Annotated in this window: 50 protein-coding genes; 30 read left to right on the top strand and 20 right to left on the bottom strand. The window is 70.4% G+C overall.

Features of this window, described 5'->3' with window-relative positions; translation table 11 throughout:
* The first annotated feature begins 770 nt into the window (after window positions 1–770).
* The 6 genes from H489_RS29370 to pdxT all read left to right on the top strand — a co-directional run bounded on the left by H489_RS29370 (window position 771) and on the right by pdxT (window position 6,149).
* Window positions 771–1,004 carry a hypothetical protein gene (locus H489_RS29370; RefSeq protein WP_140448051.1) on the top strand — a complete coding sequence of 78 codons (234 nt, stop codon included), beginning with the start codon at window positions 771–773 and terminating at the stop codon, window positions 1,002–1,004.
* Window positions 1,005–1,254: 250 nt separating this feature from the next.
* On the top strand, window positions 1,255–1,797 hold the full coding sequence (locus tag H489_RS29365) for an adenine phosphoribosyltransferase (protein WP_017887364.1): 543 nt from the start codon (window positions 1,255–1,257) through the stop codon (window positions 1,795–1,797).
* A gap of 94 nt (window positions 1,798–1,891) precedes the next feature.
* On the top strand, window positions 1,892–3,913 hold the full coding sequence (gene thrS / locus H489_RS29360; protein WP_017887363.1) for a threonine--tRNA ligase: 2,022 nt from the start codon (window positions 1,892–1,894) through the stop codon (window positions 3,911–3,913).
* Window positions 3,913–4,614, top strand: a complete 702-nt coding sequence (locus H489_RS0119140; protein WP_017887362.1) for an HIT family protein — start codon at window positions 3,913–3,915, stop codon at window positions 4,612–4,614. The genes thrS and H489_RS0119140 overlap by 1 nt, the downstream gene beginning before the upstream one ends.
* A gap of 13 nt (window positions 4,615–4,627) precedes the next feature.
* Window positions 4,628–5,548 carry a pyridoxal 5'-phosphate synthase lyase subunit PdxS gene (gene pdxS / locus H489_RS29355; protein WP_017887361.1) on the top strand — a complete coding sequence of 307 codons (921 nt, stop codon included), beginning with the start codon at window positions 4,628–4,630 and terminating at the stop codon, window positions 5,546–5,548.
* Window positions 5,538–6,149 (top strand): pyridoxal 5'-phosphate synthase glutaminase subunit PdxT, encoded by a 612-nt coding sequence (gene pdxT, locus H489_RS29350; RefSeq protein WP_017887360.1) that lies wholly within the window; start codon window positions 5,538–5,540, stop codon window positions 6,147–6,149. The genes pdxS and pdxT overlap by 11 nt, the downstream gene beginning before the upstream one ends.
* Before the next feature lie 80 nt (window positions 6,150–6,229).
* Here the strand turns inward: pdxT and H489_RS29345 are convergent, their stop codons facing one another.
* Together H489_RS29345 and H489_RS29340 are read right to left on the bottom strand one after the other, a co-directional pair.
* Window positions 6,230–7,687 (bottom strand): tetratricopeptide repeat protein, encoded by a 1,458-nt coding sequence (locus H489_RS29345; protein ID WP_017887359.1) that lies wholly within the window; start codon window positions 7,685–7,687, stop codon window positions 6,230–6,232.
* On the bottom strand, window positions 7,687–9,003 hold the full coding sequence (locus H489_RS29340; protein ID WP_017887358.1) for an AAA family ATPase: 1,317 nt from the start codon (window positions 9,001–9,003) through the stop codon (window positions 7,687–7,689). Before H489_RS29340 ends, H489_RS29345 begins: the two co-directional genes overlap by 1 nt.
* Before the next feature lie 166 nt (window positions 9,004–9,169).
* Between H489_RS29340 and H489_RS29335 the strand changes: the two genes are divergently transcribed.
* The 9 genes from H489_RS29335 to H489_RS29295 all read left to right on the top strand — a co-directional run bounded on the left by H489_RS29335 (window position 9,170) and on the right by H489_RS29295 (window position 18,309).
* The gene (locus H489_RS29335; protein ID WP_017887357.1) at window positions 9,170–9,937 is read left to right on the top strand and encodes a YebC/PmpR family DNA-binding transcriptional regulator; all 768 of its coding nucleotides are present in this window, start codon (window positions 9,170–9,172) and stop codon (window positions 9,935–9,937) included.
* 2 nt (window positions 9,938–9,939) lie between these two features.
* Window positions 9,940–10,587, top strand: a complete 648-nt coding sequence (gene ruvC, locus H489_RS29330; RefSeq protein ID WP_017887356.1) for a crossover junction endodeoxyribonuclease RuvC — start codon at window positions 9,940–9,942, stop codon at window positions 10,585–10,587.
* On the top strand, window positions 10,584–11,204 hold the full coding sequence (ruvA, locus tag H489_RS29325) for a Holliday junction branch migration protein RuvA (RefSeq protein WP_017887355.1): 621 nt from the start codon (window positions 10,584–10,586) through the stop codon (window positions 11,202–11,204). The genes ruvC and ruvA overlap by 4 nt, the downstream gene beginning before the upstream one ends.
* Window positions 11,201–12,244, top strand: a complete 1,044-nt coding sequence (ruvB, locus tag H489_RS29320; RefSeq protein ID WP_017887354.1) for a Holliday junction branch migration DNA helicase RuvB — start codon at window positions 11,201–11,203, stop codon at window positions 12,242–12,244. Before ruvA ends, ruvB begins: the two co-directional genes overlap by 4 nt.
* A gap of 90 nt (window positions 12,245–12,334) precedes the next feature.
* Complete coding sequence (locus tag H489_RS29315) at window positions 12,335–12,721, top strand: preprotein translocase subunit YajC (RefSeq protein ID WP_017887353.1); 387 nt, start codon at window positions 12,335–12,337, stop codon at window positions 12,719–12,721.
* A 91-nt stretch (window positions 12,722–12,812) separates the two neighbouring features.
* Window positions 12,813–14,564 (top strand): protein translocase subunit SecD, encoded by a 1,752-nt coding sequence (secD, locus tag H489_RS29310; RefSeq protein ID WP_017887352.1) that lies wholly within the window; start codon window positions 12,813–12,815, stop codon window positions 14,562–14,564.
* Complete coding sequence (gene secF, locus H489_RS29305) at window positions 14,564–15,568, top strand: protein translocase subunit SecF (RefSeq protein ID WP_017887351.1); 1,005 nt, start codon at window positions 14,564–14,566, stop codon at window positions 15,566–15,568. Before secD ends, secF begins: the two co-directional genes overlap by 1 nt.
* Complete coding sequence (locus tag H489_RS29300) at window positions 15,568–15,915, top strand: rhodanese-like domain-containing protein (protein ID WP_017887350.1); 348 nt, start codon at window positions 15,568–15,570, stop codon at window positions 15,913–15,915. The genes secF and H489_RS29300 overlap by 1 nt, the downstream gene beginning before the upstream one ends.
* Before the next feature lie 69 nt (window positions 15,916–15,984).
* Complete coding sequence (locus tag H489_RS29295; RefSeq protein WP_017887349.1) at window positions 15,985–18,309, top strand: RelA/SpoT family protein; 2,325 nt, start codon at window positions 15,985–15,987, stop codon at window positions 18,307–18,309.
* A 500-nt stretch (window positions 18,310–18,809) separates the two neighbouring features.
* Here the strand turns inward: H489_RS29295 and H489_RS29290 are convergent, their stop codons facing one another.
* From H489_RS29290 to deoC, 3 genes are all read right to left on the bottom strand, one after another.
* Complete coding sequence (locus tag H489_RS29290; RefSeq protein WP_017887348.1) at window positions 18,810–19,391, bottom strand: hypothetical protein; 582 nt, start codon at window positions 19,389–19,391, stop codon at window positions 18,810–18,812.
* Between the two features lie 192 nt (window positions 19,392–19,583).
* A complete protein-coding gene (locus tag H489_RS29285) occupies window positions 19,584–20,537 on the bottom strand; it encodes an ROK family protein (RefSeq protein ID WP_017887346.1) in 954 nt (317 codons plus the stop codon).
* Between the two features lie 135 nt (window positions 20,538–20,672).
* Window positions 20,673–21,404 carry a deoxyribose-phosphate aldolase gene (gene deoC / locus H489_RS29280; RefSeq protein WP_017887345.1) on the bottom strand — a complete coding sequence of 244 codons (732 nt, stop codon included), beginning with the start codon at window positions 21,402–21,404 and terminating at the stop codon, window positions 20,673–20,675.
* Window positions 21,405–21,447: 43 nt separating this feature from the next.
* Here deoC and H489_RS29275 point away from each other — a divergent pair, with 43 nt between their 5' ends.
* The 4 genes from H489_RS29275 to H489_RS29260 are packed head-to-tail and all read left to right on the top strand — an operon-like array spanning window position 21,448 to window position 25,595.
* Window positions 21,448–22,980: an SDR family oxidoreductase gene (locus H489_RS29275; protein ID WP_031259825.1), complete on the top strand. Its 1,533-nt coding sequence runs from the start codon at window positions 21,448–21,450 to the stop codon at window positions 22,978–22,980.
* Complete coding sequence (locus tag H489_RS29270) at window positions 22,977–23,561, top strand: GDSL-type esterase/lipase family protein (RefSeq protein WP_017887343.1); 585 nt, start codon at window positions 22,977–22,979, stop codon at window positions 23,559–23,561. Before H489_RS29275 ends, H489_RS29270 begins: the two co-directional genes overlap by 4 nt.
* Window positions 23,562–23,608: 47 nt before the next feature.
* On the top strand, window positions 23,609–23,992 hold the full coding sequence (locus H489_RS29265; RefSeq protein WP_152427267.1) for a DUF6804 family protein: 384 nt from the start codon (window positions 23,609–23,611) through the stop codon (window positions 23,990–23,992).
* Window positions 23,993–24,041: 49 nt separating this feature from the next.
* Window positions 24,042–25,595, top strand: coding sequence for a stealth conserved region 3 domain-containing protein (locus H489_RS29260; RefSeq protein ID WP_017887341.1), 1,554 nt, complete (start codon window positions 24,042–24,044; stop codon window positions 25,593–25,595).
* 728 nt (window positions 25,596–26,323) lie between these two features.
* Here H489_RS29260 and H489_RS29255 read toward each other — a convergent pair.
* The 5 genes from H489_RS29255 to H489_RS29235 all read right to left on the bottom strand — a co-directional run bounded on the left by H489_RS29255 (window position 26,324) and on the right by H489_RS29235 (window position 31,706).
* Window positions 26,324–27,283, bottom strand: a complete 960-nt coding sequence (locus H489_RS29255; protein WP_017887340.1) for a phosphodiesterase — start codon at window positions 27,281–27,283, stop codon at window positions 26,324–26,326.
* Window positions 27,284–27,450: 167 nt separating this feature from the next.
* A complete protein-coding gene (locus tag H489_RS29250) occupies window positions 27,451–29,139 on the bottom strand; it encodes a cytochrome b (protein WP_017887339.1) in 1,689 nt (562 codons plus the stop codon).
* Window positions 29,139–30,203, bottom strand: coding sequence for a ubiquinol-cytochrome c reductase iron-sulfur subunit (locus H489_RS29245; RefSeq protein WP_017887338.1), 1,065 nt, complete (start codon window positions 30,201–30,203; stop codon window positions 29,139–29,141). Before H489_RS29245 ends, H489_RS29250 begins: the two co-directional genes overlap by 1 nt.
* 33 nt (window positions 30,204–30,236) lie before the next feature.
* On the bottom strand, window positions 30,237–31,046 hold the full coding sequence (locus H489_RS29240; RefSeq protein ID WP_042537210.1) for a cytochrome c: 810 nt from the start codon (window positions 31,044–31,046) through the stop codon (window positions 30,237–30,239).
* Window positions 31,047–31,067: 21 nt separating this feature from the next.
* Window positions 31,068–31,706: a heme-copper oxidase subunit III gene (locus H489_RS29235; protein WP_031259820.1), complete on the bottom strand. Its 639-nt coding sequence runs from the start codon at window positions 31,704–31,706 to the stop codon at window positions 31,068–31,070.
* A gap of 70 nt (window positions 31,707–31,776) precedes the next feature.
* Between H489_RS29235 and trpD the strand changes: the two genes are divergently transcribed.
* Window positions 31,777–32,832 carry an anthranilate phosphoribosyltransferase gene (gene trpD, locus H489_RS29230; protein ID WP_031259819.1) on the top strand — a complete coding sequence of 352 codons (1,056 nt, stop codon included), beginning with the start codon at window positions 31,777–31,779 and terminating at the stop codon, window positions 32,830–32,832.
* Between the two features lie 720 nt (window positions 32,833–33,552).
* Here the strand turns inward: trpD and glpK are convergent.
* Both glpK and H489_RS29220 read right to left on the bottom strand, forming a co-directional pair.
* Window positions 33,553–35,064, bottom strand: a complete 1,512-nt coding sequence (gene glpK, locus H489_RS29225; RefSeq protein ID WP_017887334.1) for a glycerol kinase GlpK — start codon at window positions 35,062–35,064, stop codon at window positions 33,553–33,555.
* Window positions 35,065–35,147: 83 nt separating this feature from the next.
* Entirely contained in the window at window positions 35,148–35,873 is a 726-nt protein-coding gene (locus H489_RS29220; protein ID WP_017887333.1) for an MIP/aquaporin family protein, read from the bottom strand.
* Between the two features lie 315 nt (window positions 35,874–36,188).
* On the opposite strand from H489_RS29220, the gene dhaK reads away from it, so the two are divergent.
* The 3 genes from dhaK (at window position 36,189) to dhaM (ending at window position 38,653) form a co-directional block, all read left to right on the top strand.
* On the top strand, window positions 36,189–37,190 hold the full coding sequence (dhaK, locus tag H489_RS29215) for a dihydroxyacetone kinase subunit DhaK (RefSeq protein ID WP_017887332.1): 1,002 nt from the start codon (window positions 36,189–36,191) through the stop codon (window positions 37,188–37,190).
* Between the two features lie 105 nt (window positions 37,191–37,295).
* The gene (gene dhaL, locus H489_RS29210) at window positions 37,296–37,922 is read left to right on the top strand and encodes a dihydroxyacetone kinase subunit DhaL (protein ID WP_017887331.1); all 627 of its coding nucleotides are present in this window, start codon (window positions 37,296–37,298) and stop codon (window positions 37,920–37,922) included.
* Window positions 37,919–38,653 (top strand): dihydroxyacetone kinase phosphoryl donor subunit DhaM, encoded by a 735-nt coding sequence (gene dhaM, locus H489_RS29205; RefSeq protein WP_017887330.1) that lies wholly within the window; start codon window positions 37,919–37,921, stop codon window positions 38,651–38,653. Before dhaL ends, dhaM begins: the two co-directional genes overlap by 4 nt.
* 42 nt (window positions 38,654–38,695) lie before the next feature.
* Here dhaM and H489_RS29200 read toward each other — a convergent pair whose 3' ends face one another.
* Complete coding sequence (locus tag H489_RS29200; RefSeq protein ID WP_017887329.1) at window positions 38,696–39,274, bottom strand: TetR/AcrR family transcriptional regulator C-terminal domain-containing protein; 579 nt, start codon at window positions 39,272–39,274, stop codon at window positions 38,696–38,698.
* A 54-nt stretch (window positions 39,275–39,328) separates the two neighbouring features.
* Between H489_RS29200 and H489_RS29195 the strand changes: the two genes are divergently transcribed.
* Window positions 39,329–40,549 (top strand): beta-ketoacyl-[acyl-carrier-protein] synthase family protein, encoded by a 1,221-nt coding sequence (locus tag H489_RS29195; RefSeq protein WP_017887328.1) that lies wholly within the window; start codon window positions 39,329–39,331, stop codon window positions 40,547–40,549.
* On the opposite strand, the gene H489_RS29190 is transcribed toward H489_RS29195, so the two are convergent.
* Entirely contained in the window at window positions 40,536–41,369 is an 834-nt protein-coding gene (locus H489_RS29190; RefSeq protein WP_031259816.1) for a helix-turn-helix domain-containing protein, read from the bottom strand. The two genes, H489_RS29195 and H489_RS29190, sit on opposite strands and share 14 nt — an antisense overlap.
* A gap of 102 nt (window positions 41,370–41,471) precedes the next feature.
* Between H489_RS29190 and H489_RS29185 the strand changes: the two genes are divergently transcribed.
* The gene (locus tag H489_RS29185) at window positions 41,472–42,152 is read left to right on the top strand and encodes an SDR family NAD(P)-dependent oxidoreductase (protein WP_017887326.1); all 681 of its coding nucleotides are present in this window, start codon (window positions 41,472–41,474) and stop codon (window positions 42,150–42,152) included.
* Between the two features lie 13 nt (window positions 42,153–42,165).
* Here H489_RS29185 and H489_RS29180 read toward each other — a convergent pair whose 3' ends face one another.
* Window positions 42,166–42,606, bottom strand: coding sequence for a GNAT family N-acetyltransferase (locus tag H489_RS29180; RefSeq protein WP_017887325.1), 441 nt, complete (start codon window positions 42,604–42,606; stop codon window positions 42,166–42,168).
* 182 nt (window positions 42,607–42,788) lie between these two features.
* On the opposite strand from H489_RS29180, the gene H489_RS29175 reads away from it, so the two are divergent.
* The 3 genes from H489_RS29175 (at window position 42,789) to H489_RS29165 (ending at window position 48,017) form a co-directional block, all read left to right on the top strand.
* Window positions 42,789–46,253: an SdrD B-like domain-containing protein gene (locus H489_RS29175; protein ID WP_031259814.1), complete on the top strand. Its 3,465-nt coding sequence runs from the start codon at window positions 42,789–42,791 to the stop codon at window positions 46,251–46,253.
* Between the two features lie 91 nt (window positions 46,254–46,344).
* Window positions 46,345–47,376, top strand: coding sequence for an alcohol dehydrogenase catalytic domain-containing protein (locus H489_RS29170; RefSeq protein ID WP_017887324.1), 1,032 nt, complete (start codon window positions 46,345–46,347; stop codon window positions 47,374–47,376).
* Window positions 47,377–47,432: 56 nt separating this feature from the next.
* Entirely contained in the window at window positions 47,433–48,017 is a 585-nt protein-coding gene (locus tag H489_RS29165; protein ID WP_017887323.1) for a hypothetical protein, read from the top strand.
* A 157-nt stretch (window positions 48,018–48,174) separates the two neighbouring features.
* On the opposite strand, the gene H489_RS38225 is transcribed toward H489_RS29165, so the two are convergent.
* The 5 genes from H489_RS38225 to H489_RS29145 form a co-directional block, all read right to left on the bottom strand.
* Window positions 48,175–48,330, bottom strand: coding sequence for a hypothetical protein (locus tag H489_RS38225; protein WP_017887322.1), 156 nt, complete (start codon window positions 48,328–48,330; stop codon window positions 48,175–48,177).
* Between the two features lie 108 nt (window positions 48,331–48,438).
* On the bottom strand, window positions 48,439–48,723 hold the full coding sequence (locus H489_RS29160; RefSeq protein WP_017887321.1) for a DUF4190 domain-containing protein: 285 nt from the start codon (window positions 48,721–48,723) through the stop codon (window positions 48,439–48,441).
* Window positions 48,724–48,846: 123 nt separating this feature from the next.
* Complete coding sequence (locus tag H489_RS29155; protein ID WP_017887320.1) at window positions 48,847–51,240, bottom strand: ATP-binding cassette domain-containing protein; 2,394 nt, start codon at window positions 51,238–51,240, stop codon at window positions 48,847–48,849.
* A gap of 91 nt (window positions 51,241–51,331) precedes the next feature.
* Window positions 51,332–51,784 (bottom strand): NUDIX hydrolase, encoded by a 453-nt coding sequence (locus tag H489_RS29150; RefSeq protein WP_017887319.1) that lies wholly within the window; start codon window positions 51,782–51,784, stop codon window positions 51,332–51,334.
* Between the two features lie 10 nt (window positions 51,785–51,794).
* Window positions 51,795–52,556, bottom strand: coding sequence for an SDR family oxidoreductase (locus tag H489_RS29145; RefSeq protein WP_017887318.1), 762 nt, complete (start codon window positions 52,554–52,556; stop codon window positions 51,795–51,797).
* A gap of 154 nt (window positions 52,557–52,710) precedes the next feature.
* Between H489_RS29145 and H489_RS29140 the strand changes: the two genes are divergently transcribed.
* Both H489_RS29140 and H489_RS29135 read left to right on the top strand, forming a co-directional pair.
* Window positions 52,711–53,184: an NfeD family protein gene (locus H489_RS29140; RefSeq protein WP_017887317.1), complete on the top strand. Its 474-nt coding sequence runs from the start codon at window positions 52,711–52,713 to the stop codon at window positions 53,182–53,184.
* A complete protein-coding gene (locus H489_RS29135) occupies window positions 53,181–54,404 on the top strand; it encodes an SPFH domain-containing protein (protein WP_017887316.1) in 1,224 nt (407 codons plus the stop codon). Before H489_RS29140 ends, H489_RS29135 begins: the two co-directional genes overlap by 4 nt.
* The last annotated feature ends 34 nt before the right edge of the window (window positions 54,405–54,438 follow it).

Below are 54,438 nucleotides of genomic sequence, written 5' to 3'. Positions count from 1 at the left end.
GGTACCGGGCCTCCGGCGTGCACCGTGCGTGCTCCGTGCGTGCTCCGTCACCCGGTGCGAGGTTGCCCGCACCGTGCAGGCCTGCGATCCCGCACCGAGCACGCAGGCTGCCACCGGTCCGCCGACAGCGCACGGTGCAGCCGGCAGGCCCGGCGCCGGTGCACGACGGGAACTCTGCACGCAGCTGGCGAGTCGGCGCGAGAACACGAACCTCGCACCGTGATCGGCCTGTTCGGGAATGCAATTCCAGACGTTTTCCGACAAAGGGGTTGCGCTCCGATTTGCGGTGCCGATAGTGTTCACTCGTCGCGAACGGTCGAACATTCGACCCGGACGAATCCACCAGCTCGAGACCGAAAGGGGGCCGACCATGATGATCGCAACGACCACTCCGTTCCGCGGAATCCGTGGACGCGTCGGTTCCCCGTCCCGCGTCCGCTGACCCGGAGCGTCCCACTCTCCTGACATCTGTGCCTCAGGGCACCCTGCGCTGAGCCGATCTGGCTCGTGCAGCACCGGTTCGTTCGTCCGCCGAACGGCTCGACGGCACGTCGGTGCGTCCCGTCCGATCTGTACGGACGACGCCGGAAGAATGTCGGTGGGCAGTGCGACGCTCTCGGTGTCGACGCGCATTCCGCGATCGTTGTCCGTACATTTCCGGACCATCCCGGAGTGCATTCTCACGCATTCAATTCTCACTGCCCGCGATCCGGGCGGTTTCGTCATGCCCGACACCCGGGCAGCTCTGCCATGCCCTGAAGGGGATCACCGTGTCCACGAAGACCACCACCCGTCCACCCGATACCCGCGCGGTGCGCCGCCGGGTCTCACTCGCCGACCGCATCGCACTCCGCGTCGGGATGTCGCTCATCATCTGGAGCCGACGCACCCGCAAGGAGCGGCCCGAGATCGACCTCGCCACGCTGGCCCGCCTCGAGCGGGAACGCCGACAGCGCGAGACCGACTGGATCACCCAGGGCGCCGCGATGCGGATGTGGCGCTGACCGCAGGCGCTGTCGCCAGCACTGTCGTCGGCACTGTCGTCGGCCTCACGCACGCACGGTGCGTCCTTCCGGAGCCCGTGCGGCCTGAACGGCTCGGTGCGAGGAAACAACCTCGCACCGAGCCACCTTCGGTGAACCGTCCGACGGAACCCGCACGGTGCAGCGAACGGTGGGGCCCGCACGAGGCGACCAGCCTCGCACCGTGCGCCGACGTGTCGGACGCAGCCCGGGCCTCCCGTACCGTTGGCGGGTGACCGAAACCGCAGCTGCACTCGTCGAACGCCTCACCGCCCTCGTGCCGGACTTCCCGAAGCCGGGGGTGCTGTTCCGCGACGTGACGCCGGTGTTCTCGGACGCCGTCGCCTTCGGTCGGGTGTGTGAAGCACTCGCGGCACCGTTCGCGGTCGGGGCCGGCTTCGACGCCGTCGCCGGCATCGAGGCCCGTGGCTTCGCACTGGCCGGGGGCATCGCCGCCCAGCACCAGGTCGGTGTGCTCACGGTGCGCAAGGCGGGCAAGCTCCCCGGCGAGGTCCTGAGCGAGCAGTACGCGCTCGAGTACGGCGAGGCCGAACTCGAACTGCGACCGGGTCAGCTGCCCGCAGGCACGCGGGTGCTCGTCGTCGACGACGTCCTGGCCACCGGGGGGACCGGAGCCGCGACCATCACGCTGCTCGAGCGCGCCGGCTACCAGGCGATCGGCTTCGCAGCGCTGCTCGAGCTCGACGGCCTGAACGGACGCGAGCGCCTCGAGCCGCGGCTGCCCGTCGCGACGCTCGGCGCCGTCCCGGCCTGAGCGCCGACGGCCGAGCAGCGCCCGCGGCCGTCCGCACGCGAGCACGTCTCGCACTAGTCTTGACGCACCATTTCGATCGAGGAGTCCCATCATCGTGACCGAGTCAGTCGCACCCGCGCCCGCCGAGCTTCCCCAGGCACCCGAGCCCCGGACCGCGACGACGACCACGACCGGCACCGAGCTCTTCGACGGTGCGCGCGGCATCGTCGCCATCCGCGTCGACGGCGTCCTGAAGGACCTCGCGGCGGACGTGCAGGCCGGTGAGACCGCTGAGCCCGTCACCCTGCAGGAGCAGGACGGGCTCGACATCCTCCGCCACTCGGCCGCCCACGTGCTGGCGCAGGCCGTGCAGCAGATCAACCCGGACGCCAAGCTCGGCATCGGTCCGCCCGTCACCGACGGCTTCTACTACGACTTCGACGTCGCCGAGCCGTTCACCCCCGAAGACCTCAAGGCGATCGAGAAGGGCATGGACCGCATCGTCAAGCAGGCCCAGCGCTTCCGTCGCGTCGTCGTCACCGACGAGCAGGCACGCGAGCTGATGGCGGGGGAGCCGTACAAGCAGGAGCTCATCGGCCTCAAGGGCGCAGCGAGCGACGGCGACTCCGGCGAGAGCGTCGAGGTCGGTGCCGGCGAGCTGACGGTGTACGAGAACGTCGACCCGAAGTCGGGCGAGGTGCTGTGGCAGGACCTCTGCCGCGGCCCGCACGTCCCGCACACCCGTTGGATCGGCAACGCCGCGAAGCTCATGCGCGTCGCCGCTGCCTACTGGCGTGGCTCCGAGAAGAACCCGCAGCTGCAGCGCATCTACGGCACCGCCTGGCCCGACAAGGACCAGCTCAAGGCGTACCTGGTGCGCCTCGAAGAAGCCGCCAAGCGTGACCACCGCAAGCTCGGCGCCGAACTCGACCTGTTCTCGTTCCCCGACGAGATCGGTTCCGGCCTGGCGATCTTCCACCCGAAGGGCGGCATCATCCGCCGCGAGATGGAGGACTACTCGCGCCGTCGGCACGAGGAGAACGGCTACTCGTTCGTCTACACGCCCCACATCACCAAGGGCGACCTGTTCGAGACCTCCGGGCACCTCGGCTGGTACAAGGACGGCATGTTCCCGGCCATGCACATGGACGAGGCACGCGACGAGGACGGCAACGTCACCCGCCAGGGCGCCGACTACTACCTCAAGCCGATGAACTGCCCGATGCACATCCTGGCCTACCGGTCGCAGCCCCGCTCCTACCGCGACCTGCCGCTCCGGATGTTCGAGTTCGGCACGGTGTACCGCAACGAGAAGTCCGGCGTCATCCACGGCCTCACCCGCGTGCGCGGCCTGACCCAGGACGACGCGCACATCTTCACCACGCAGGAGAAGATGAAGGAGGAGCTGACCACGACCCTCGCGTTCGTGCTCTCGCTCCTGCGCGACTACGGCCTCGACGACTTCTACCTCGAGCTCTCCACGAAGGACCCGGACAAGTACGTCGGTGACGACGAGGTCTGGGACGTCGCGACGGAGACCCTGCGCCAGGTCGCCGAGGAGTCCGGGCTCGAGCTCGTGCCGGACCCGGCGGGTGCGGCGTTCTACGGCCCGAAGATCTCCGTGCAGGCGCGTGACGCCATCGGTCGCACCTGGCAGATGTCGACCGTGCAGCTGGACTTCAACCTGCCCGAGCGGTTCGGCATCGACTACACCGCCGCCGACGGCTCGCGCCAGCGTCCGGTGATGATCCACCGCGCGCTGTTCGGTTCGATCGAGCGCTTCTTCGGTGTCCTCACCGAGCACTACGCGGGTGCGTTCCCGGCGTGGCTGTCGCCCGTCCAGGTCGTCGGCATCCCGGTCGCGGCCGAGTACGGCGACTACCTCGACGAGGTCATCGCGAAGCTCCGCACGCACGGCGTCCGCGCCGAGGTCGACCACTCGGACGACCGCATGCAGAAGAAGATCCGCACGCACACCAAGGCGAAGGTGCCGTTCCAGCTCATCGCCGGTGGCGACGACCGCGACGCCGGCGCCGTCAGCTTCCGCTTCCGCGACGGTCGCCAGGACAACGCGGTGCCCGTCGACGAGGCCGTGGACCGCATCCTCACCGCGATCCGCGAGCGCTCGCAGGTCTGATGACGGACCAGCGGGACCAGTCGGATCTGCCGGGAGGCCCGGATCGCCTCGCGGGGACCGGTCACGTCGACGACGTGGCCGGCTCCTCGGGCCCGCTCGGTTCCGGTGCCGCGGGTTCCGGTGCCGCGGGTTCCGGGTCCGACGACGATCCGCTCGTCATCCGGGACGCCGCGACCGGCGCGGCCGTCCCTGACGCCTTCCAGCGGCTGTGGAACCCGCACCGGATGGCGTACATCGACGCCGGCCGCGAGGGCCGGGGTCGCGGGCACGACGACGACTGCCCGTTCTGCGAAGCACCACGGAAGTCCGACGAGGACGCCCTGATCGTCGCCCGGGGTGAGCACGCCTACGTGCTGCTCAACCTGTTCCCGTACAACAACGGGCACCTGCTGGTCTGCCCGTACCGGCACGTCCCGCTCTACGACGAGGCGACGCCGGACGAACTGCGCGAGATCGGCGAGCTGACCCAGACCGCGATGCGGGTCCTGCGCGAGGTCTCGCACTGCGACGGCTTCAACATCGGCATGAACCAGGGCGAGGTCGCCGGCGCCGGGGTGGCCGCACACCTGCACCAGCACATCGTTCCGCGGTGGCAGTCCGACGCGAACTTCTTCCCGATCATCGCCCGGACGAAGTCGATTTCGCAGATGCTCGGCGAGACCCGTCGACTCGTCGCCGACGGGTGGCCCGGGGCGCACTAGACTGGTCGGCATCATGAGCGACAGCACCAGCACCTCCGGCACCCCTGGCACCTCGATCACCGGCTCCGACCGCGTCAAGCGCGGCCTGGCCGAGATGCTCAAGGGCGGCGTGATCATGGACGTCGTCGACGCCGAGCAGGCCCGCATCGCGGAAGAAGCCGGTGCGACCGCAGTCATGGCCCTCGAGCGCGTCCCCGCGGACATCCGCGCGCAGGGCGGCGTCGCCCGCATGTCCGACCCCTCGATGATCGAGGAGATCATCGCCGCGGTGTCGATCCCCGTCATGGCGAAGGCCCGCATCGGCCACTTCGTCGAGGCGCAGGTGCTGCAGGAGCTCGGCGTCGACTACATCGACGAGTCCGAGGTGCTGTCCCCGGCCGACTACGTCAACCACATCGACAAGTGGAAGTTCACCACCCCCTTCGTCTGTGGTGCCACCAACCTGGGCGAAGCGCTCCGCCGCATCACCGAGGGCGCAGCCATGATCCGCTCCAAGGGCGAGGCCGGCACGGGTGACGTGTCCGAGGCCACCAAGCACATCCGCACCATCACCAAGGAGATCGCGGCGCTCCGCAACCTGCGCGACGACGAGCTCTACGTCGCCGCCAAGGAGCTCCAGGCCCCGATCGACGTCGTGCAGGAAGTCGCCCGCACCGGCAAGCTCCCCGTCGTCCTGTTCACCGCCGGTGGTGTCGCCACCCCGGCCGACGCCGCGATGATGATGCAGCTCGGCGCCGACGGCGTGTTCGTCGGTTCCGGCATCTTCAAGTCCGGCGACCCGGCGGCCCGTGCCGCTGCGATCGTCAAGGCCACGACCTTCCACGACGACCCGAAGGTCATCGCCGAGGTCTCCCGAGGTCTGGGCGAGGCGATGGTCGGCATCAACGTCGCCGACGTCCCCGCACCGCACCGCCTCGCCGAGCGTGGCTGGTAGTCCGACGAGCGGTGCTCGGCCCCGCGTCGGGGTCCTGGCGCTGCAGGGTGACTTCCGGGAGCACATCGCCTCGCTGACCGAGCTCGGCGCCGACGTGGTGCCACTCCGTCGTCCGGAGGAGATCGAGACCCTCGACGGTGTCGTGATCCCCGGCGGCGAGTCGAGCGTGATGGACAAGCTGTCCCGCGCCTTCGGGGTCGCCGAGCCCCTCGCCGACGCGATCCGTGCCGGGCTTCCCACCTACGGCACCTGCGCCGGGATGATCATGCTGTCGTCGCGGATCACCGACGGCATCAGCGGGCAGCAGACGCTCGACGTGCTCGACACCACGGTGCGGCGCAACGCATTCGGTGCGCAGAACGACTCGTTCGAGATCGACATCCCGATGCCTGACCTGGGCGAGGCACCGGTGCACGCGGTGTTCATCCGCGCCCCGGTGGTCGAGCAGCGCGGTGACGACGTCCACGTCCTCGGCGCCCTGCCGGACGGCCAGGTCGTCGCGGTGCAGCAGGGCAACGTCATCGCGAGTGCGTTCCACCCCGAGGTCGCTGGCGAGGACCGCTTCCACCGCCGGTTCCTGGACCTGGTCCGCACCGCCTGACCGCGGGGCACGGCGACGTCGGAGCACGGCGACGCCGAGCACCGACCACGGAGCACCGAGCGAAGAACCCTGCCCGTCGGTCAGACGACGCCGAGTGCCGTCGCGACCTGCAGGCCGACGGCGCCCACCGCCCCGGTGGCGAACACGCCCGCGAGCACGGCATCCACCACGGCCCGCGGTCGGCGTCGTCCGTCGTCCGCGCGCAGGAGCTCCGCCGAGTACCGGAACACGAACACCCGCGCGGCGAGCAGGAGCGGTACCGACCAGGCTGCCCAGGTGGCGACGGACGGCGCCGACAGTGCGACGTGGAGCCAGGCGGCGAGGGCGGCCAGGCCCCCGAGGAGCGCTCCGGTCCGGTCGCTGTCGTCTTCTCTGCGGCGTCCCCGTTCGGCGACCGGTCCGGCCCACAGCCCCGATCGCTCCTGCGTCCGCCGCAGGGCGATCGTGATCGCGCTCCGCGCGGCCGACTCGAGCAGGAGGGCGACGGCGAGGACCGCGACGAGCCCGGCGGCAGCGTCGCCGTCCGGTGGCACGATCCCGGCGAGCAGCACCACCGCGACGGCGGTGCCGACGATCCACGTGACGGCCGTCAGCACGAGGACGACCGGGACGAGCGGGATGCGGCGCACGGTCCGGCGGAGGAGGCCGCGGGGGAACGCCACGAACGAGCCCACCTCGACCACCAGCACCCAGAGGGCCCCGACTCCGGTCACGCCCCAGCCGAGCGTCTTCGTCACGACGTTCGCGCCGCCGCCCCCCGCGACGTGGGCGCCGAGGACCGAGGCGAGCAGCAGCCAGGTGACGACCGCCACCGGGATGGACACGAGGTTCCAGACCCCGTGGTCCACGCGGCGGAGGGCCTCCCACGACCTCGGGTGCTGCGCGAGCACCTGCGCCGCGTTGGCGACCCGCCCCGGCGCAGACAGCACCGATCCCGCCGCGAGCATCACCCACTCGTCGTTCGGATCGAGTTCGAGGGCGCGATCCAGTGCAGCGGTCGCCCGCGCCCGGTAGGTCTCGTCCGTCCAGGCCAGGGCACGGTAACAACCGGCGGCGTCAGCGAGGAGAACGGCGTCGTGCGGGGCCAGTTCGAGTGCCCGGTCGAGGGCGGCCGCGGCCCGCGGCACGTCGGCGAGGGGCCAGATCTGCTCCTCGGTGATGGTGCGCTTGGCCCGTGACCACCGGGTGTACGCGAAGGCCCAGAGCAGGTGCGCCTGCGCCCAGTCGGGGCTGCGTTCGAGCAGGCGGTCGGCGGCGCGCTTGGCCTCGACCCGCTCCTTGGTCTCGAGGAGTGCGTTGATCCGGGTCCACATCGCGCCGGCGTGCTCGGGGTCGATCGCCAGCGCGCGTTCCGCCGCGACCCGGCTGGACGCATGGTCGTGCCGCGCCCGTTCGGCTCGGGCGAGGCTCGCCCAGAGCCGCACGTCGTCCGGTGCGTCGGCGACCGCCGCCGTGAGCACCGTCCTGGCCTCGTCGGGACGCCCGAACCCGAGCAGGGCGTCCGCGCGTTCGACGACGACGTCGACGGCGTCCACCATCAGAGCTCGCGCTCCTCGCGCAACCACTCGGCCATGTCGTCGTACTCGCCGCTGCTGTTCGAGTACTCGGCCACGTTCCGGGCGGCCTGCACCCAGGGGCCGATGGAGGGCTTGACCTCCTTGAGGGCGTCGCGCAGGTCGGGCATCCGCACCGGTCGCACGGCACCGGACCGGATCGAGTCGGTCATCGCCTTCTCGGCAGCGGTCGTGACGAGGTGCTCGAGGTCGGCGCCGGAGAACCCACGGGTCCGTCGGACGAGGTCCTGGAGGTCGATGCCCTCGATCGGGCGCTTCTGCAGGTGTCCTCGGAGGATCGCCTCGCGGGCGTCCTGGTCCGGTGGGCGGACCAGGACCATCCGGTCGAACCGGCCGGGGCGCTTCAGCGCGGCGTCGACGTCCCACGGGTGGTTCGTCGCGGCGAGCACGTAGACGCCGTCGTTCTGCGAGTCGACGCCGTCCATCTCGACGAGGAGCTGGTTCACCACGTTCCGGAACGACGACGACGTGTTGCCGCTGCGCTTCCCGCCGATCGCGTCCATCTCGTCGAAGAACAGCACCGCGGGGGCGTGGCGCCGTGCCTCACGGAAGACGCGGTGCACGTTCTTCTCGCTCTCGCCGATGAACTTGTCGAGCACGTCCGTCAGCGTCACGGACAGGAAGTGCGCACCGAGCTCGCCGGCGATCGCGCGGGCCAGGAACGTCTTGCCGCACCCGGGCGGCCCGTACAGGAGCAGGCCCCCGCGGAGCTGCTTGCCGAACGCGGCCGCGATCTCCGGGTGCGCCATCGGCTGCAGGAAGGACTCGTCGATCCGGCGCTTCACGGCCTCGAGTCCACCGACGTCGGCGAGTCGGACGGTCTCGCGCCGGACCTCGACCACGGGGTCGGCGTCCTCGGGCACGGCTACGACCGTCTCGCCGTCCTCGGTCACCGCCCGCTCGAGGAACGGCGCTTCGGTCGGGTCGGCGATCGACCGCTCCAGCGCCGACCAGTCGATCCCGTCGCCGTGCGTCGGCGTCGCCGGGGCCGCCGTCGGCTCGCCGCTGCCGTCCTCGCCCCCGCCGTCCTCGCCGCTCCCGTCCTCGCCGGGGCTCTCCTGACCGACAACTGGTGAGGCCGCGGCGGCGAGGGCGGACGCCCGCACGATCCCGGCGGCCTGCTCGTCGTCCGGTGCCTGCTGCAGCACGGTGCCCGCCTGCTCGATCGCCTCGCCGTGCCGCCCGGCGTCGGCGAGCAGTTCGGCGTACCGCAGGCGCAGCGCGCGGTCCTCGGGCAGCGCGGTGACGGCCGCGGCGAGTGCGGACAACGGATCGGTCATGCGTCCCCCTGGTGGTTCGTTCCCTGCCGGACCATCGTAGGGCGGTGGACGCGACCGCCCACCGGATCCGCGCCGGCATGACGGAGCCGCGCCGCGCCTCCAGGCCGGTGGACGGCCCGTGGGCCGCTAAACTGAGCGGGACTTTCCGCAATACGCAAGGAGAACCGTGTCCGGGCATTCCAAGTGGGCAACGACCAAGCACAAGAAGGCCGTCATCGACCAGCGCCGTGCCAAGTCGTTCGCCAAGCTGATCAAGAACATCGAGGTCGCCGCGAAGATGGGCGGTGCCGACATGTCCGGCAACCCGACCCTGGTCGACGCCGTGCAGAAGGCGAAGAAGACCTCGGTCCCCAACGACAACATCGACCGCGCCGTCAAGCGCGGTGCGGGTCTCACGGGCGAGACCATCGAGTACACGACGATCATGTACGAGGGCTACGGCCCGAACGGCGTCGCGATGCTGATCGAGTGCCTCACGGACAACAAGAACCGTGCGGCGGCCGAGGTCCGGACCGCGATGTCGCGCAACGGCGGCACCATGGCCGACCCGGGCAGCGTCGCCTACAACTTCTCGCGCAAGGGAGTCATCTCGGTCACGAAGACCGACGGCCTGGACGAGGACACCGTGATGACCGCGGTGCTGGACGCCGGTGTCGAGGACGTCATCGACCAGGGCGGTGGCTTCGAGATCATCACCGAGGCGAGCGACCTGGTCGCAGCCCGCACGGCGCTGCAGGACGCCGGGATCGACTACGACTCCGCCGACGCCGAGTTCGTGCCCGGGCTGAAGGTCCCGGTCGACGCCGAGACCGCCCGCAAGGTGTTCCGTCTGATCGACGCGCTCGAGGACTCGGACGACGTGCAGAACGTCTACTCGAACTTCGACATCCCCGCGGACGTCCAGGCCGAGCTCGACGAGGACGAGGGCGAGTAGCCGTGCTCCGTGTGCTCGGGGTGGACCCCGGGCTCACCCGGTGCGGCGTCGGCGTCGTCGAGGTCGCACCGAACCGGCGCGCACGACTCGTCCACGTGACGGTCGTGCGCACCCCGCCGGACATGCCGCTCGAGCAGCGGCTGCTCCGGATCGCGGACGGCATCGCCGCCGAGATCGACGAGCACCACCCCGACGCGGTCGCGGTCGAGCGGGTGTTCGCGCAGGCGAACGTCCGCACGGTGATGGGCACCGCGCAGGCGGCCGGCCTGGCGCTGCACGCCGCGGCGGCCCGCGGCCTGCCCGTCGGGCTGCACACCCCGTCCGAGGTCAAGGCCGCCGTCACCGGCTACGGCAACGCCGACAAGCGGCAGGTCCAGACGATGATCGCGCGCGTGCTCGGACTCGACGAGGCCCCGAAGCCGGCCGACGCCGCCGATGCGCTCGCGTTGGCCGTGTGCCATGCCTGGAGGCTCGGATCACCCGACGCCGCCGGCTCGCGTGCCACGAACCTCACCCCGGCACAGCGTGCATGGCGGGACGCCCAGGGCGGCACCACCGACTCGCCGCTCGCCCGCGCGGCCGCAGCCGCGGCCCGCCCGCAGCGTGGCAGGTCCGCGTCGTCGGTGGGCGGCCCTAGGCTCGGAGCATGATCGCGAGTCTCCGGGGCACCTGCATCGACATCGCCGGCTCGGCCGTGGTGGTCGAGGTCGGGGGAGTCGGGTACGCCGTCACCGTGACACCTGCGCACGCACTGACCATGCGCCACGGGTCCGAGGTGTTCGTGCGGACCGCGATGATCGTGCGCGAAGACGAGCACCTGCTCTTCGGCTTCGAGTCGACCGACGCGTTGCAGGTGTTCGACCTGCTCCGCGGGGTGTCCGGCGTCGGCCCGAAGTCCGCGATGGGCGTCCTGGCCCACATGGACCCGGCGCAGATCGCGAACGCCGTCGCGAACGAGGACGACGGCGCGTTCCGCAAGGTCTCCGGCATCGGCCCGAAGACCGCCAAGCTCATCATCGTCGCGCTCTCCGGCAAGCTCGTGGCCTTCGAACAGGCCGCCGTCGTCGCCGCGGCGCGAGGGACCGCAGTGCACCCCGCAGCGGTCGACGTCGTCTCGGCGCTCATCGGCCTCGGCTGGCGTGAAGACGCTGCACAGGCCGCCGTCGACGACGCCGTCGCCAACGAGCCAGGCGCCGCCGCGATGGGCACCCAGGCGCTGCTCCGCGCCGCACTCGGCGCCCTGCGACCCGCGGCAGCCGGCCGATGAGCGGCATCACGTCCGCCGGTGCCGAGTCGCAGGAGGAACTCGCGTTCGAAGGCGCGCTCCGTCCGCGCTCGCTCGACGAGTTCGTCGGGCAGCGCAAGGTCCGCGGGCAACTCGACCTGCTCCTCAAGGCCGCCGGCATGCAGGAGCGCACGCCCGACCACATCCTGATGGCGGGTCCTCCCGGCCTCGGCAAGACCACGCTCGCGATGATCGTCGCGCACGAGACGGGGCGCCCGCTGCGGATGTCGAGCGGCCCGGCGATCCAGCACGCCGGTGACCTGGCGGCCGTGCTCTCGTCGCTCGTCCCCGGCGAGGTCCTGTTCATCGACGAGATTCACCGGATGGCCCGCTCGGCAGAAGAGATGCTCTACCTGGCGATGGAGGACTTCCGCATCGACGTGATGGTGGGCAAGGGCGCGGGTGCCACGAGCATCCCGCTCGACCTCGCGCCCTTCACGCTCGTCGGGGCCACCACCCGGGCCGGCCTGCTGCCGAACCCGCTGCGGGACCGCTTCGGGTTCACCGCCCACCTGGAGTTCTACGAGAAGGACGAGCTCGAACAGGTCCTGATCCGCGCGGCGCACCTGCTCGAGCTCGACATCGACCGGACCGCCCTGCGCGAGATCGCCGGGCGTTCCCGCGGCACCCCGCGCATCGCGAACCGCCTGCTCCGGCGGGTGCGCGACTACGCGCTCGTGCACCGCACCACCGACGGCATGGCGGCGGTCCAGGGCGCCCTCGACCTGTACGACGTCGACGAACTCGGGCTCGACCGGCTCGACCGCGCCGTGGTCGAGACCATGCTGACCCGGTTCGACGGCGGACCGGTCGGTCTGAACACCCTCGCCGTCTCCGTCGGCGAGGAGTCCGAGACGATCGAGTCGGTCGTCGAACCGTTCCTGGTCCGGGTCGGTCTCGTGACCCGCACGCCCCGTGGGCGCATCGCCACACCACGTGCCTGGCGGCACCTCGGCCTCACCCCGGGGCAGGCCGACGGCGGGCAGCCGGGGCTCTTCGACGACCCGGACACCGACGACTGAACGCCGATCAGTCGAGTGACATGCCACGGACACCGGCGTGCCCTAGACTGCTACGGCCCGAAACCGAGCAACCAGAGAAGGCAACGCATCATGGGTCAAGAAGTCATCCTCATCGTCATCGTCGTGGCGTTCGCAGCCTTCATGTTCTACAACAGCCGCAAGCGCAAGAAGCAGCAGGCCGAGCTCGTGGACAAGATGGTCCCCGGCGCCAAGGTCATGCTGTCCTTCGGCCTGTACGGCACGCTCCTCTCCGTGAACGAGGAGAAGGTCACCGCTGACGTCGAGATCGCACCGGGGACCATCGTCACCGTGCACCGTCAGACCCTGTCGCGCGTCGTCGACGACAACGCTTCCGACGTCGAGACCACCACGACCACCGAGGACGAGCCGAAGCCCGTGGCCGAACTCAACGGTGAGCCGGTCTACGGCGAGCGTGCCGACGAGACCGACGCCACGAAGCGCAAGTCCGACGACTGACGCCCTCGGCCGCCGGGTCGTCTGATCCGGCGGCTTCCTCTTGCCGTCGCACGGTGTGCCGACGGTCCTGAACAGAAAGACGAGACGACCGGTGGCACGATCGACACCCGTCAAGAAGGCGCTGCGCTCGCTCACCTGGTTGGTGATCCTGATGGCGATCCTCGCCGGCCTGAACACCGCCGCGTCGATCCTCGCCGGCTCTTCGAAGGACGACACCGACAAGTGGTACCAGGGCGCGAGCTGGGTACCCGAGCTGGCTCTGGACCTGCAGGGCGGCACGCAGCTGACCCTCGCGGCGCAGAACACCGAGGGCGACTCCGTCACCTCGCAGCAGCTGCAGCAGGCGGTGAACATCATCCGCCAGCGCATCGACGCCACCGGTGTCTCCGAGTCAGAGATCAACACGCAGGGCGCGAACAACATCGTCGTCTCGATCCCGGGTCGCCCCGACAAGGCCACCATCGACCGCATCGAGGCCGCGGCCAAGCTGACGTTCCGGCCCGTCCTGTACACCGAGGCTGCGACCAACTCCGCTGTCGGTGACGACGGCAAGGGCACCGCATCGCCGACGCCGTACTCGCCGCCCGCCTCGCTCGCGGCGACGCCCAGCGCGAAGCCCACGAACGCGAGCGACCTGAACTGGGTCACGCCGAAGCTGCAGGACCTGTACACCAACTACAACTGCGCAGCACCGGGCGACGTCACCACCGCGCCCGACGACGAGCCCCTGGTCACCTGCGACCAGGACGGCGCCGGCAAGTACATCCTCGGCCCGGTCGAGGTGTCCGGCGCCGACATCAGCAACGCCACCTCGGGGCTCGCCACCGACTCGCAGGGCACGTCGACCGGCCAGTGGGCCGTCAACCTGACCTTCAACGGTGAGGGCTCGAAGGACTTCCGCACGGTCACCAACCGTCTCGTCTCGCTCCAGCAGCCGCAGAACCAGTTCGCGATCGTGCTCGACGGTTCGGTCATCACCGCACCGACGACGAACTCCGCGATCACGAACGGCAAGGCGCAGATCAGCGGCAACTTCACCGCCGAGTCCGCCAAGACCCTCGCCGACCAGCTCAAGTACGGTGCGCTGCCGATCAACTTCCAGGTGCAGTCGAACGAGAACATCTCGGCGACACTCGGTACCGCGCAGCTCATCGGTGGCCTCGTCGCCGGTCTGATCGGCCTGATCCTCGTGATCATCTACTCCGTGATCCAGTACCGCGCCCTGGCGTTCGTCACCGTGCTGTCGCTCGGGATCGCCGCCGTGATCACGTACCTCGTGATCGCGATCATGTCGTGGCGCGTCGACTACCGCCTGTCGTTGGCAGGTGTGGCGGGCCTGATCGTCGCGATCGGCATCACGGCGGACTCGTTCATCGTCTACTTCGAGCGCATCCGTGACGAACTCCGTGACGGCCGTGCCCTCGAGAGCGCGGTCGAGTCCGGCTGGAAGCGCGCGCTGCGCACGATCCTGGCGTCCGACGCGGTGAACTTCCTCGCCGCCGTCACCCTGTACGTGCTCGCGGTCGCCGACGTGAAGGGCTTCGCGTTCACGCTGCTGCTCACGACCCTCATCGACATCGTGGTGGTCGCACTCTTCACCCACCCGATGATGCAGCTCATCGCCCGGACCCGGTTCTTCGGGGACGGCCACCGGTTCAGCGGGCTCGACCCGGCAGCACTCGGTGCCGTCTACCGGGGGCGTGCGCAGTTCCGCGCACCCGTCGTGGACGGCAAGCGCCAGCGCAGTGCCGGTGAGGCGCAGCGCCGACAGACGATCGCGGAGCGGAAGGCCCAGCAGGCCTCCGGCGACAACGGCTCGACGCCGGACGGGAAGGACGACTGATGGCCAGCTTCAGCCAGTTCGGCAGCGACCTCTACACGGGGAAGCGGTCGTACGACATCATCGGGCGCCGGAAGACCTGGTACCTCATCGCCCTGGCGATGATCGTGATCTCGCTCGTCACGCCGTGGCTGCGTGGCGGGTACCAGCTCGGCATCGAGTTCACCGGCGGCTCGGAGTTCACGATCTCCGACGTCAAGTCGCTCGACCAGAGCATCGCGACCGACACGGTCGAGAGCGTCGTCGCCGACACCATCCCTCGTGTCTCGCAGCTCGGCACGCACGGCATCCGCGTGCAGACCGGGCAGCTCACCGACGCCCAGACGACCGACGTGCAGGACGCCCTGGCCAAGGCCTACGACGTCCCGGAGCGCCAGGTCGCCGCGACCTTCATCGGCGCGACGTGGGGTGCCGACGTCCTCGCGCAGGCCATCCGTGGTCTGGTGATCTTCCTGGCCCTCGCCGCGGTCTTCATGACGCTGTACTTCCGCACCTGGAAGATGTCACTCTCTGCGATGGCGGCGCTGGTGCACGACCTGCTCATCACGGCGGGCGTGTACGGCATCGTCGGGCTCGAGGTCACGCCCGCGGCGGTGATCGGCTTCCTGACGATCCTCGGGTACTCGCTCTACGACACCGTGGTGGTCTTCGACAAGGTGCGCGAGAACACCGCGCAGGAGTCGATCCGCACCTTCAAGCAGTCGGTCAACCTCGCGGTCAACCAGACGCTCGTCCGATCGATCAACACCTCGGTCGTGGCACTGCTGCCGGTGGCGGCGATCCTCTTCATCGGGTCGTACGTGCTCGGCGCCGGCACCCTGCGTGACATCTCGCTCGCACTGTTCATCGGCATCATCGTCGGCACCTACTCGACGATCTTCATCGCGTCGCCGATGTACGCGCAGCTGCGCGAGAACGAGCCGAAGATCAAGGAGTCCGACGCCAAGAAGACCGCGGCGGCCGAGAAGCGCCGGCGCGAGGTCGACGCGGCAGAGGCGAACGCCTGATGCCCATCGAGATCCAGCAGATCGACGTCGCCGAGGCCCAGCGCCGCATCGACGCCGGGGCCCGGCTCTACGACGTGCGTGAGCAGGGGGAGTGGGACGAGGTCCACGCTCCGCAGGCCACGCTCGTGCCGATGTCCGAGTTCGTGGACCGCTGGCAGGAGATCGACGGCGGCGACCAGCCGGCCATCATCGTCTGCCACTCCGGCGGCCGGTCCTCGCGCATCGTCGCGGCGCTCGAGCAGTCGGGTGTCCCGGCCGTCAACCTGTCCGGCGGCATGCTCGCCTGGGAGCAGGCGGGGGCACCGGTGGAGCGCGACGCCCAGGGCGAACCTCGTCACGGGCACTGACCGGGGACGCGTAGTCTTGTCGGATCGAGCTCGGATCGAGCTCTCGGACCGAGTCCTGGGAGGCGCATCATGACGGACACCCGCGAAGAGCCGTCCGCGCCGAGCCGCCCGGGCTCCGCCCCGCAGCCCGCGAGCCCGATCGGTCCGAACACCACCGGCAACCTCGGTTCCCTCCGCTCACTGCTGCCACGCCTGTTCTCGCGCGCGCAGCCGGCCGGTGCGGTGGACACCCTGATCCGCACGGTCCGGTCGCACCACCCCAAGGCCGACGTGACCCTCATCGAGCGCGCCTACTCGGTCGCCGAGCGCGCGCACGACGGGCAGAAGCGCAAGTCCGGTGAGCCGTACATCACGCACCCCGTCGCGGTCGCGCAGATCCTGGCCGACCTCGGCATCGGGACGATCACCATCGCTGCAGCGCTCCTGCACGACACCGTCGAGGACACCGACTACCAGCTCGACCAGCTGCGGGTGGACTTCGGCGACGAGATCGCGATGCTCGTCGACGGCGTCACCAAGCTCGACAAGGTCAAGTACGGCGACAGCGCACAGGCCGAGACCGTCCGCAAGATGGTCATCGCGATGTCGAAGGACATCCGAGTCCTCGTCATCAAGCTCGCCGACCGCCTGCACAACGCCCGCACCTGGGGCTTCGTCGAGTCCGCGTCTGCCACGCGCAAGGCGAAGGAGACGCTCGAGATCTACGCGCCCCTCGCGCACCGGCTCGGCATCCAGATGATCAAGCTCGAGCTCGAGGACCTGTCGTTCGCGGTCCTGCACCCGAAGCTCTACGTCGAGATCGACAGCCTGGTCAAGGAACGCCAACCGAAGCGCGAGCAGTTCGTCCAGAACGTCATCGGCACCCTCAAGAAGGACCTGAAGGCCGCCAAGGTCCGCGGTGACGTGATGGGTCGGCCGAAGCAGTACTACTCGATCTACCAGAAGATGATCGTGCGGGGTCGTGAGTTCGACGAGATCTACGACCTCGTCGGCATCCGCGTCCTCGTGCCCACCGTCCGCGACTGTTACGCCATGCTCGGCTCGGTGCACGCGCGGTGGACCCCGCTGCCCGGTCGCTTCAAGGACTACATCGCGACCCCCAAGTTCAACCTGTACCAGTCGCTGCACACCACGGTGCTCGGACCACAGGGCCGTGCGGTCGAGATCCAGATCCGCACGCACGAGATGCACCAGCGTGCCGAGTTCGGTGTCGCCGCCCACTGGAAGTACAAGCAGCGCGCTGCCGGCCGTGACGCCGGCACCTCGTCCACGACGGACGACCAGGACATGGCGTGGCTCGCCCACATCACCGACTGGCAGGCAGAGACCAGCGATCCGGGCGAGTTCCTCGATTCGCTCCGGTACGAGATCGGCGCCAAGGAGACGTACGTCTTCACGCCGCAGGGCAAGGTCATCGGTCTGCCCGCCGGAGCCACCCCGGTCGACTTCGCCTACGCCGTCCACACCGAGATCGGCCACCGCACGATGGGTGCGAAGGTCAACGGTCGCCTGGTCCCGCTCGAGAGCCAGCTCTCCAGCGGTGACGTGGTCGAGATCTTCACGTCGAAGAACCCCGACTCCGGCCCCTCGCAGGACTGGCTGCAGTTCGTCCGCAGCCCCCGCGCGCGCAACAAGATCAAGCAGTGGTTCACCAAGGAGCGCCGCGAAGAGGCGATCGAGCAGGGCCGCGACGCCATCGCGCGTGCGATGCGCAAGCAGAACCTGCCGCTCCAGCGCATCATGAGCCAGGACAGCATCGCCGAGGTCGCCTCGTCGATGCGCTACGAGGACGTCTCCGCGCTGTACGCCGCCATCGGCGAGGGCCACGTCTCGACCCAGTCGGTGATCGAGAAGGTCCTCGGGAACGTCCAGACCGAGACCGAGGCCGACGAACCCGAACTCGCGTTCCCCCGCCAGGTCACCAGTCGCCAGCTGCGCACCAGCGACAGCGGCGTGCTGGTCCGCGGGGCGCCCGACATCCTCGTCAAGCTCGCGAAGTGCTGCACCCCGGTGCCGGGCGACCAGATCGTGGGCTTCATCACCCGTGGCCAGGGCGTCTCCGTGCACCAGTCGTCGTGCACCAACGTGAAGTCGCTCATGAATGAGCCCGACCGGATGATCGAGGTCGAGTGGGCCCCGTCGTCGAAGTCGGTGTTCCTGGTGCAGATCCAGATCGAGGCGCTCGATCGGTCTGGCCTGCTCAGCGACGTCACCCGAGTGCTGACGGATCACCACGTGAACATACTGTCCGCGACGGTGTCGACCTCGTCCGACCGCCTGGCGCTCAGCCGGTTCGTGTTCGAGATGGGGGACACCATCCACCTCGACCGTGTGCTCAACGCAGTGCGTCGCATCGACGCCGTCTACGACGTCTACCGCGTCAGCGCCGGCTAGTACCGGAGCAGGGCCCCGCGCCTCCCGGTCCGTTTCTCGGTCGGTCACGGCTCGTCGATTGCGGCCCTGCCAACCGACAGATCGTGACCACTCGGCGGACGTGAGCGGGGTGTCCTGACCGCTCGCACGCGCCGGACCGGAGGCGCGTGACGGCTCCGGCCCGCGCCTCCCGCCCGCGGACAGGTCACGACTCGTCGCGCGGGCACCGTCGACAGGTCACGAACCGTCGACTGCGGCCCCGCCACCCGACAGTCCGTGACCACTCGGCGGACGTGAGCGGGGTGTCCTGACCGCTCGCACCCGCCGGACCGGAGGCCCGCGGCAGCCCCGGCCGGCGCCTCCTGCCCGCGGACCGGTCACGACTCGTCGCGCGGGCACCGTCCACCGGTCACGAACCGTCGATTGCGGCCCTGCCAACCGACGGATCGTGACCACTCGGCGGACGTGAGCGGAGTGTCCTGACCACCTGCACCCGCCACCGACGACCCCACCCACAAGCACTACCGGACAGCACCCCCAGCACCCCCGGCACCGTCCTGCACCGCACGCAACCGCCGCTCGGCCTGTCGCACCATGGGGATCGTGCCAAGAGCCGTCAGGCGTGTCCGCAGCTCGGCGGCGCTCACCGCTCCGATCGCGAGCAACCCGTGGACGGCCGACGCTTCAGCGGCCCCGAACGCACCCGCAGTCGGCCCCGGCATCCGCAGCAGGTCGATCGCGGTCCGCGCCGGCAGTGCGACCCGGAGCCGCGCCAGGACGGCGGTGTCGTCGACGTCGATCCGGACCTCGCGCAGGCGCACCTCCGGGCCGACGTGCACGCGGACATGCGGCGGGATGCACGCCTCGAGCGGCGCCGGCGGACGGGACACCGCACCCCAGATCCACGCGGCGGTCAGCGTGCAGGCGATCAAGCGTGCGTCGCGCAGCACCCAGGCAGCCGCGGCGGCACGCAACGACGGCGTCTGCGGTTCGGCAGGGGAGGCCCAGCACGGCCCGACCGCGACCAGTTCGCCGGCCAGGACCGCCGCCCGCAGTTCGGGTTCCGGCCAGTCGTCACTGGTCAGCAGTCGCGGGCGGGGCACCCGCACATCCTGCCCGACCTGCGGTCGCGACCGACAGGCCTGTGGACAAGCCCCGGACCGGCCGGGAGGCCCGTGGCGGGCCCGCACCGCGCCTCCAGGCGGTCACCGGTCACGTCACGAGCGCGAAGCGCGTCGACGACGCTGCCACCTGACGGCAGCCTGCCGGGAGGCCGCGACGCGGCGCGTGCGCGCTCAGCGCAGGACGTCGGCGCGGTGGACGAGCGCCGCGGCGCCGATGAGCGGGCCGTCCTGCGACAGTCCCGTCGGCACGATCCGCACCTTCGTGACGAAGCCGAACTCGACACGCTCCGCCACGGCCTGCCGGGCGTACTCGAACAGGTCGGGCGTGACGTGCGAGAACCCGCCACCGATCGCGACGACCTCGAGGTCGACCAGGCTGGTGGCGGCGGCGATGGCCTGGCCCAGGGCTCGGCCGCTGCGCTTGACCGCGGCGACCGCGATGTCGTCGCCGGCGGCGTACGCGGCCGAGAGCTCTTCGCCGGTGGTGCCCGCGAAGCCCTGCCGACGAGCCCAGGCCACGGTCTTGGGGCCGCTGGCGATCGCCTCGAGGCAGCCGGTCCCGCCGCAGGCGCAGGGGTCGTCGTAGCCGCCACACTCGACGTGGCCGATGTGCCCGGCGTTCCCCGTCGGGCCGCTGACCGTGCGGCCGTGCAGGATGAGCCCGCCGCCGACACCGGTGGAGACGATCATGCCCATCACGTGGTCGGAGCCTTGGGCAGCCCCGACCCAGTGCTCGGCGAGCGTGATCGCCAGGCCGTCCATGCGGAGCGTCACCGGCACGTTCTCCGGCACGAGGGCCGCGATCCGGTCGCGCAGCGGGTGGCCCCGCCACACGGGCATGTTGAGCGGCGAGACCAGACCGTGTTCCTCGTCGACCGGGCCGGCGGAGCCGACGCCGACGCCGACGAGCGTCGTGTCCGCGGGCAGTGCGCCGAGGGCGGCCGTGACGACCTCGTCGACGGCGGCCTGCAGCTCGTCCGAGGTGCGCTGCGGCCCCGTGGGGCTGCGGAACCGCGTCGCGGGCAGCACGACCCCCTGGTCGGTGACGAGCGCGGCCTCGACCTTCGTGCCGCCGAGGTCGACGGCCAGGGCGAGGGCGGGGGACTGGGGTGCGGTGCTGGACATGCGCGCTCCGATGCGGCGGTCTGGAGGCCCGGTGCGCGTCACCGACGCGTCGTCGCGTCCGGTGGGCGCCGGCCTGGTCGTGGTGGGTCGGGCTGGGTGGGATGGACTCAGCGGGGTGGGCTCAGCCGTGTCCGCTCAGTAGGACGTCGTGTCGTCGCCGATCGCCGACGCGGCGCCCGTCTCGGCGCGGTGCGCGACCTCGTCGAGGATGCGGGCCGAGGCGCTCGTGCCGATGCGGTTCGCGCCCGCCTCGACCATCTCGAGCAGGGTGTCGAGGCCGCGGACGCCGCCGGAGGCCTTCACGCCGGTGTCGGCACCGACCGTGCGGCGCATCAGGGCGATGTGCTCGGCGGTCGCGCCGCCGCCGGCGAACCCGGTCGAGGTCTTCACGAACGCGGCACCGGCGGTCTGCGCCGCACGCGAGGCAGCGACGATCTCGTCGTCGGTCAGGAAGGCGGTCTCGAGGATCACCTTGACGACGGTGTCCCCGGCGGCGTCGACGACCGCGCGGACGTCCTGCTCGACGCGTTGCCAGTCGCCCGACTTCGCGGCGCCGATGTTCTGCACCATGTCCAGCTCGAAGGCGCCGTCGGCCAGGGCCTGCAGCGACTCGGCGACCTTCGCCGCGGTCGACGTGGTGCCGTGCGGGAACCCGATCACGGTGCCGACACCGACGCCGGTGCCCGTCAGGCGCTCGACGGCGTGCGCGACGTCGCTCGGACGGACACAGACGCTGAAGACGCGGTGGGCGGCGGCTTCGTCGAGCTGGGCGTCGACGTCCGCGCGGGTGAGTTCGGGCTTCAGGATCGCGTGGTCGATGAGGCCGCGGACGGCATCGGCGGTGACGGGGAAGGCTGCGTTGTCCACCCGGCAAGCCTACCCGTCAGGCGTGCCGCGTAGCGTGCAGGGCATGCAGGTCCTCGTCACCGGCGCCACCGGGTACATCGGTGGTCGTCTCGTCCCTCGTCTCCTCGAAGCCGGCCACTCCGTCCGGGTGTTCGTGCGCAACCCCCGGAAGCTCCAGGACGTCCCGTGGAGCAGCGACGTGGACGTCGCGGAAGGCGACCTCCAGGACGCCGACGCGGTCCGCGCCGCCGTCGACGGGGTCGAGGCGGTCTACTACCTGGCCCACGCGATGGGCGCCGACGGCGACTTCGAGTCGGCCGAACACGAGGCCGCCGAGACCATGGCGCACGAGGCGAAGACGGCGGGGGTCAGCCGGTTCGTCTACCTGGGCGGGCTGCACCCCGACGGCGAGCTGTCCAAGCACCTCCGCAGCCGCAAGGAGGTGGGGGAGATCCTCCTCGGCTCCGGTGTGCCCACCGTGGCGTACCAGGCCGGCGTCGTGATCGGCTCGGGCAGCACCTCGTTCGAGATGATCCGGCACCTCACCGACGTCCTGCCGTGGATGCCTGCGCCGCGCTGGGTCCGCAACCGCATCCAGCCGATCGCGGTGCGCGACGTCCTCTACTACCTGGTGGCCGCCCTGGACGTCCCCGCCGACGTCAACCGCACCTTCGACATCGGTGGCCCCGACGTCCTGCGGTACGGCCAGATGCTGAACGGCTACGCGGTCGAGGCGAAGCTGCCGCAGCGCCCGATCACCGTGCTGCCGGTGCTCACCCCGCGGCTCGCCGCGCACTGGTTCAACGTCGTCACCCCGATCCCGCGCAAGCTCGCGACGCCCATCATCGAGTCGCTGCAGTTCGAGTGCGTCCAGCGCGAGCACGACATCGACGACGTCGTACCGAAGCCCGAGGGCGGGCTCACCTCGTACCGTCGGGCCGTCCGCCTCGCGCTCAACAAGATGCGCACCGGCCAGGTGCAGACCAGCTGGCGGAGCGCGACGCTCTCCAGCGCCTCCGCCGACCCGATGCCGAACGACCCCGACTGGGCCGGCCACACCGTCTACGTCGACGACCGGAAGCGGCACTCGAGTGCCTCCGCCGCGGACGTCTGGCGTGTCGTCGAGTCGATCGGTGGCGACAACGGCTGGTACTCGTTCCCGCTCGCCTGGGTCGCCCGCGGCTGGATGGACAAGATCGCCGGTGGCGTCGGACTGAACCGTGGCCGTCGCGACCAACAGCGCCTCGAGCAGGGTGACGCGCTCGACTGGTGGCGCGTCGAACGGCTCGAGCGCGGCCGGTACCTGCGGCTCCGTGCCGAGTTCAAGTCGCCGGGCCGCGCGTGGCTCGAGATGACCGTCACGCCGAACCCCGAAGGCGGCAGCGACTACCGCCAGCGGGCGATCTACTTCCCGCAGGGACTCGCCGGACGCCTGTACTGGTACGGCATCCTGCCGTTCCACGGCATCATCTTCCCCGGTATGGTCGAGCGCATCACCGCCGCCGCCGAGCGGGAGTCCGACCAGACCGAGTCCACGCAGCGCAACCGGACGCAGCAGACCGGGACCCCCGAGCCGGCGCACGAGGAGGCAGCATGACCGACGACCGCAGCCCCGTCCTCTTCCTGGGGGACAGCATCACCGAACAGGGCGACTGGGATACCTGGCTCCCCGACGAGCACACGCTGAACCAGGGCATCGGTGGCGACACGACCGACGGCGTGCTGACGCGCCTCGACGCCGTCGTCGCCGAGCAGCCCGAGGTGATCGTGCTGCTCATCGGCACGAACGACTTCGGCGGCCACCGCGCCAGCGCCGAGCACGTGGTCCGCAACGTCGAGACCGCGCTCGTCACGCTCCGCCGTGAACTGCCGGGTGTCCGCCTGCTGCTCGTCTCGATCCTGCCGCGGCAGTCCGAGTACGCCGCGAAGATCGAGCAGGCGAACCGGCACCTGCGCCAGTTCGTCGCCACCTGCCACGCCCAGTACCTCGACGCCTGGCCCGCCCTGGCAGACGGCGACCACCTGGACGCCCGCTTCACCGAGGACGGCCTGCACCTGACCGAGGACGGCTACCGCGCGTTCGTCGGTGAACTCGTGCCGGCCCTCGAGCGGGTCCGTGAGCTGCCGCCGATGTCGCGGTCGATCCAGGCGATCACCATCGACGGCGACTCGGACTGATGGCCGCACGCAAGGGGCGGCCCCCGGTGGGGTCGTCGCAACACGGCGTGCCCGCGGGATCCTCGCGACCCGCGGCCGCCGCACCGGCCGCCCGCGCACGCGAGACGCCGCCGTTCACCCGGCCGGCGCTGGCGCCCGGGTTGATCGCTGCGATCGTGCTCCTGGCGTGCGTCGCCATCGTGGACTCGTCGGGGTTCGTCTTCGCCCGCTGGGGCGTCACCGTCCTCGCGTTGATCGTGCTCGTCTTCACGATGCGGGGGAAGGTCTGGTGGGCCGCGCTGCTCATGGTCGCCGTCGCGGTCTGCTGGAACCCGCTCGTCACGGTGCCGATCCCGGGGCAGGTGTGGGCGGGCCTGCAGCTGGTGGCCGCCGCGCTGTTCATCGTGGTGGGCATCGTGGTCAAGGTGCCCCGCGAGACCGACGGACGGTAGGATCGGCAGGTCGGGTACAGGACCCGGCCGCACGACCCGAAGGGCATGGATGAACGACGAGACCGAGCCGGTGACCGAGAGTCCTCTGCTGAACCCTCGACCGTCCTCCGGCGGTCTCGACCGATCCGACGTCGTCGTCCGCAAGGGACGACTGACCCTGATCAACGGACACCTCACGCCGCAGCAGTCGATGATCGAGGACCTGCTGTTCCTCGACGACGCACTCACCGCGGCTGACGTCGACCACCTCCTCATCCGCGGGAACGACCAGCGTCCGGTGATCGCCCTGGACGAGCGTGACCGCCAGCGAGCCGAGAGCGCCGTGATGTCGGCCGCCGTCAACGAGCCGTTCTACGCGAAGCCCCCGGGCAAGCCGGCAGTGCTCGTGCAGGACGACGGACTCGGCTCCGTCGAGGAACCCGTGCTCCGTGTGTTCCGCCCGCGCCTCGAGCCCCTCGGACGCCTGCGCTACGGCGCCGAGACCAGCGTCCAGCTCGAGTTCTGGCGCGTCACCGACACCGAGGTCCTCGCACCCGTCGAGAACGCCCTGATGCGTCGCAGCCTGCCGATCGACGAGTTCGTCCTCGTCGACATCGAGCGCTACGGCCGCACCTGGCGCACCGTCGAGCACATGTTCGACGACCACGTCTCGGACATCCGGTTCCCGATCGACATCGTCTTCTCGTGGGTCGACGGCAACGCCATCGAGTACCAGCGCGCCCGCCAGGCCGCACAGTCGAACGCCGTCCTGGGCGAGGGCGATGACGCTCCGGCCCGCTTCCGCCAGATCGACGAACTGAAGTACGCGCTGCGCTCGGTCCACACCTTCGCGCCGTGGATCCGCCAGATCTACATCGCCACGGACTCGCCTGCGCCGCACTGGCTCGCCGACCACCCGAAGGTCCGGATCGTCCGCAGCGAGGAGTTCTTCGCCGACCCGTCCGTGCTGCCGACGCACAACTCGCAGGCCGTCGAGTCGCAGCTGCACCACATCCCGGGCATCAGCGAGCACTTCATCTACTCGAACGACGACATGTTCTTCGGCCGGCTGGTCGACCCCTCGGTGTTCTACAGCCCGGGGTCGGTCACGAAGTTCATCCTCGCGTCGACCCGGATCGGCCTCGGTTCCAACAACCCGGCACGCAGCGGCTTCGAGAACTCCGCCCGGGTCAACCGCGGGCTCCTGCAGCAACGCTTCGGCGCGGTGACGACCCGCCACCTCGAGCACGCGCCGACGCCCCTGCGTGCGTCGATCATGACCGAGATGGAGCACGAGTTCGCCGACGAGTTCGCGGCCACTGCAGCGTCACGCTTCCGCGCCGCCGACAACATCTCGGTGACGAACTCGCTCTACCACTACTACTCGCTGCTCACCGGCCGGGCGATCATCCAGGAGAACTCCTCCGTCGGGTACATCGACACGACCATGGTCTCCGGACTCAAGGCCCTCGACGACCTGCTGAAGAAGCGGAACGTGGACTTCTTCTGCCTCAACGACGGCAGCTTCCCGGAGGTCAGCGACGAGGAGCGCACGCAGCGCGTGACGGACTTCCTGGAGCGGTACTTCCCGTTCCCCGCGCCGTGGGAGCGCCCCAGCGCGTAGGACGCGCCAGCGGCCTGCTGGGGCGCTCCGGGCGAGCCTGCGAGCCCGGTCCCACGGTGCGCGTAGGACGCGCCAGCGGCCTGCTGGGGCGCTCCAGGCGAGCCTGCGAGCCCGGCGCCGGAACACCCGGCCACGAGTGTCGGCCGCAGCCGCACGCCGACCGGTCACGACACCCCGCGACCTGCGCGCCGACTGGTCACTAGCCGTCGGCCTCGCCGTTGGCAGCCGACGGAACGTGACCACGCGACGCACCACGTGCGGTGGGTCGCGACCATCCCGCGAGCCTGGAGGCCCGTGGCGCGCCCGCCACGGGCCTCCAGCCCGTCCGTGGCGCGCGGTCGGGACACCCCGTCGGCCGCCCGCCCAGCGGTCACGAACCGTCGCTTGCGAGACCACCACGCGACGGAACGTGACCACGCGACGCACCACGTGCGGTGGGTCGCGACCACCCGCGAGCCTGGAGGCCCGTGGCGCGCCCGCCACGGGCCTCCAGTCCGTCCGGCGTGCCGTCCGGACGTGCGTGCCCGCGCGCGGTCAGGAGACCCCGTCGGCCGCCCGCCCACCGGTCACGACCCGTCGCTTGCCGGGCCGCCAGACGACGGAACGTGACCACGCGACGCACCACCCGCGGGGAGTCATGACCGCCCACGCCCACCCACGCTTCGTGAGCAGAAGAGGTCGGGTCCGCGTGACGGACCCGACCTCTTCTGCACGCGAAGTGCGGAGTGCTACCGGTGCACGGGGGAGACGGGCACCGAGTCGAGCGTGAAGACCGGGATGCTCGAGGTGACCGGTGCGGGCTCCACGGCTGCGGGGATCGTCACGCCGTGTGCCGCGAGCTTCGCCTCGGTCTCGAGAGCGGAGACGGGCTGCCCGACGGTGGCGTAGTGCCCGATCGGCACGACGGAGTGGACGACGTTGTGGCCGTACACGTGCACGAGGTTGAACGACTGCGCGCCGTCCCGGCCGCGGGTGCCGCCCTGGTACTCCGTGAGGTCCTGCGTGTAGCAGGTCGCACTGGCGACGGACACCGGGATGCCGGCGAACACGGCGCTGGTCGAGTAGTGCAGGTGCCCGGCGATGATGGCGAGGACGTCACTGCCCTCGACGACCTCGGCCAGGGCCTGCTGGTCGCGCAGTTCGACGAGGACGGTGAGGTCCTGCACGCTCGGCACGGGCGGGTGGTGCATCGCCAGGATGGTGCCGTGCGGTGCCGCCTCGGACAGGACCTCGGCGAGCCAGTCGAGCTGCTCGGGGGAGACCTCGCCGTGGTGGTGACCGGGCACACTCGTGTCGAGGGTGATCACACGGAGACCGTTGACGTCGTACACGAAGTCGACCGGGCGGTCGGTGGGCTGCAGGCCGAAGAGCTCCTGGCGGAAGGCGCCGCGCTCGTCGTGGTTGCCCATCGCCCAGATCACCTGCGCACCGATGCGCTCGGCCGCCGGCTCCAGGATCGCGCGGACGCGGGCGTACGCACCCGGCTCGCCCTTGTCGGCGACGTCGCCGGTGACGACGATCGCTTCGGGACGCGTGCCCGAGGCTTCGATGTCCGCGACGATCTGCGTGAGCCGCGCGGCGGAGTCGACATCGCCGTAGAGATCACGATCCCCGGATACGAGGTGCGTGTCGCTGAGGTGGAGGAGGAAGTGGTTCGGCCTGGGGTGTTCGGCCGTCCGGCTGTCCATCGGGGTCTCATTCCGTTGGCGGATGCGTGGTGCAACACGTTGCCACACCGTCCTGGACGAGTCCAGCACGTGACGGTGAACCAGCCGTGAACTGGGGGCGGCGTGTTGCCCTGTGCACGAAGAAACCCCCGCCACTTGGTGACGGGGGTTGCTTCGTGTGCCTCGGATCAGTGATCCCCGGCGCCGATCTGAGGAGCCTGGTGGCCACCCTCGAGGTTCGGGCCGTGGTGCGCGGCGTGCGCTGCCTCGAGCTCGGCCTTCGAGACCGGCTCGATGCGGTCCTCGAAGAAGAAGCGGGAGACGCCGGCGCGGACCTTCTGCAGACCCGTGATCTTGCCCTTGGCGTTCGGGCGGATCATCAGCGGCTTGTACTCGTTGAACTGCAGGAGCTTCCACCGCTCGTACTCGTCGAGCTGCTCGTGCACCTCGATGTACTCACCGTGGGGGAGTCGGACGATGCGGCCCGACTCGTACCCGTGCAGGACGATCTCGCGGTCCTTCTTCTGGAGGGCGAGGCAGACACGCTTGGTGATCCAGAAGGCGATGAACGGACCGAGGACCGTCGTCGCCTGGATGACATGGATCACGTGTTCGATCGACACCAGGAAGTGCGTCGCGATGATGTCCGACGAGGCTGCTGCCCAGAGGCTCGCGTAGAGCGTGATGCCAGCGGCACCGAACGCGGTGCGCGTCGGAGCGTTGCGCGGACGATCGAGGATGTGGTGCTCACGCTTGTCGCCCGTGACCCACGCCTCGATGAAGGGGTAGAGCAGGATCGCCAGGATGAGCAGCACCAGGACCGCGATCGGCGCCAGGATGTTGAACGACACCGTGTAGCCGAACCACACGACCTCCCAGTGCGGCGGCACCAGACGCAGCGCGCCGTCGGCGAAGCCGATGTACCAGTCGGGCTGGGTACCGGCGGACACCGGGGAGGGGTCGTACGGGCCGTAGTTCCAGATCGGGTTGATCGTGAACAGCGACGCGATGAGGGCCAGGATGCCCGCGACGATGAAGAAGAAGCCACCGGCCTTCGCGGCGAACGCCGGGAGGATCGGGACGCCGACGACGTTCTCGTTGGTCTTGCCCGGACCGGCGAACTGGGTGTGCTTGTTGATCACGACGAGCACGAGGTGGACACCGAGCACCGCGACGAGGATCGCCGGCAGCAGCAGGATGTGCAGCGTGTACAGGCGGCCGACGATGTCGGTACCCGGGAACTCGCCACCGAAGAGCAGGTAGGCGATCCACACGCCGATGACCGGGACACCCTCGATCATGCCGACGATGATCCGCAGGCCGTTTCCGGAGAGCAGGTCGTCGGGGAGCGAGTATCCGGTGAAGCCCTCGGCCATGGCGAGGACCCAGAGCAGGAAGCCGAAGACCCAGTTGAGCTCACGCGGCTTGCGGAAGGCACCGGTGAAGAACACGCGGGCCATGTGCAGCATGATCGACGCCACGAACAGCAGGGCTGCCCAGTGGTGGACCTGACGGACGAAGAGCCCGCCACGGATGTCGAACGAGATGTCGAGCGTGGACTGCAGCGCCGTCGACATCGCAACACCCTTGAGCGGGACGTACGAGCCGTTGTAGATGACCTCGGTCATGGACGCCTGGAAGAAGAACGTCAGGAAGGTCCCGGAGAGCAGCACGACGACGAAGCTGTACAGCGCCACCTCGCCGAGCATGAAGCTCCAGTGGTCCGGGAAGATCTTCCGGCCGACTTCCTTGACGAGGCCCGAGATGCTGGTGCGCTCGTCGATGTAGTTCGAGACCCCGCCGATGATGCGGGATCCGCGCTCCGGTGCCGGCTTGTTCGTCGACGTGTTCGGTGCGGTGGTGGTGGTGCTGGTCATCAGCGTTCACGCTCCCAGAAGGACGGTCCGACCGGCTCGTGGAAGTCGCTCTGGGCAACCAGGTAGCCGTCGTCGTCGATCGCGATAGGAAGTTGGGGGAGGGGGCGTGCTGCCGGACCGAAGATGACCTCGCAGTTGTTCGAGACATCGAAGGTGGACTGGTGGCACGGGCACAGCAGGTGGTGCGTCTGCTGTTCGTAGAGCGCGACAGGGCACCCGACGTGGGTGCAGATCTTGGAGTACGCGACGATGCCGTCGTAGCCCCAGTTCTCGTGGCCCTTGGACGGGTTGAGGTCCTTCGGGTCGAGACGCATCAGGAGGACGGAGGCCTTCGCCTTCTCCTCGAGCATGTGCTCGGACTCGAGCATGCCCTCGGGGATGACGTGGAACACCGAACCGATGGTGACGTCGGAGGCCTTGATCGGAAGACCCGTCGGGTCCTTCGTCAGGCGCAGGCCCTGCTTCCAGAAGGTGTGACGGAGCAGCTCGTTCGGGTCCTCGGCCGGAGCGAGGTCACGGACCAGGACGATGCCGGGGAGCGGGAACGCGGCCAGAGCACCGATCATCGAGTTGCGGATCAGCTTGCGACGGCTGAAGCCCGACTCCTTGTCGGCGAGCTGGAACGCCTCGACCGCCTTGGCGCGGGTCTCGTCGGTGCCGCGGGTGCCGTGGCGGAGCTCCGTGATCTCACGGTCGACGACGAGCGACTTCGACCAGTAGACGGCACCGAGACCGAGGGCGAGGAGCGCGAGGGCGATCGACAGGCCAAGGAAGAGGTTCGCGGTGCGGACCGTCCCGAAGTCGCTCGGGTCGATCGGGAAGGCGATGTACGCGGCGATCGACAGGACGCTTCCGACGATCGACAGGTAGAAGTAGGCGGCGACCTGGCGCTCGGCCAGACGCTGCTTCTTCGGGTCGACGTCGGTGCGACGCGGACGGTGCGGCGGCTCGCCCGGGTTCTCGAACGGGTCGACGGGGAGGACCGCGATCCCGGGGGAGGTGGTCGTGCCGTGCTTCTCGACAGCCGAGGACGAGTTCAGCGTCTCGTCGTCGTGCTCTGCCATGGTGTTCCCTTCAGTGTCGTTCGACACGGACGATCAGTTGGACTTCGCGGTCAGCCAGACGGTCATCGCGACGACCGCCCCGAGTCCGAAGATCCAGATGAACAGACCCTCGGCGACCGGCCCCAGGGAGCCGAGTGCGAAGCCACCGGGGGACTTGTTGTCCTGCACGTACTTGAGGTACGTGATGATGTCGGCCTTCTGCTCCGGCGTCAGGTTCAGGTCGTTGAAGACCGGCATGTTCTGCGGGCCGGTGAGCATGGCCTCGTAGATGTGCTTGCCGGAGACCGTCTCGAGGTTCGGGGCGTACTTGCCCTCGGTCAGGGCACCGCCGGCGCCGGCCACGTTGTGGCACATGGCGCAGTTGATGCGGAACAGCTCGGCACCTTCGGCGGCGTCGCCGTCCTCACCGTTGGTGAGTTCGGTGGACGGGACCGACGGGCCGGGGCCGAGGGAAGCGACGTACTGCGCGAGCGCGTCGACCTGCTCGTCCGTGAACTGCGCGGGCTTCTCTTCTGCCTGCGGACCCTGTGCGGCCATCGGCATGCGGCCGGTGCCGACCTGGAAGTCGACCGACGCGGCGCCGACACCGATGAGGGACGGACCCTCGCTCGTGCCCTGCGCGGAGAGACCGTGGCAGGTGGCGCAGTTCGACGCGAAGAGCTTCTCGCCCTCGTTCACCTGCGACTGGCTCGAGGTGGCGAGGGTGCTCGTGCTGTCGTCGGCGTTCGCCGTGGAGCTGAACAGTGCGTACGCGCCACCGGTGGTCATGAGACCAACGACGATGAGCGACACGGTCGCCATCGGTGAACGGCGGCCCTTCTTGGACTTGGTTCTGTTGAACATGTGCTGGGGGGTGTCCAGTTCCTACTTGAGAAGGTAGATGACGGCGAAGAGGAAGATCCACACGACGTCGACGAAGTGCCAGTAGTACGACACGACGATGGCGGTGGTCGCTTCCTTGTGGCCGAAGTTCTTGGCGGCGAAGCCGCGGCCGAGCGTCAGCAGGAAGGCGATGAGGCCACCGGTCACGTGGAGGCCGTGGAACCCGGTGGTCATGTAGAACGCCGAGCCGTACGCGCTGGAGGAGAGCGTGACGCCCTCGTGCCACAGGTTGGCGTACTCGAAGATCTGGCCGCAGACGAAGATCGCACCCATCGCGTAGGTGACGAAGAACCACTCCGTCATGCCCCAGTGGCGCGGGTTCCAGCTCGTCCGGTGCACCTGGAAGCGCTCCGCGGCGAACACGGCGAACTGGCAGGCGAAGCTGGACAGCACCAGGATGATCGTGTTCACGGAGGCGAAGGGCACCTCGAGCTTCGTGGTCTCGGTCGCCCAGAGCTCAGGGGACGTGCTGCGGAGCGTGAAGTAGATCGCGAACAGGCCGGCGAAGAACATGACCTCGCTGCCCAGCCACACGATCGTCCCCACGGCCACGGCGTTCGGCCTGTTGAGGGCCGGACCGCTGGCTGATCTGGAGAGAGAGGTGCTAGTCACGTCCTCCATTATGGCCGAAACCCCCGACAGTGTTTTCGCAGGAGACTGGCGGGTCTCTCGAATTCACTACGATCGATCCATGCCTGACGCACTTTCTTGGCCAGCGGTGATCAGCGCGCTCATGGCGCGCGAGGACCTGACGATCAGGCAATCCACATGGGCCATGGAGGAGATCGTCCACGGGCGTGCCACCCAGGCCCAGATCGCGGCCTTCGCCGTGACGCTCCGCGCGAAGGGCGAGACCGTCGACGAGGTCGTCGGTTTCCGTGACGCGATCCTCGACGCCGCGGTTCCGCTCGACGTCGACCCGATGGCGCTCGACATCGTCGGTACGGGCGGCGACGTGGTCGGCACCGTGAACGTCTCGACGATGGCGGCGATCGTGATCGCCGCTGCCGGGGTCCCCGTCGTCAAGCACGGCAACAAGGCCAGCTCGTCGAAGTCCGGGTCGAGCGACGTGCTCGCCGCCCTCGGACTCGATCTCACGATGGACGCCGCGCGTGTCGCGGACACGTTCCGGCGTGTCGGGCTGACCTTCGCCTTCGCCAACGCGTTCCACCCCGGTTTCGCCCACGCAGGCCCCGTCCGGCGGGAGATCGGCGTCCCGACGGTGTTCAACTTCCTCGGTCCGCTCGTCAACCCCGCACGGTGCGAGGCCAACGCCGTCGGCGTCGCCCAGCTCGAACTCGTGCCGATCATCACGGGCGTGTTCCAGACGCGCGGGGCGACCGCACTCGTGTTCCGAGGCGACGACGGACTCGACGAGCTGACCACCACCGGGCACAGCCACATCTGGGAGGTCACCGGCGGCCGTGTGACCGAACACGACCTCGACCCACGGGACCTCGGCATCGCCCGCGCCCGGACGGAGGACCTGCTCGGTGGCGACCCCGAGCACAACGCCGCCGTCGTCCACCGACTGCTGGCGGGGGAGACCGGACCCGTCCGCGACATCGTCCTGCTGAACGCCGCGGCCGGGCTCGTCTCGTTCCGACTGGCACAGGACCCGAACGAGGCCGACCGCCCGATCCTGCAGCGCTTCCGCGAGCAGCTCGTCGTCGCCGCCGAGGCGATCGACTCCGGCGCCGGTGCGCGCAAACTGGCTGATTGGGTCGGCGCAGCTCCCGCCGCGTAGTCCACGCCGCCCCGCGCACCGTGCGCGGTGCATCCTCCGGTGCGAGCCTGACGGCTCGGTGCGGCGCCACGAGCGCGCACCCGGCGGTCACCGCTGCACCCGGTGGACAAACCCGCACCGTGCCGTACCGGCAACCCCACGCCGGACCGGAGGGCCGTGGTGTGCCCGCCCCGCGCCTCCAGTCCGCACCGTGCGCGGTCCGCGATCCCGTGCCGCTTCCGCGAGAGCCGCACCGTGCGCGGTGCGTCCTCCGGTGCGAGCCTGACGGCTCGGTGCGGCGCCACGAGCGCGCACCCGGCGGTCACCGCTGCACCCGGTGAAGAAACCCGCACTGTGCCGTACCGGCAACCCCACGCCGGACCGGAGGGCCGCGGTGTGCCCGCCCCGCGCCTCCAGTCCGCACCGTGCGCGGTCCGCGATCCCGTGCCGCTTCCGCGAGAGCCGCACCGTGCGCGGTGCGCCAGCCGGTGCGAGCCTGACGGCTCGGTGCTGCGCCACGAGCGCGCACCAAACGGTTACCGCTGCACCCGGTGAACAAACCCGCACCGTGCCGTGCCGGCAGCCCCCAACGACCCGACGACGCGCCGACGGGCCGACGGGCCGACCGCGACCGACCCGCAGGAGACGCAACGCACTGGAGGCCCGGTGCCGGTTCCTGGAACCGGCACCGGGCCTCCCGTCGGTGCGATCAGCGCACGCGATCAGCGCGCGCGTGCGGTGTTACTGCACGTCCTCGTCGACCCAGTCGAAGGTCTTCGTGACGGCCTTCTTCCACAGGCGGAGCGTCCGCTCGCGCTCGGCGGCGTCGAGCTGCGGCTCCCAGCGCTTGTCCTCCTGCCAGTTGGCACGGAGCTCGTCGAGGTTGGCCCAGAAGCCGACCGCGAGACCGGCGGCGTAGGCCGCACCGAGCGCCGTCGTCTCCGCGACGACCGGGCGGACGACCGGCACGTTGAGCATGTCGGCCTGGAACTGCATGAGCTCGCTGTTCGCGGTCATGCCGCCGTCGACCTTGAGCTCGGTCAGGTCCACACCGGAGTCGGCGTTGACCGCGTCGAGCACCTCGCGGGTCTGCAGCGCCGTCGCCTCGAGGGCGGCACGCGCGATGTGGCCCTTGTTGACGAAGCGGGTCAGGCCGACGATCGCGCCGCGGGCATCGGGACGCCAGTACGGCGCGAAGAGCCCGGAGAACGCGGGCACGAAGTACACGCCGCCGTTGTCCTCGACGGTCTTGGCCAGGGCCTCGACCTCCGGGGCGCTGCCGATCAGGCCGAGGTTGTCGCGGAGCCACTGGATGAGCGAGCCCGTGACGGCGATCGAGCCCTCGAGGGCGTAGTGCGTCTCCTGGTCGCCGAGCTTGTAGCCGACGGTGGTGAGCAGGCCGTTCTCGGAGCGGACGATCTCGGTACCGGTGTTGAAGATCAGGAAGTTGCCGGTGCCGTAGGTGTTCTTCGACTCGCCCTGGTCGAACGCGGCCTGGCCGAAGGTCGCGGCCTGCTGGTCGCCGAGGATGCCGGCGATCGGGACCTCGCGCAGCAGGCTCGAGGACTCGACGTGGCCGTAGACCTCGGAGGAGCTGACGATCTCGGGGAGCATCGACTTCGGCACACCGAAGTCGGCGAGGATGTCGTCGCGCCACTGGAGCGTCTCGAGGTCCATGAACAGCGTGCGGGACGCGTTCGTGACGTCGGTCTTGTGCACGCCGCCGTCGACGCCACCGGTCAGGTTCCAGAGGACCCAGGTGTCGGTGGTGCCGAAGAGCAGGTCGCCCGCCTCGGCTTTCTCACGCGCACCCTCGACGTTCTCGAGGATCCACATGATCTTGGTGCCGGCGAAGTAGGTCGCGAGCGGCAGGCCGACGATGGCCTTGTACTTGTCCGTGTCGCCGTCGGCGAGCTTGTCGACGAGGGCCTGCGTGCGGGTGTCCTGCCAGACGATCGCGTTGTAGATCGGCTTGCCGGTGGTCTTGTCCCAGACGACGGCGGTCTCGCGCTGGTTGGTGATGCCGACGGCTGCGACGTCGTGGCGCGTGATGTCGGCACGCGACAGTGCCTGACCGATCACCTCGCGGGTGTTGTCCCAGATCTCGGCGGGGTCGTGCTCGACCCACCCGGCGCGCGGGAAGATCTGCTCGTGTTCCTTCTGCCCGGTCGAGATGATCGAACCGGAGTGGTCGAACACGATTGCTCGGGTCGAGGTCGTGCCCTGGTCGATGGCGACGATGTAGTCGGCCATTGGTGCTCCTTACGGGTGTGTTCGGTGCGGTTGCGTGGTCGGTCGTGCGGAACGGCCGCCCACGCCTTCGGGGTGGGGGTGGGTCAGCTGACGACGGGCAGCAGGGCGACGGACAGGCCGGCAGCGAGGGCGCCACCGATCAGGGGTCCGACGACCGGCACCCAGGCGTAGGCCCAGTCGCTCGAGCCCTTGCCCTTGATGGGCAGGAAGGCGTGCGCGATGCGCGGGCCGAGGTCACGGGCCGGGTTGATGGCGTAGCCGGTGGGACCACCGAGGCTGACACCGATCGCGATCACGAGGAAGGCGACGGGGATGGCGCCGAGGTCCGTGGGGGTCCCGCCGTTGGTGAAGGCGAGGACGACGAAGACCAGGACGAAGGTGCCGATGATCTCGGTGACGAGGTTCCAGCCGTACGAGCGGATCGCGGGGCCGGTCGAGAAGACACCGAGCTTGGCGGCCGCGTCGGGCTCCTCGTCGAAGTGCTGCTTGTACGCGAGCCAGACGATGACCGCACCGATGACCGCACCGATCACCTGGGCGATCCAGAAGAGGAACATCTCGCCGACGGTGATCTTGCCGAGGATCGCCTGCGCGAGGCTGACGGCCGGGTTGAGCTGGCCACCGGACTTGTAGGCCACGGTGGCACCGGCGAAGACCGCGAAGCCCCAGCCGATCGTGACCATGAGGAAGCCGGCTCCGAAGCCCTTGGACTTCGCCAGCGAGACGGCGGCGACGACGCCGCCACCCAGGATGATGAGCATCGCCGTACCGACGAGCTCGGACAGGAACTTGACGCCGATGTCGTCCATCGGTGACCTCCAGTGCGTGAGGTGGGGGTCCGGCCGTGGTGCGCCGCACTCCCCGTTGAGTGATTGAGGCCAACCATAGTGACGACGCTCACGGCCGGGTGGTGAATTCGTGAGCGGAGAGCGGGATCGTGCACGAACGTGCAGGGCGAGTGTCCCCAGCACGATCCGGAGCCGGTGACGCGTCCTCGGTGTGCTGCACGAACGTGCATCCCCGCCGGACGGCTGGCCGTGCCGCCGATGTAGATTGGGCGTACTCCGGTCGACGACGCGCGGTGTGACCGCCACGGCTCGACCCCGTACCCGTGGAGGCACCGCATGAAGAAGCTCATCAACGACCCGCAGGCCGTGGTCGCGGAGACCGTCCGGGGGTTCGCCCGGGCACACGCCGGACACGTCGTGCTGGTCGAGGACCCGATCCACCTGCACCGCGCCGACGCCCCCGTGGCCGGCAAGGTCGGCATCGTCAGCGGTGGTGGCAGCGGGCACGAGCCACTGCACGCCGGCTTCGTCGGGTACGGCATGCTCGACGCCGCCGTCCCCGGTCCGGTGTTCACGAGCCCGACCCCCGACCCGATCGTCGCCGCGACGAAGGCCGTCGACGGCGGTGCCGGCGTGCTGCACATTGTGAAGAACTACACCGGCGACGTGCTGAACTTCGAGACCGCCGCAGAGCTGGCCGCGATGGACGACGTCCGGGTCGAGTCCGTTGTGGTGGACGACGACGTCGCCGTGCAGGACTCCCTGTTCACCGCCGGTCGTCGCGGTGTCGCCGGGACCGTCGTGGTGGAGAAGTGCGCCGGTGCCGCCGCGGAACGCGGGGACGATCTGGACGCGGTCGCCGCCGTGGCCCGGCACGTCAACGACGTCACGCGCTCGATGGGGCTCGCGCTCGCCTCGGGCACCGTCCCGCACGCGGGGGAGCCGTCCTTCGTACTCGCTGACGACGAGGTCGAGCTCGGCATCGGCATCCACGGCGAGCCGGGCCGCGAGCGGATCGCGATGGCGCCGGCGGACCAGCTGGTCGACCGCGTGCTCGAACCGATCCTGACGGACCTGGACGCCCCGGCCGGATCGGCACTGCTGCTGCTGGTCAACGGCATGGGCGGCACACCGCTCTCCGAGCTGTACATCGCCTACCGACGCGCCGCCGAGGTGCTCTCCGACCGCGGCTACCGGGTCACGCGTAGTTTGGTCGGCGACTACGTCACGTCCCTCGAGATGCAGGGGTTCTCGCTCACCGTCACGGTGCTCGACGACGAACTCACGGCCCTCTGGGACGCCCCGGTGGAGACCCCGGCCCTGCGCTGGGGACGCTGAGCGACCGCGCCTGCGACCGCAACCGCAACCGCAACCGCAACGGACGCTCGACCACCGGACCACGACACCGGACCCCACCGGGCCGGACACACGAAGGGAACCGCATTGGCGCTCGACACCGCATGGGCCATCGACTGGGTCCGTCGCACCGCCGCGACGATCGACGAACACCGTGCCGAGCTGGTCACGCTCGACCGCGAGATCGGGGACGGTGACCACGGCGAGAACCTCGACCGAGGCTTCCGCGCCGTGCTCGAATCCGTCGACGCCGGCTCCTTCGACACCCCGGGCGCCGTCCTCAAGGCCGTCGCGACGAAGCTCATCTCGACGGTGGGCGGCGCGGCCGGTCCGCTGTTCGGCACCGCCTACCTGAAGGCCGCGCAGGCTGCAGGGGACGCGTCCGAGCTCGACGCGGACACGCTGGTCGCGGTCCTGACCGCCGCGCGTGACGGTGTGGTGTCCCGCGGCAAGGCCGCCGTCGGCGACAAGACGATGGTCGACGCGTGGAGCCCCGCGGTCGACGCCGCCGCAGCGGCTGCCGGCGCCGGCGCCGACCCGGAGGCCGTGCTCGCCGCCGCAGCCGACGCCGCAGCGCAGGGGGCCGCCGACACCGAGCCGCTCGTGGCGCACAAGGGCCGCGCGAGCTACCTCGGCGACCGCGCGATCGGGTACCGAGACCCCGGTGCGCAGTCGACCGCGTACATCCTGCGCGCAGCTGTGGACGCCGCGTGACCGTCGGCATCCTCGTCGTCTCGCACAGCGCTGCGATCGCGACGGGCACCGTCGAGCTCGCCCGGCAGATGGCCGCGGACGTGCCACTCGTCGCCGCGGGCGGCACCGACGACGGCGGCATCGGCACCTCGTTCGAGGCGATCACCGCCGGCATCGAGGAACTCGCCGGGGCCGACGGCGTCGTGGTGCTGTGCGACCTCGGCTCCGCCTACCTGACGACCGACACCGCGCTCGACTTCCTCGACGACGACGTCCGCGCACGGGTGCACGTGTCGCCGGCCCCGCTGGTCGAGGGCACGGTCGCCGCGGCGGTCGCCGCCCAGACGGGCGGGGACGCCGACGCGGTCCTGGCCGCTGCGGCGTCAGCCGCGGGTTCCGAGGCGGACGCGAGCACCGCCTCCCGTCCGTCCGGTGACCAGCCTGGAGGCACGGGGCCGGCCGACGGGGCAGGTCCCGTCGGCGACGCAGCCGGCGCAGACCGCGTCAGCGCGTCGGTCGAGCTGGTGAACGAGACCGGGCTGCACGCCCGGCCCGCCGCGGAGTTCGTCAAGACGGCGGCGAAGTACGACGCGAGCGTGCACGTCAACGGTGTGGACGCGAAGAGCCTGCTCGCGATCATGGCCCTGGCGCTGCCGAAGGGCGCGACGGTGTCGATCGACGCGACCGGTCAGGACGCGCAGGCCGCGGTCGACGCCCTGGTCGAACTGGTCCGGTCCGGCTTCGGCGAGTGACACCGCCGCCGGGGGAGTCCCCGGCGGCGGTGCGCGCCCCGGTCACCGGATCGAGACCGTGCCCGCCAGGTCGAGGTCCGAGGGACCGCCGGTGACCCCGGCGTCGGCGAGCAGGGTGGCACCGAACACGGCGCTCCAGAACGTGCGGGCGTCACGGGCGACGCCGCCGGGGCTCGTCCATCCCTGGTCGGCGACGACGCGCTCCAGGTAGCGTTCGGACTGCCGGAACAGCACCGCGAGCAGCAGTCGGACGCGCTCCCGCTGGGCGGTGTCGTCACCCGCAGCCGCCAGCGCGCGGACCACGAGGGGTGTCGACGGCATCGCGAGGGCGGTGCGGGCGAGGACCTGGCGGAACGACTCCGACGACCGAGCGCGACGACCGGCCACCTGCAGCCGAGTCGTGTCGCGGAGGAACAGCGCGAACGCGGCGTCGAGCACCAGGCGGTCCTTCGAGCCGTAGTGGTGCGTGATCTGGTTCGGGTACACGCCCGCGGCCCGAGCGACCTCGCTGACGGTGACGGTGCGTACGCCCGCGCTGAGCAGTCCGGCCGTCGCCGCGAGGATCCTCGCCCGCGTCGCCGCGCCGCGTGCCGTGCCGGAGCCGTCCACCGTGGTTGCCATGTCCGAATTGTACGTGGTACAACTCAACTTGTTCAACGTACAAGAGGAGTTCCCGTGGACATCGTCATCACCGGCTACGGCACGGTCTCACCCTTCGGCCACGGCGTCGCACCGCTCTGGGACGCCCTGGTGGCCGGTCGCTCCGGCGTCCGCTCCCTGCACCGCGACGGAGCGCTCTGGGGACAGGTGCCGATCCGGGTCGGTGCCGAGGCGGCACTCGACGCCGACGGGGCACTGGGCCGGGTCCGCGCGAACCGCCTCGACCGCAGTCAGCAGCTCGCGCTCGTCGCCGCGGAGGAAGCATGGACGGACGCGGGTGCCCCCGCGGTCGAGGGCGACCGCCTCGCCGTGGTGATCGGCACCGGGATCGGGGGCGTGGAGACGCTCCTCGACGCGCACGACGTGCTCGGAGCATCCGGTGCCCGACGGGTCTCCCCGCGCACGGTGCCGATGCTCATGGCGAACGGCGCCGCGGCGCAGATCAGCATCGCGTACGGGGCGCGGGGCGGTGCATACACGACGGTGTCGGCGTGCGCCTCCGGTGCCGAGGCCATCGCGACCGCCGCGCGACTCATCGTGACCGGTGAGGCCGACGTCGTCATCACGGGCGGCACCGAGGCCGCGGTGAGCCCGGTGACCATGGCGTCGTTCGCGCAGTCGCAGGCGCTCGCGAAGCCCGACGGCGACGACCCGACGACCCTGTCCAGGCCGTTCGACGCCGACCGCCGCGGCTTCGTCCTCGGCGAGGGCGCCGGCATCGTCGTGCTCGAGCGTGCCGACCACGCCGCCGCACGCGGGCAGCGGTCGCACGGCACGCTCGCCGGGTGGGGGATCACCTCGGACGCGCACCACATCACCGCGCCGCGCACCGACGGCAGCGAGCAGGAACGGGCCATGCGGTCCGCGATCCGGATGGCGGGACTCACCGGGGGCGACATCGACCACGTGAACGCGCACGCGACCGGCACCCCGGTCGGCGACGTCGGCGAGGCGACCGCGATCAGCCGTGCGGTGGGCACCGGAGCGCTGGTCACCGCACCGAAGAGCGCGATCGGGCACATGTTCGGCGCGGCCGGGGCGGTCGAGGCGATCCTGACCCTGCGGGCACTCGAGACCGGGACCGTGCCGCCGACCCTGAACCTCGACCAGCTCGACCCCGCGGTGGACCTCGACGTCGTCTCCGGCACCGCGCGGACGGCTCCGCTCGGTGCGGCGTTGAACAACTCGTTCGGGTTCGGCGGTCAGAACGCGTCGCTGGTGTTCACCGCGGCGTGAGCTCCTGCAGGCCGGTGACCCGGAGCAGGTCGAGCTTCGCGGCCGACTCGGAGCCCGGTACGACCGTGTAGACGACGATGCGCAGGTCGCCACCCGGCACGGTCAGCACGTCGCAGTCGATCTCCACCGGACCGACCGGCGTGTGCACGACCTTGCGGCTCGCACGGTGCTCGGCGATCCGGCCGGTCTCCCACCGGCGGGCGAACTCCGGCGACTCCCGCAGCAGCCGGTCGACGAGTGCTGCCAGGTCACGGTCGCCGGGGTAGCGCCCGTACGCCTGCCGCAGATCGGCGGCGAGGTCACTCGAGAACTCCTCCTGGTGCTCCTCGTCCCAGTCCACCCCGTCGCGCGCCTTGGTGAAGTGCCGCCAGACCAGGTTGCGGTCGAGGCCGACGTACCGCGTCGGATCGCCGTTCACCGCGGCCCACAGGTCGTTCCAGAGCGCGATGTCGTGCGTCGCCGTGAACACCGCGAGCGGCACGTCGCCGAGTCGGTCCACCAGACGCTGCACGCCGGGCGTGACGTGCCGCGGCACCACCTGACGGGACGGCGGGGCGACGCCGGCCACCCGGCACAGGTGGTCCCGCTCCTCGGACGACAGCCGGAGCGCCGTCGCGAGCGACGCGAGCAGCTGCGGCGACGGGTTCGTCGCCCGGCCTTGCTCGAGGCGGACGACGTAGTCCACGCTCACGCCCGCCAGGGCGGCGAGTTCCTCGCGGCGGAGGCCCGGGGTCCGTCTGCCGGGGCCGGCCGGCAGGCCGACCGCCTCGGGACGCACCCGGTCACGCCAGGAACGCAACACGTTCGCGAACTCGCTCATGTCCACCATCATCGCCCCGCGCCTCCAGTCCGTCCTGGTACTGCCGGTCCCACCGTCGCACCGTGCCTGGGGCAGCCGGGCCGGCTGGGGCAGGCTGGGCACATGACGACGACACTGATCACCGGGGCCAACCGCAGCCTCGGACTCGAGACCGCACGCCGACTGATCGAAGCCGGCCACACCGTCCACGCCGGCATGCGCGACCCGGCCAGCGGCGACGACGCCCGGGCGCTCGGCGCCCACGTCGTGCAGCTGGACGTGACCGACCAGGCCAGCATCGACGAGGCGATCGCCACGATCCCGTCCTTGGACGTGCTGGTGAACAACGCCGGGATCCTCGGCGACTCGTTCGGGGTCGACGACCTCGACGCGGACGCGATGGCGACCGTCCTCGACACCAACGTCACCGGCATCGTCCGGGTGACCCAGGCCGCGCTGCCCCTGCTGCGACGCTCGGCAGCACCCGTCATCGTGAACGTCGCGTCGGGGGTCGGCTTCCCACGCTGGCTCACCACGCCCGGGCACGACGAGTACGGGGTGCCGGCCGTGCCGTACGCGGCGTCGAAGGCGGCCGTGATCGCGTTGACCGTGCAGTACGCGAAGAACCTGCCCGGGTTCCGGGTGAACGCGAGCGACCCGGGCTACACCGCGACGGCGTTCAACGGGTTCGGCGGGCACCAGACGATCACCGAGGGCACCGACGCCACGGTCGCGCTCGCGACGATCGGCACCGAGGGGCCGACGGGGGAGTTCCACAACCGCGAGGGACGCATCGAGTACTGAGGGCGGCGCTCCGTCAGTCGTGCACGTCGTCGCCGAAGCCCGGGCCGGGCCGCATCATCCACCCCTCCGGATCGGGCAGCGGCCGGAACCCGAACCGCTCGTACAGGCCGTGGGCGTCCGCGGTGAACAGGGCGAAGCGCTTCAGTCCGAGGGCCTCGACCGCCTCGGTCACCCCGCGCACCAGGGCGACCCCGACGCCCCGACCCCGGGCCCCTGGGGCGACGAAGACGTCCGAGAGCCAGCCGAACGTGACACCGTCGGTGACCACCCGCGCGTAGCCGAGCTGCTCGCCGGTCACCGCGTCGTAGACGCCGAAGTTCCGGGAACCGGCGATGATCGCGTCCTGGGTCGCCCGGTCGCGCCCGCGCGCCCAGTACGACTCCTCGCTCAACCAGCGGTGCACGCGGTCCACGTCGAGGTCGGCGGGGTCGGTGGAGAAGCGCAGATCCGTCATCGTCCCAGTCAACCGGAGACGCGGCCGCGGGGCGACGTCCGATCGGGATCCGGTGGACCGGTCCTCGATGCCGCCCGAGTCTGATCCAAAACGAATACGAAATATTCATTGCAGCATTCCAGATGGATTCCTACACTCCTGGGCAGTGGGTGCACCCTGCACCCGCCCGCACGAGGAGTCCCATGCGAACACGCATCCCGATCCGAGCTGTCGTCGCCACGGCGTTGTCGCTGACGCTCCCGCTCACCGCCGCCGCCCCCGCGGGCGCGACCCCGGCCGGGGGAGCGGTGGGCACGGCCACGACGGACCCTGCGACGTCGACCGTCCGTCCGGCAGGGACGGTCGGTCTCGCTGCGAAGGTCGCCAAGGACGGCAACGACCCGTTCACCCCGGACGACCGGCCCGGGGGCGACTCGAGCGGAACGAACGGCATCGTGCGGACACTCGACGCGATCACGTACAGCGTCGAGATGAGCGTGAACGACGGCGACAGCGTCAACCAACGGTTCGTCGTGACCGCTCCGGCCGGCACGACCTGGGCGGGGCTGCCGAAGCCGTGCACCGGGCCAGCGTCGCGCATCGACGGGCAGCGACTCACCTGCTCGGTCGGTGACCTGACCGAGGGCAACCTCGTCGAGGTCCCCGTCGTGCTCGACGTCTCCGGCACCATGCGGCACGGCGACGAGATCGAGGTCACGGTCGAAGCCACGGCGGACAACGCGGACAACGGCGTCGTGACGGCAGTCGCGCCGACCGTGACGGTCTCGGCAGCCGCGCGCTACAACCTGAGCAAGGACGTCGTCGGGTCCTCGCTCACCCCTGACGTCATCGGTCCCGACGGCGAGCGAGGCCTGCGTCTCGTCTACCCGATCGCGGTCAACTGGGAGCCCGTCGTCGCCGGACAGGGCCTGCTCGGGTTCGAAGCGAGCACCGGCCCGATGACCTTCACCGACGACGTGTCCGAGATCCTCGGCGACCTGCCGTCGACCGCCGTGCTGTGGAACGGGACCGCGCCTGCCTGCGGCGTGAACGCAACGAACGCCTGGCGCTTCGACGGCCTGCCGGGCGGACGGGGTGGCGGGCCGCGCAGCGTGGTCGACTCGGGGACCATCGTCTGCGCGCAGTCCTCGCCCGGCGCGGACGTCGACGTGACGATCACGGACACCGTCACCGACCCGGGCCGCATCCCCACCCAGTCGCTCAGCGGCGGCCCGGTCACGGGTGGCACCAGGGCGTACTTCGTCTCGGGCTACCTGAGCCTCTGGCTGCCCTACCCGCCGGGCTCGGTCCTGTCGACCAACCGGTACTCGGCTCTGCAGACCACGTCGGCGAGTGGCGCACAGAACTACCCCGGCAGCGAGGAGCCCCTCGCCGACAACAGCACGTCGCGCAACCTGGTGGGTGTCGGGTCCGGCACCGCCGGCAAGCGACTCTGGCGCGTGATCGACAGCGCCGGCACCACCGTCGAGGGTTCCGCCCGCGCGGGCGATCCATGGGTGACGCAGGGGCAGGTCCTGCGGAGCGACGTCACCGTCCTCAACGACGGGTACAGCCGCTGGACCGGCACGATCCTCTGCGACACCTTCGATCGCGGGACCCAGCGCCTCACCCGCGGGGGCACCCCGGGCGCGACGGCGTGGACCAGCGGGTTGAGCAGGCCGCGCATCGAGTACGCGGCCTACGACATGACGAACCCCGCGGCCGGGCGGGACCACACGTGCGGCGATGACGACGGACCGTGGTTCGCCAGCCCGGACGAGGTTCCGGGCGGTCGCGCCGCGGTCGGCGCCGTGCGCGCGCTCGGCGACGTCGACGGTGGGGCGAGAGCGGTGCTGCACACGTACGTCGCAGTGGCCGACGCACCCTCGGGGACCCGCGCGTACGACTTCGGACACGCCCTGCTCGGCGAACACACCGACGTCTGGACCCACGACACGGCCCGGCCGGAGAACGGTGCCGGAGCGATGGCCGACAGCGTCGTGATCACGGAGAACCTGGCACGCATCAGGAAGAAGATCGTCGACCCGGGCACGACCGCGGAGGACACACCGGACAAGACGAGCTTCGTCGGCTCCGGGAGCACCCTCGAGTACGCCCTCTACCCGACACTCACCAACGGCCACTCCGGTGGGCAGCCGACCACGGTGACGGTCCGCGACGTGCTGCCGATGCACACCGACTACATCCCCGAGAGTGCGTCCAGGCCGGCCGAGCTCGACACGATCACGGACAACGCCGGCAACCTCCGCCAGCGCCTCACGTGGACGCTCGACGGCCTGCAGCCGAACACGAGGATCCCGCCGATCACCTACGAGCTGCAGGTGTCGAGTCTCGCGCCTGCCGGACCGGTGCAGAACTACGCGACCATCGCCTCGCCGACGGACCGCTCGGAAGCGTTCCGCCGCGACACCCAACGAGCGGTGCAGGTCGTCGCCGCGGTCGGTGTCGGCGTGGAGAAGGTGGCGACCGAACCGGTCGTCGCGACGGGGGACCAGCTCGAGTGGGACCTGCTCTACACGAACCGCGACGCCCGGAGCATCAGCGGGCTCGACGTCATCGACGTCCTGCCGCACCGCAGCGACCCCCAGGGCTCCGCCTTCCACGGGGCCGTCTCGCTGGCCGACCGCGTCGACGTCGCGCCCGGCGCCGGTGAGACCGTGCGCTACACCACCAGCGATCCGGCCACGATCTCGCTCGACGGCACGGCAGCGTCCAACCAGCCGGGCGGCAGCACGCTCTGGTGCGCGGCGGCAGACCTCGGCGACCCCGCGTGCGGATCCGCGGAACTCGCCGACGTCACCGCCGTGCGGATCGAACGGACCCGCGGTGTCGCGCCGGGACAGACGGTCCGACACCACGTCGTGCTGCGGACCCACGGGGAGCGGGACGGCGACACCTACACGAACCGCTTCGGGCTCCGCGCCTCGAACCTCGAACTCGCCGCGCTGTCGAACCGCGCCACCGTGCGGGTGGTCGCCGGCAGCATCGGGGACCGGGTGTGGACGGACAGCAACGACGACGGCCTCCAGGGTTCCGACGAACCGGGCATCGACGGCGTGCCGATCCGACTGTCCGGCGTCGACGACCGCGGAACCGACGTCGCACGCGCGACCAGGTCCGGACCCGATGGGCAGTACTCCTTCGACGGACTCCGCCCGGGGGACTACGTCGTGGCCTTCACGGCTGCGGACGGCCGTCGGTTCACGAAGGAGCACGTCGGCACCGACGGCACCATCGACTCGGACGCCGGCCAGGACGGCGAGACGCCCGCGGTCTCGATCGCGTGGGAACGCTCCGACGAAGGCGCGAAGGAATCGATCACCCGCGACCGCACCGTCGATGCCGGACTGCTGCTCGGTGACTCGCCGTCGGATCCCGAACCTGAACCCGGGCCAGACCCCGGAACGGTTCCCGGCGCCGGCACGGTCCCCGGCGCCGGCACGGTCCCCGGCTCCGGGCCCGGGGGCGGGTCCGGGTCGACGGCCGTTCCGACTGTGGCGCCGTCGCCCGGAGCGCGCGGGGGCGTCCAGGGGCTCGCCTTCACCGGCACGTCGGGGACGCCGCTCGTCCTCGGCGTCGCACTCCTGCTGCTGGCGCTCGGGGCCGCGATGCTCGGAACGAACCGGAACCAGCGGCGACAGCGCTGATCCGTCACCGGCAGCACGGCGATGCGGCGGAGTCCTGACCTCCGGGGTCGGGGCTCCGTCGTCGTTCGACGCCGTCTGTCAGGATGGCGGCATGCGCGCCGTCCAGTACGCCCAGTTCGGTTCCGTCCCCTCGATCGTCGACCTGCCGGAGCCCGTCGCCCCGGACCACGGTGTCGTCGTGCGGGTGGCTGCCACCGGTGTCTGCCGAAGTGACTGGCACGCGTGGAAGGGCCACGACGACTCAGTCCGGCTGCCGCACGTGCCCGGCCACGAGTTCGCCGGCGTCGTCGCGACGATCGGCACCGACGTGCAGCGCTTCGCCGTCGGCGACCGGGTCACGGCACCGTTCGTGTTCGCCTGCGGCACCTGTGCCGAGTGCCTCGACGGCGCGACCCAGGTGTGCACCGCCCAGCAGCAGCCCGGCTTCGACCTGCAGGGGTCCTACGCGGAGTCGCTGGTGGTCCCGCACGCCGATCTGAACCTCGTCGCCCTGCCCGACGCCGTGGAGTTCACGGTGGCAGCGGCACTGGGCTGCCGCTTCGGCACCGCGTTCCACGCCCTGCACGCCCGCGGGCGGGTGAGCGCAGGGGAGTGGGTCGTGGTCTACGGCTCCGGGGGAGTCGGGCTGTCGGCGATCATGGTCGCCGTGGCCGCCGGTGCGCACGTGCTCGCTGTGGACGTCTCCGCGGCGGCGCTCGAACGGGCCGCAGCACTGGGTGCCGACACGGTGCTGATGGACGCCGGTGCGGTGACCACGGTTCGCTCCCGCACCGCCGGGGGAGCGCACCTGTCGATCGACGCCTACGGCAGCCGTGCCACCTCGGTCGCGGCGGTTGCATCCCTGCGTCCGCGCGGCCGACACGTGCAGGTCGGGCTGCTGCTCGACGACGAAGCAGCGCCGGCGATCCCGATGGGACGGGTCATCGCCGACGAGCTCGAACTGCTCGGCAGTCACGGTGCAGCGGTCGGGGAGTACGGCGCGATGCTCGACGCCGTCGTCAGTGGGCGACTCCGGCCGGAGGAGACGATCGGCCGCACCATCGGCTTCGACGACCTGCCCGAGGCGCTCGTCGCGATGGACCGGCCAGCCACTTCTCCGGGGATGACCGTCGCGACGTTCTGACGGTGCGCCGGCCCCGCGTCCTGTCTGGCATGCTGAACCGCGGGGGAAGGGGCGTCATGGAAGACGACACGCTCGAGGGACGCGCCGCTCGTCGTCGACGGACCGTGAAGAACCTGGTGATCGGTACGGTCTTCATGACGGTGTTCGTGCTCATCGTTGCCGCCTGCCAAGGCCACCGGCCGTACATCGCGTCCGATGCCGTCGCCACCCAGCAGGACGAACGGACCGTCGCTGTCGTGAACGCGTTCATGGAGGCGAACGGTGGCTTGTCGCAGTGGAAGGACTACTACGACGAGGGGGAGTCCCGGCCTGCGCCGTTCGGGGAACTGACCGGCGACTCCGTCTGCTCGAACACCGACGTCCTCGGCTTCACCACCGGTGATGCTGGGATCCGCCGGGAAGTGAACCTGTCGAGCACGTCTGCAGTGACGCCACGGACAGTGCTCGACAACGCCGAGCGGGTTTGGACGCGGTACGACATCAGCCGCCGTGGCGACGACCGGGGCCGGAGCACGTGGACCCAGGTGCGGTTCTCAGGAGGCCGGACCTCGCCGACCGTGTACGTCAGCTACGCCGGTGACGACCCGGATGCGAAGGTCAACATGCTGGTCCTTGCCGCATCCGTCTGTCGGGAACTGTGACCGGTGGAGGCGGGGCGTTCCGGAGTCCGGTCCACCTGAGTTGACATAATATGCATTATCGGCGCGCGCATGGACACCCGATCGGCGCTGAGTGAGCAGAAAAGGTCGGGTCCGTTCTCCGGACTCGACCTCTTCTGCTCACTGGATGACGACGGCGTCAGTCGGCGGGCTTCGTCGGGACGTCGTCGGCGTCGATCTCGAGCGCTGCCGGCTCGCCGCCCTGTTCCTCCAGGTTCCCTTGGTCGGTGTCGGGCTGCTCCGGCGACTCGCTCTGGGTGGTCTCTTCGGCTGGGTCAGGCTGGCTGTAGCTCATGCGCCGGACGGTACGCCCGGGTTCCTGGACACGTACCAGCGGCGCCGGAGATCGACAGCGGGCGCGTGGCGACTCAGCCACGCGCCCGCTGTCATGCGGCGATCAGCCTCAGTTGTTCATCGCGGGAACGACGATCGTCAGAGCGACGATGATGAAGATGATCGAGAGCACGAGGCCGATGACACTCAGGATGATGCCGGCGAGCACCATGCCTCGGGTACCGGCGTTGCGACGACGGGCGACGAAGCCCAGGACCAGGCCGATGATGCTGGCGATGAGTCCGACCCACACGAAGAGGAACGAGAAGACGACGCCGACGATGCCGAGGACGAGCGAACCGACGGCGATTCCGTTGCCGCTGTTGGTCGCGGGTGCGTTGCCGGGGTTGGACATGGTGGAGCTCCTTCTGGTCAGGACGCTGATCCAGGCCGGGTAGCCGATCGTGAGCGTCGGTCAGAACAGTAGTCCTCGCACACGGCTGGTGCCCAGATTCACCGTCCGAGCCTGTCCCCCGGCTCAGGCTCCGACGTACGCCGCCAGGTGCTGCCCGGTCAGCGTCGACCGGGCCGCCACGAGTGCAGCGGGCGTCCCCTCGAACACGATGCGCCCGCCGTCGTGCCCGGCGCCCGGCCCGAGGTCGATGATCCAGTCAGCGTGCGCCATCACGGCCTGGTGGTGCTCGATCACGACGACCGTCCGGCCGGCGTCGACGAGCCGGTCGAGCAGGCCGAGCAACTGCTCGACGTCGGCCAGGTGCAGGCCCGCGGTCGGCTCGTCGAGCACCACCACACCGCCCCGGTCACCGAGGTGCGTCGCGAGCTTGAGCCGCTGCCGCTCTCCCCCGGACAACGTGGTGAGCGGCTGTCCGATCGTCAGGTAGCCGAGCCCCACGTCTGCGAGCCGGGCGAGGATCGTGTGGGCGGCTGGCAGTGCGGACGCCCCCGCCGCGAAGAACGCCAACGCGTCGGCGACGGACATGCCGAGCACCTCGCTGATGTCCTTCCCGCCCAGGTGGTAGCCGAGCACGGCCTGATCGAACCGCTTGCCGTCGCACTCGACGCAGGGGCTCGCGACGCCCGCCATCATGCCGAGGTCGGTGTACACGACACCGGCACCGTTGCACGCCGGGCAGGCGCCCTCGGAGTTGGCGCTGAACAGTGCGGGCTTGACGCCGTTGGCCTTCGCGAACGCCTTGCGGATCGGTTCGAGCAGGCCGGTGTAGGTCGCGGGGTTGCTCCGCCGTGACCCACGGATACCGCTCTGGTCGATGGCGACCACGTCGCCGCGTCGGGCCAGCGACCCGTGGATGAGCGTGCTCTTGCCGGAACCGGCGACCCCCGTGACGACGGTGAGCACCCCGGTGGGGACGTCCACGTCGACGTCGTGCAGGTTGTGGGCCGACGCGCCGCGGATCGCGATCGCTCCGTCCGGACGACGGACGTCGGACTTCACGGTGACGCGGTCGTCCAGGTGCTGACCGGTCACGGTCCCGCTGGCGCGCAGCCCGTCGACGGACCCCTGGTAGCAGAGCGTCCCACCGCCGGAACCGGCACCGGGTCCGAGGTCGACGACGTGGTCGGCGATCGCGATGACCTCGGGCTTGTGCTCGACGACCAGGACGGTGTTGCCCTTGTCGCGCAACCGGACGAGCAGCTCGTTCATCCGCTCGATGTCGTGCGGGTGCAGCCCCGTGCTCGGCTCGTCGAAGACGTACGTGACGTCGCTGAGTGAGGAGCCGAGGTGCTTCACCATCTTCACGCGCTGCCCTTCTCCCCCGGACAACGTGCCGGTCGGACGGTCGAGCGACAGGTAGCCGAGTCCGATCTCGACGAAGGACTCGAGCAGGTCACGGAGCCCCTCGAGCAACGGCCCGACCCCCGGGTCGTCCAGACCCCGCAGCCAGGTGACGGTGTCGGTGACCTGCATCGCGCAGACGTCGGCGATGCTGCGGCCCGCGACCTTCGACGAGCGGGCGGTGTCGTTCAACCGGGTGCCGTCGCAGGCCGGACACGTCGTGAAGGTCACCGCACGGTCGACGAAGGCCCGGATGTGCGGCTGCATCGCCTCGCGGTCCTTCTGCAGGAACGATCTGCGGACCCGGTGCACGAGCCCCTCGTAGGTCATGTTGATGCCGGCGATCTTCTGCTTCGTCGGCTCGCGGTACAGGAAGTCCTGCCGCTCCTGCTCGGTGAAGTCGCGGATCGGGGTGTCCCGGTCGAAGTAGCCCGACTCGGCGTACAGCCGCACGTTCCACCCGTCGGTCCCGTACCCGGGGATCGTGAGCGCGCCGTCCCCGAGCGACTTCGTCTCGTCGAACAGCTGCGTCAGGTCGATGTCGTTCACCAGGCCCCGACCCTCGCAGTCCGCGCACATGCCGCCGAGCCGCGTGAACGAGACCTTCTGGGCCTTCGCGTCCGCACCCTTCTGCACCGTGATCGCTCCCCCGGCCGTCACGGTGGCGAGGTTGAACGAGAACGCGTTCGGTCCGCCGACGTGCGGCTGACCGAGTCGGCTGAACAGCACGCGCAGCATCGCGTTCGCGTCCGTCGCGGTGCCGACGGTGGAGCGCGGGTCGGCGCCGATGCGCTCCTGGTCGACGACGATCGCGGTGGTCAGGCCGTCGAGCAGGTCGACGTCGGGACGCGCGAGCGAGGGCATGAACCCCTGCACGAACGCGCTGTAGGTCTCGTTGATCATCCGCTGCGACTCGGCGGCGACGGTGCCGAACACGAGCGAGCTCTTGCCCGAGCCGGAGACCCCGGTGAACACCGTGAGCCGGCGCTTCGGCAGGTCCACGTCGACGTCGCGCAGGTTGTTGGCGCGCGCTCCGCGCACGCGGATCCGGTCGTGCCGGTCGGCAGGGTGCACGACGGCACCGGCGGGGTCGTCGTCGACCGGATCGGTGTCCATGCGGGTCAGCGTACCGACGGGAGGCCCGTGGCGGGGCCGCCACGGGCCTCCCGTCCGCTGGTGGGTCGGCCGTCAGGCCGTGGTGGGGTGCTCAGGCGCCGTGACGGCGCACCAGGTCCGGCAGCTCTGCGGGTTCGAACGCCTCGTCGGTCGCTTCGAGCTCCTCTGCCGTCCACCAGCGCGAGGCGAGGATGTCGACGCGTTCGTCGTCGGTCCACTCGGCGTCGGACAACTCGAAGCCCGGCGTGCGGACGACGTAGAACTCGGCGTGCCCACGGTCGTGGTCAGCGAGGTCCCACTCGACGGTGAAGTCCCACGACCAGACCGGTTCGCCGGGTTCGTCGATGACGATCCCGGTCTCCTCGCGCAGCTCGCGGATCGCGGCGTCGCGGTGGGACTCCCCCGGGTCGACGCCACCACCCGGCGTGATCCAGCGGTGGGCGCCGTCGGACGAGGGCGACTTCGTGTCCATCAGGAACACGCGACCACGGGGGTCGAGCAGCAGGATGCGGGAGGTGCGGCGCAGGCCGGGCTTGGCGGTCACCCGCCCGACGTTAGCCGACGAACCCGCTGACGTCGCCGACCAGCTTGGTGTGGTCGGCGGGGATCGGCTCGACGGCGGCCAGGGCGATCTCGGCCGCGAACTCGGACACGCTGTAGAGCTTGCCGACCTCTTGCCGACGGCCCTCGATCGCGCCGGGGTTCAGGCGGTTCAGGAGCGTCGCGGTGATCGTGCCCTCGATCATGTCGCCGGAGACGACGACGAACTCGATGCCCGCGGCCTCGAGCTGCGGGATGAGCGCACGGAGGGCGAGTTCCCCGGCACGCTTGCTCTTGGCGACCGGGACGTACTCGTCCATCGTCTCGGCGGTCTCGACGAAGTGTGCCTGGTGGCTCGTGACGAAGACCACGCGCGACCCGGCAGGCATGTGCGGCACGGCGGTCTGCAGCATGTCGACCTGGGCGTCGCGGTTCAGACGGAGCGCGTAGTCCTCGCCGACACCGGACTCCATGCCGCCCGAAGCGTTGAGCACGAGCAGGTCGATGCCGCCCCACTCCTGCACGACCGTGTCGACCAGGGCCTGCACGGAGTCGTGCTCGGTGAGGTCGGCGCCGACGGCCAGGGCGGAGCCACCGGACTCGACGATCTTCTCGGCGATCTGCTCGGCCCGCCTGGCCTTGTTGCGGTAGTTCACGACGACCTTCGCGCCGGCCTCGGCCAGGTACCCGACGGTGTCGGCGCCGATGCCACGGGACGAACCGGTGACGACGGCGCGCTTGTCGGTGAGGGATCCGGGGGCGAGGGGGTTGCTCACAGTCGTGTTCTCCAGGTCTGGTTCCGGCCGGTCGGGCGCACCGAGCCTACCAATCGCCTGCACGGTCGTCGGACGTCCTTGATATGTTGAACGGAGTTGTACCGGCTGTCGCGACGCAGCGAGCCGCCGCGCGCGACCGAGGGAGGGAGATCGCGTGAACGGAATCGATTGGATCCAGAGCATCGTCTGGATCGGCCTGGTGTTGCTCCTGGGCGTGGTCGAGATCTTCACTCTCGACTTCATCTTCATCATGCTCGCGGCGGGCGCCGCCGGCGGGTTGGTCGCCGCGCTCCTGGGCGCACCGTGGTGGCTGTCCGCCATCGTCGCCGCGGTGGCCGCCCTGGTGCTGCTGTCGCTCGTCCGACCGCGACTGCTCGTCGCCCTCGGCCGTGGCGCCGACCCGCACCGCACCAACGTCGAGGGCCTCATCGGGCTCGCCGGCACGGTCGCGGTCGCCTTCACCGCTTCCAGCCCTGGCCAGGTCCGCCTGGCCAACGGCGAGACCTGGAGCGCGCGGTTCGCCGCGGACTCCGTCGACCGCACACCGCCACTCGGGACCCCTGTGGTCGTCGAGTCGATCGAGGGGTCGACCGCGGTCGTACGCCTCGCAGAAAGGGCCACCTCGTGACCAGCATCTCCCCGGGGACGATCGCACTGCTCGTCCTCATCCTCGTCGTCGTCATCTTCGTGATCGTCGTCCTGGCGAAGGCGATCCGCATCGTCCCCCAGGCCACCGCGGGCGTCGTCGAACGTCTCGGCAAGTACCACAAGACCCTCAACCCGGGGTTGAACCTCCTGGTGCCGTTCATCGACCGTCTGCGGCCGCTGCTCGACATGCGCGAGCAGGTCGTCTCGTTCCCGCCGCAGCCCGTGATCACCGAGGACAACCTGGTGGTCTCGATCGACACGGTCGTCTACTTCCAGGTGACCGACGCCCGTGCGGCGACCTACGAGATCGCGAACTACCTCGGCGCCGTCGAGCAGCTCACCACCACGACGCTCCGCAACGTGGTCGGTGGCCTGAACCTCGAAGAGGCCCTGACCAGCCGCGACAACATCAACGGCCAGCTGCGCGTCGTCCTCGACGAAGCGACCGGCAAGTGGGGCATCCGGGTCGGCCGAGTCGAGCTCAAGGCGATCGAGCCGCCCGTGTCCATCCAGGACGCCATGGAACAGCAGCTCCGTGCCGAGCGCAGCCGTCGTGCCGCGATCCTGCAGGCCGAGGGCACCAAGCAGTCCCAGATCCTCGAGGCCGAGGGCCAGCGGCAGGCCGCGATCCTGGCGGCCGAGGGTGACGCCAAGGCGCAGGTCCTGCGTGCCGAAGGTGAAGCCCAGGCCATCGCGACCGTGTTCGAGGCGATCCACACCGGTGACCCCGACGAGAAGCTGCTGTCCTACCAGTACCTGCAGACCCTGCCGAAGATCGCGGAGGGCACGTCGAACAAGCTCTGGATGATCCCGAGCGAGTTCACCGAGGCCCTGTCCGGCATCGCCAAGGGCTTCAGCGCCAGCCGCGGTGGTGGCGGCGCCGGACCGGTCGCCGGTGCTGCAGGTGCTGCCGGTGGCGCGGACTTCCTGTCCCGTATCTCGAAGCTCGCGAACGAGAGCCTGGCGAACACCGCCGCGGGCGGATCCGCCGACACGACGATGCCGCGCGCGGACGCCACCGCCGCCGACATCGTCCCCGAGTCCGAGCTCGACGCGCGTCTGGCCGAGTCGAACCGCAGCGTCGACGCCCACATCGCGGCCGCCGATGACGCGACCGCCGAGCAGGTCGAGGACACTCCGACGACGCCGGGCGACGACGCTTCCGGTCACCGGACGAGCGACGGCTCCGGTCGGCGCTGACACGTCGGCACGAACGAACGACGACGCCCGCCCC

The sequence above is a fragment of the Curtobacterium flaccumfaciens UCD-AKU genome (genome assembly GCF_000349565.1).
Classification (GTDB): Bacteria; Actinomycetota; Actinomycetes; order Actinomycetales; family Microbacteriaceae; genus Curtobacterium; species Curtobacterium poinsettiae.
This window is presented reverse-complemented; position numbering and strand designations above follow the sequence as displayed.

Excerpts from the sequence above, each read along its gene's own strand:
- H489_RS0119140 (WP_017887362.1), top strand. The coding sequence starts at position 3,913 with ATGACGGACCAGCGGGACCAGTCGGATCTGCCGGGAGGCCCGGATCGC.
- pdxS (WP_017887361.1), top strand. The coding sequence starts at position 4,628 with ATGAGCGACAGCACCAGCACCTCCGGCACCCCTGGCACCTCGATCACC.
- H489_RS29345 (WP_017887359.1), bottom strand. The coding sequence starts at position 7,687 with ATGGTGGACGCCGTCGACGTCGTCGTCGAACGCGCGGACGCCCTGCTC.
- H489_RS29340 (WP_017887358.1), bottom strand. The coding sequence starts at position 9,003 with ATGACCGATCCGTTGTCCGCACTCGCCGCGGCCGTCACCGCGCTGCCC.
- ruvA (WP_017887355.1), top strand. The coding sequence starts at position 10,584 with ATGATCGCGAGTCTCCGGGGCACCTGCATCGACATCGCCGGCTCGGCC.
- ruvB (WP_017887354.1), top strand. The coding sequence starts at position 11,201 with ATGAGCGGCATCACGTCCGCCGGTGCCGAGTCGCAGGAGGAACTCGCG.
- H489_RS29315 (WP_017887353.1), top strand. The coding sequence starts at position 12,335 with ATGGGTCAAGAAGTCATCCTCATCGTCATCGTCGTGGCGTTCGCAGCC.
- secF (WP_017887351.1), top strand. The coding sequence starts at position 14,564 with ATGGCCAGCTTCAGCCAGTTCGGCAGCGACCTCTACACGGGGAAGCGG.
- H489_RS29300 (WP_017887350.1), top strand. The coding sequence starts at position 15,568 with ATGCCCATCGAGATCCAGCAGATCGACGTCGCCGAGGCCCAGCGCCGC.
- H489_RS29295 (WP_017887349.1), top strand. The coding sequence starts at position 15,985 with ATGACGGACACCCGCGAAGAGCCGTCCGCGCCGAGCCGCCCGGGCTCC.
- H489_RS29285 (WP_017887346.1), bottom strand. The coding sequence starts at position 20,537 with ATGTCCAGCACCGCACCCCAGTCCCCCGCCCTCGCCCTGGCCGTCGAC.
- H489_RS29275 (WP_031259825.1), top strand. The coding sequence starts at position 21,448 with ATGCAGGTCCTCGTCACCGGCGCCACCGGGTACATCGGTGGTCGTCTC.
- H489_RS29270 (WP_017887343.1), top strand. The coding sequence starts at position 22,977 with ATGACCGACGACCGCAGCCCCGTCCTCTTCCTGGGGGACAGCATCACC.
- H489_RS29260 (WP_017887341.1), top strand. The coding sequence starts at position 24,042 with ATGAACGACGAGACCGAGCCGGTGACCGAGAGTCCTCTGCTGAACCCT.
- H489_RS29255 (WP_017887340.1), bottom strand. The coding sequence starts at position 27,283 with ATGGACAGCCGGACGGCCGAACACCCCAGGCCGAACCACTTCCTCCTC.
- H489_RS29250 (WP_017887339.1), bottom strand. The coding sequence starts at position 29,139 with ATGACCAGCACCACCACCACCGCACCGAACACGTCGACGAACAAGCCG.
- H489_RS29245 (WP_017887338.1), bottom strand. The coding sequence starts at position 30,203 with ATGGCAGAGCACGACGACGAGACGCTGAACTCGTCCTCGGCTGTCGAG.
- H489_RS29240 (WP_042537210.1), bottom strand. The coding sequence starts at position 31,046 with ATGTTCAACAGAACCAAGTCCAAGAAGGGCCGCCGTTCACCGATGGCG.
- H489_RS29235 (WP_031259820.1), bottom strand. The coding sequence starts at position 31,706 with ATGGAGGACGTGACTAGCACCTCTCTCTCCAGATCAGCCAGCGGTCCG.
- trpD (WP_031259819.1), top strand. The coding sequence starts at position 31,777 with ATGCCTGACGCACTTTCTTGGCCAGCGGTGATCAGCGCGCTCATGGCG.
- glpK (WP_017887334.1), bottom strand. The coding sequence starts at position 35,064 with ATGGCCGACTACATCGTCGCCATCGACCAGGGCACGACCTCGACCCGA.
- H489_RS29220 (WP_017887333.1), bottom strand. The coding sequence starts at position 35,873 with ATGGACGACATCGGCGTCAAGTTCCTGTCCGAGCTCGTCGGTACGGCG.
- dhaK (WP_017887332.1), top strand. The coding sequence starts at position 36,189 with ATGAAGAAGCTCATCAACGACCCGCAGGCCGTGGTCGCGGAGACCGTC.
- H489_RS29200 (WP_017887329.1), bottom strand. The coding sequence starts at position 39,274 with ATGGCAACCACGGTGGACGGCTCCGGCACGGCACGCGGCGCGGCGACG.
- H489_RS29190 (WP_031259816.1), bottom strand. The coding sequence starts at position 41,369 with ATGAGCGAGTTCGCGAACGTGTTGCGTTCCTGGCGTGACCGGGTGCGT.
- H489_RS29185 (WP_017887326.1), top strand. The coding sequence starts at position 41,472 with ATGACGACGACACTGATCACCGGGGCCAACCGCAGCCTCGGACTCGAG.
- H489_RS29180 (WP_017887325.1), bottom strand. The coding sequence starts at position 42,606 with ATGACGGATCTGCGCTTCTCCACCGACCCCGCCGACCTCGACGTGGAC.
- H489_RS29175 (WP_031259814.1), top strand. The coding sequence starts at position 42,789 with ATGCGAACACGCATCCCGATCCGAGCTGTCGTCGCCACGGCGTTGTCG.
- H489_RS29170 (WP_017887324.1), top strand. The coding sequence starts at position 46,345 with ATGCGCGCCGTCCAGTACGCCCAGTTCGGTTCCGTCCCCTCGATCGTC.
- H489_RS29165 (WP_017887323.1), top strand. The coding sequence starts at position 47,433 with ATGGAAGACGACACGCTCGAGGGACGCGCCGCTCGTCGTCGACGGACC.
- H489_RS38225 (WP_017887322.1), bottom strand. The coding sequence starts at position 48,330 with ATGAGCTACAGCCAGCCTGACCCAGCCGAAGAGACCACCCAGAGCGAG.
- H489_RS29160 (WP_017887321.1), bottom strand. The coding sequence starts at position 48,723 with ATGTCCAACCCCGGCAACGCACCCGCGACCAACAGCGGCAACGGAATC.
- H489_RS29155 (WP_017887320.1), bottom strand. The coding sequence starts at position 51,240 with ATGGACACCGATCCGGTCGACGACGACCCCGCCGGTGCCGTCGTGCAC.